Raw genomic sequence first — 54,209 nt, 5'->3', positions numbered from 1 at the left:
TTTCCGGCAGGGCGGCCAGCATTTTTGTCGCCGCCGCGGGATCGGCGGCGGCGGCCTGCCAGCCGCGACCCAGAGCGGCCAGAAAGCGCGCGAAGAGATCGATCCGCGCCGGATCGGCGAGATCGCCGCCGCGGGCATAAAGGCCATCCTCCAGCACGCCGAGGCCGAGATCCTCATAGGAATAGGTGACGAGTGCCGCCTGCTGGTCGCCCATCGGGGCCAGTTGCAGGGGCGCCTGATAGCTGGTGGTGGTCATGCAATCCACCTCGCCGGCGAGAAACATCTCGGCATCCAGGCTTTGCCGGAGGACCGTGACGCCACCGCCGCTGGCGAAATAGCTGAGGCCGAGGCGGTTGAGCCAGGCATAGAACGAACTTTCCCAGCCACCCATCCAGACGCCGATATTCTCGCCCGCGAGCTTGCCCGGCTGATCGACATCCGGCCGGCAGACCAGAGAGAGCGTCGCCCGCTGAAAGATCTGGGCCACATGCACGACATCGGCGGTCTCGGCGCGGGCACGCAGGGCCGAAGGCAGGATGTCGATGGCGAGATCGGCATTGCCGTCGGCCACGGCCGCCACCGGCGCCTCTTCGGGAATGTGGCCCCGAAGAACGAGATCGATGCCGGCCGAGGTGAAATAGCCCCGCTCCACCGCCAGGAGCAGCCCGGCATAACGCAAGGAGGGTCCACCGGGCAGTTGCACGGTCAGTTCGTGGAGCTCGGCCTGCGCCAGTTGTTCGGGGGCTAATTGTTCGGGGGCTAATTGTCGGGGAGTTGATTGTGCAAAAGCGGGCAGCGCAGGGAGGTTGAGGGCGGTGACGATGAGGGCAAAAAGAAGGCCTTGGAAATATCGCGGCATGTCACGCGTGCTGCTGTTGTTGTGACCGGCGAGGCCGGCTTTTCGGTTTTGGGGCAAGGCGGCCGGGCTTGCGTCCGGCCGGTGTTCAGATTACAGGCGATGGAACCGGATGCAAAAGCGCAATCGGCAGCGTCTGACGAAGAAGGAAACAGGTCGTGAGCCTCGAGAGGATGGCCCCGGCGCAGATTCAGGCCCAGATTCAGGCCCGGGCTGCCGATGCCGGCGAGATACATACCGTCGAGATGCATACGGGGGGCGAACCGGTGCGCATCGTGACCGCCGGCTATCCCGCCATTCCCGGCCGCAATATCCTGGAGAAGCGGCGTCATGCCCGCGACCATCTGGATCAGTATCGCCGCCGCCTGATGTTCGAGCCGCGCGGCCATTACGACATGTATGGCGTGCTGCCGGTGGAGCCCGACCATCCGGATGCCGACATGGCGGTGCTGTTCATCCATAACGAAGGCTACAGCACGATGTGCGGCCATGCCACCATCGCGCTTGGCCGCTATGCCCTCGATCAAGGCCTGATCAAACCCGGCCCGGACGGCCGCGCGAAACTCAATCTGCAATGCCCCTGCGGCCTGGTCGAAGTCACCGTGATCGCCGACGGCCCCTATCGCGGCCGGGTCAGCTTCGTGAGCGTGCCGGCCTTCGCCTTCGCGCTCGACAAAACCGTCGAGGTGCAGGGCTACGGTGAGGTGACACTCGATATCGGCTATGGCGGTGCCTTCTATGCGATCCTGCCGGCGGCCCAGTTCGGCCTCGACGTGCGCGGTTCGCGCACGCGGGATCTGGTGGCCGCCGCCAGCGCGGTCACCGAAGCGGTGAAGGCGCAAATACCGCTCGACCATCCGGACGATGCCGATCTTGCCTTTCTCTACGGCACGATCCTCACAGATGGCGGCGATGGCAAACACACGCCCAGCGCCAATGTCTGCGTCTTCGCCGCCGCGGAGGTCGATCGATCGCCCACCGGCAGCGGTGTCACCGCGCGCCTGGCCCTGATGGCGGCGCGGCGGGAAATCGCGGAAGGCGAATGGCGGCAATTCGAAAGTGTCACCGGTGCGGTGTTCGACGGGCGCATCGCCGCGCATCTCAAGACCGGCCGCTTCCAGGCGATCCGGGCCGAAGTGGCGGGGCATGCCTATTATACCGGACGCGCCATCTTCACCTGCGAAGATGGCGATCCCCTGAAAGACGGATTCCTGCTGAAATGAAAACTGACGTAAGAACCGGGTGCGCATGACGATCCGCCATGTATCCGTGATCGGCGCCGGTGCCTGGGGCACGGCGCTGGCGCTTATTGCGACACGCGGCGGCTGCCGCGCGAAGCTCTATGCCCGCCGTCCGGAACTGGCGGCAATGCTTCAGGCGACGCGGCGCAACAGCGACTATCTGCCCGGAATCGATCTACCGGCCGAGCTGGCGATCGATGCCGATTTCGCCACGGCACTGCAAGCCGATGCCGTGCTCTATGCCCAGCCGGCGCAGCATTTCCGCGCCTTCTGCGCCGAGGCGCGGCCGTTCTGGCGCGAGGGCACGCCGCTGGTGCTCTGCGCCAAGGGGATCGAGCAAGAAAGCGGATTGCTGCTCCATGAGATCGCCGCCCGGGAATTGCCGGCGGCCCGCATCGCGGCCCTCTCCGGTCCCAGTTTCGCGATCGACGTGGCGCGCGGCCTGCCGACCGCGGTCGCCATCGCCGCCACCGATGCGGCCCTCGCCGAGGCGCTGATGGAGGCCCTCAGTCACGGCGCCTTCCGCCCCTATGGTTCGGACGATCTGGTGGGGACAGAAATCGCGGGCGCCGTGAAGAACGTCTATGCCATCGCCTGCGGCATGGCGATGGGCAGCGGGCTGGGCGACAATGCCCGCGCCGCGCTCATCACCCGGGGCCTCGCGGAAGTGACGCGCCTGGCCCTGGCCAAGGGGGGACGCGCCGAAACGCTGATGGGTCTGGCCGGTCTTGGCGATCTGGTCCTGACCTGCTGCGGCGCGAAATCGCGCAATATGTCCCTGGGTGTGGCACTTGGCGAAGGCAAAAGCCTTGCCGAGGTGCTGGCTGCGCGTAAAAGTGTGGCGGAGGGTGTGACCACGGCGCCGGCGGTGCTGGCGCTGGCCAGCGGGCTGGGCATCGAGATGCCGATCGCGGCGGCGGTCAACCGCATCCTCCATGGCGGCAGCACGCTTGCCGCCGAGGCGGAGAATTTGCTGGCACGGCCCCTGAAGCGCGAGAGCGCGGCCATGGTTTCGGTTCGGATTTGATGGAAAGGCGATCGGCATGAGCGTCACGATGGACAAGATCCTCTGTGCGACCGACGGGTCGGTGGCGGCGGCCAAGACCGTGGCCTTCGCCGTCGAGCTGGCGCAGCGCCTGGCGCTGCCGCTCAGTTTCATCACCATCACCGATCCCAAGGAAAATCCGGCCCCGCTGGTCTGGGATTCGGCATCGATCCAGGCCGGCAATCTGCCGCCGGACAAAGCACTGCTGAGCGCCATCGAGGTGGCACTCAAGGCCGGCCATCGCCGCGTCGCCGCCGTGCGGGCGCCGGGCGACGACATCGCGCGGACCATCGTCGATTACGCCGAGAAGAACTCCTACCACCACATCGTCACCGGCTCGGCCGGGCGGACCGGGGCGGCGCGGCTGCTGATCGGCTCGGTCGCCGCCGACGTCGTCACCTATGCCCATTGCCCCGTCACCGTCGTGCGGTGACAGGTTACAGGCCGTCACCGTCGTGCGGTAGGCGGCTGAAGGCCGGCAACCGAGTCACCCGGACAAGCGGTTGGGACATGGGTGGGACACATAATTGTCATTGCCCGCCCATCAATTTCCGGTGGATTTGCCGGCCGGCTTGCCCTATATCGCGTTACATCTGCAACAGCCGGAAGGCTCGTTCGATGTGCAACCTTAGTCTCCGACGACGATCACTGACCACCGCTCACGGCATGGCCGGGCGGGTGGCGGTATCGGCTGTGCGCGAGGCATAGGATTGCCGGGTGCCGGGAAGTTTTCCCGCGCGCACCCCAAGGATCCGAAGCGGAAGCAGGCCGATACCCATGGCCTGCTCTCACACAAAATACCGCTTACGCCCAAAGGATCTCATCGATGAACCAGTCGCTTGCCTTCAAGTCGCTTGCCTTTACCATCAAGCCTGAAACAGCCGCGCTTGCCGCCGGCGTCGAGCAATTGCTCGATGCGGTGTTCGGGCGGGCGCGGTTCGACAAGGCTTCCTACCTCTACCGCGTCGGCGTCGAGCCGGTCCGGGAACTCTCCTATATCGCCCAGCATCAGGGCGAAATCGTCGGCACGATCCGCTATTGGCCGATCACCATCGGCGCCGAGGGCCATCAGGCCCTGCTGCTGGGGCCGCTCGGCATCACGCCGCGCCTTGCCGGCAAGGGCATCGGCCGCACGCTTACCTTCCGCACCCTCGAAATCGCCGCCGAGATGGGGCATGACCTCGTTCTGCTGGTGGGCGATGTCGATTACTACAAGCGCTTCGGCTTCGTGCCGGCGGCCCCCCACGGCTTCGTCATGCCGGGCGAGACCCGCCCGGAACGCCTGCAGGTGGCGCCGCTGAAATCGGGCGTCCTCGGCCGGGTGAGCGGCGAGGTCAGGCATGTGCACGGCCTGGAACCGGCCGCCATCGCCAACGGCATCCAGAGCCCGCTGGCCGCGATCTTCGCCGCGGCCGCCCCCAGCGCCAGCCCGGTCGCGCTCGACCGGCGCTAATCCCCGAAGCAGGTCACCAGGACGGTGATGGCGGCGATATGGTCTTCCATATCCGCCGCCTTCGCCACCTCGCCCGGCGGTTGCGTGCGATAGGCGATCTTGTGCTCGTCGAGGAAGCTTTTGACCGTGTCGAGACGGATCGCCATGCCTTCATGAGCGCGTTTGGGCGCAGTCTTCTTGACGATGCCGGTGACCGGCAGAGCCGCGAAGACCACGCCGCGCACCAGGCCACTATCGTCCAGCAGCGGGCCGCCGCTATTGCCGGGATTGATCGTGTTGGTGAGCAGCCAGTAATCCGCCGTCTCCTTGCCGAGATCGCGCGAGGATTTCTTGCCCTCGGTCACCACGAAAGTGGGATCATCGGTGCCGATGCCGGGATAGCCGCCGGTCAGGAGCCGGTCCTCGGCCCCGATCTCGGGCGATGTCGCCAGCAAGGCCACCTCGCCGACCTGGATGCCGGTTCGCAGCACCGCCAAATCGCGCTCGGCATCCTTGGCGACGACCTTGGCCGGGATGCCGGGGGCGACGCTCATGCGCTCGCAATGTTCGACCACATGTTCGTTGGTGAGAACGACGCCTTCGCCCAGCACGATGCCCGAGCCCGAGCCCAGGATGTCGCCCATCCCGCCGTCATTCTCGTCGATGGCGAGGGCGCTCATGGCCGCGCGCCACATCTCGCGCGGCTCGGCCGTCTTCAGCCGCAGCAAGGCGGCCTGGGCCTCGGCATTCTTGTTCAGCGCCGCGCGGGCATACCAGGCCATCGCCCAATCGAGGGTCCGCGTCTTTTCGGAGAGGCGGCCCATGGCCAATTGCGCCTGGGCATGCCCCTTGTTGGCGGCATCGCGATAGCGGTTCTTCGCCTTCATCGAATCCTTCGACTGGCCGATGCCGAATTCGTAAACCAATCCCGCCATGTATTGCGAAAGCGCGTCGTCGCTCGCCTCGGCGGCGGCGAGGCAGGCCTTGGCGACGGCGCCGGGATCGGCCCCGTTGCGCAGCTTGCCGTCCAGCGACAGCGACGCGCGGCAGGAATCGCCGGCATCGGCATGAAGGGTGAGCGGGAAAGCGGCAAAGACGAAGAGCATCGGTAGCAAGGAAACCCGGAAGCGACGCGACAAGGCCAGCCCTCCCAAAAACGCTGCGCTGGTTCAATTCTATGTCGCAAGCCGGGGGCGGCTGCAATCTTTCCGATCGGTCGCCCAGAGAAAAAAGCGACAGAAAAAAGGCGGCGGGTTGCCCCGCCGCCACTCGCAGCACAACCGGCTAAGCTGATACGCGTCGCCAGAAATACCGCCCAGCGACAATCGGCGCCCCGATCAGAGACACTTGCCAGGCGATACGCAGGCATGCCTCCCGGTCGGAGGAATGTCGGATCATGCAGCAGAAGGCGAGGATTGGGCACAGGAATGCCACGGCGACCAGGAAACCGAGCATCGCACGCAAATGGGAAGCAGCCAGTTCTCCGACCGACATTTCGATGGCAAGGTTCGGCAGGCCCAACAGCAGGAACGCCCCGATGAGTGCAAGAAAACCGCTGGCCGCCAATCCAGCAGAGAGATTCATCGCCCGGGCGGCCAAGGATGATGACGTCGAAGATGGCGCGTTCCCACCCAACCACGCCGCCAAGGTAACCCGCATGCCTGTCAGGAAAACGCCAATCACGGACATCAAATAGGCGACACGCAAACATTCTTCGCGGGAAGCTGATCGTCGGATGATGAGCAGCAAAGCAAACGGCACGCAAAGGCCGCAAAAGACAATCAGCAAGCCGGTGATCATCCTGAGCGATTCAACGGCCGATTCCGAAGCAACCAGATGCTTGGCTGCCATCAGGAAATTTACGACCAGGAACATGGCGCCGAGGGCAAGCGCAAGACTCAACAACAGACCAATGAGGATGTTGATCACGCGGTCGATCATACCGACTTTAGCCGGCAAATCTGATCCTGACCGTTCAACATTGCTTGGCATGCGGCCCGTCTCTCGTCGGGTGAGTTCGCAGCATGAGCCTCACGTATCTCGCCTGCCGCGAACCGCCCATTGCAAAAAAGGGGCGGCAGGTTGCCCGGCCGCCCCTCGTTCCCGCAAGAGTATACAGCAGATCAGCCGAGATGCATCCAGACGGATTTGGTCTGGGTGACGGTGGTGAGTGTCTCGAGGCATTTGTCGCGGCCCATGCCGGATTGCTTGAAGCCGCCCCAGATCGAGGTCATGTCGCCGTGGTCGAAGCAATTGACCCAGACGATGCCGGCCTCGATGTCGCGCGCCGCCTTGTGGGCGAGGCTGACATCCGAGGTCCAGATCGAGGCGGCGAGGCCATAGATCGAATCATTGGCGATCTCGATCGCCTGTTCGACCTTCTTGAAGGGCAGGATGGTGCCCACGGGCCCGAACACTTCCTCCTGGGCGATGCGCATCTTGTTGTTGACGCCGGTGAAGAGGGTGGGCGCCACATAGCAGCCCTTTTCCAACCCCTTGGGCACCGCGCCGCCGAGGGAGAGCTTGGCGCCTTCCTTCTTGGCGATGTCGATATAACCCAGCACACGCTTCTGCTGTTCCTTGGTGACCAGCGGACCCATGGTGGTGGCAGGGTCCAGGGGATCGCCGGGGCTGAAGCTGGCCTTGGCCTTTTCCAGGAACTTCTCGACAAAGGCGTCGTGGATCTTGGCATCGACCAGGATGCGCGAGCCCGCATTGCAGACCTCGCCCTGATTGCCGTAGATGCCGTTGACCGCATATTGCGCGGCCATGTCGAGATCGGGGGCGTCCGCGGTGATGATCTGCGGTGTCTTGCCGCCGCATTCGGTGGTGACGCGCTTCATGTTGGACTGGCCGGCATAGACCATCATCAGCTTGCCCACTTCCGTGGAGCCGGTGAAACCGATCTTGTCGACATCCATGTGGAGCGCCAGCGCCTTGCCGGCTTCTTCGCCGAGGCCCTGGACGACGTTGAGCACACCCGCCGGGCCGCCCGCTTCCATGAACAATTTGGCGAGCAGATTGCCCGAGAGCGGCGATTGTTCGGCCGGCTTCAGGATGACCGAATTGCCGGCTGCCAGCGCCGGGGCGATCTTCCAGGCAGCCATCATGAGCGGATAGTTCCACGGCACGATGCAGCCGATGACGCCCAAGGGCTGGCGGAGGATGTAGTGGAATTCGGAAGACGCGGTCGAGGTCACCGTGCCCTCGATCTTGTCGATCGTCTCGCCGAAATACTGGAAGGTCATCGCCGCACCCGGGATGTCGATGTTCAGCATTTCGCTGATCGGCTTGCCCATATCGGTGGAATCGAGGAGCGCGAACTGAAGCGCGTTTTCGGTGATGAGCTGGCCGAATTTGTAGATCACGGTCATGCGGTCGCGCGGCGCCATCCTGGACCAGATTCCCGATTTGAAAGCCTTGCGCGCGGCCTTCACGGCAAGATCGACATCGGCGGCGTCCGAGCGCGCGACCGAGGCAATGACCGCGCCAGTTGCCGGGTTGATGGTCTCGAACTTCCGGCCCTTCTTGGCGTCGACGAATTTGCCGTCGATGAAGTTGCGCGTTTCGAATTTCAGCTTGTCGGCGTATTTCCGGAACGATTTTTTGTCGAGTTTCTTCGCTTGATCGAGATTCATGATCGTCACTCCCTTGATGGCGGCCGGGCCCGCGACGTCCGGGGCTTGCGGCCCTGATTTGGCTATCGGCTTATCACCGTATTTTTTGGCCAGCCTTGGCTCGGTCCTGTTTATAGCATTGCCGCATTTGAGGCCGCTAGAGCGGCCCGGCTGCATGTTGCCTTGCTCGATGTCGCATTATGTCGCGGCCCGTTCTGCCGAACTACTCCTTTGGGGATAGCCGCCGGGCTGGTATATCATCGCCATTATCGGGCACGGCCCTGTCAGGACATATAGATGCGGCAGATCATCGAACGGCTGAGTTTCCGGAAAGTGCTGGTCTTCGGCATCGTCGGCGGTCTGGCCAGTGCAACCTATGCCGTCCTCCTCTATCTCTGCCTGGAATTTCTGCGGCTGCCGGTTTTCTGGGGATCCGCCATCGCCTTTGCCATCGCCATCCCGGTTTCCTATTTCGGCCACCGGCGGCTGACCTTTCAATCCACCAATCTGGTGCCGGCGGAAATGGCGCGATTCATTACCGTTCAGATCATCAGCCTGGCCGCGACCTCGGCCATCGTGCATCTGGCTGCCGGCTATTTTGCCTCGGCTTTCGTCCTCAAGGTCGTGGTGGCGGTCGCCACGGCGCCGGTCATTTCCTTCATCCTGTTCGAGCTCTGGGTCTATCGCCCGCGTTAGACGGCCTCTGCAGCCCGCGCCGCCCGTTCGCGCGCGCGGATGCGTTCGCGGTGCGCGGTATAGATGCCGGTCGCGATGATGATGCCGGCGCCGATCCAGGTGGTGACCACGGGAAGGTTGCCGAACCAGAGATAGCCGATCGCCATCGCCCACAGGAGCTGCAGATAGATGAAAGGGGCGACGATCGAGGCCGAGGCGAAGGAGAAGGCGCGGATCACCAGGGTATGGGCGAAACCGCCGGTGATGCCGAGGGCCGCCAGCAGCAGCCATTGATCCCAGCTGGGCATCTGCCAGACTAAGGGCAATAGCAGCGACAGGCCAAGGCACCCCACCAGCGCCGAATAGAAGAGCGAGGTCGCGTTGCCGTCATGGCGTGCCACGATGCGGGTGAGCACGTTGTAGCAGGCACCCGTGCTGGCCGAGAGCACCGGCAGCAGCACGGCGGGATGCGCCATGCCGAAACCCGGCCGGATGACGATGAGGACACCGATGAAACCCACCACCACCGCGGCCCAGCGCCTGACGCCCACCATTTCCTTCAAGAGCAGGAAAGAGAGAATGGTGATCGCCATCGGTTCGACGAAGGCGATCGCTGTCGCCGTGGCGAGATCGATATAGGAGACCGCCCAGAAGAACAGCAGGGTGGTCGCCAGCATCAGCAGCGAGCGCAGGAACTGGAGGCCCGGCCGGCGCGAGCGCAGGGAATTGCCCCAGCGCTGCGACCAGGAGAGCGGCGAGATGTCCTTGCCGCCGCTGAGATGCGCCGCCACCGCCGCATAGATAAGGGCGAAGGCGAGATGAAAGACATAGCGGCCCCAGGCCACTTCCAGCACCGGCAGCTCGTGAGAGAGATGCTTGACGATGGCGTTGAAGACCGAGAACACCATGCCGGCGCCGACCAGGCAGAGGATGCCGTAAAGCGGCCGGTCGGCGGCGATCTGTTTTTCCCCGGCGGTAAGGGCCCGCGCGGACAACACTGGCGGGATCGGCGCCGGGGCGGGATCCGGAATCAGCGGGCGGCCATCCGCCGAATTTGACTCACTCACGATGCAACCGTTCCCGCGCCACCTGCTCGATGCGCGCCTTCAATCCCGCATCCTGCTGCAGCAGGAGATTGAAATCCCGCGCCCGGAGGGCGAGCAGCTTGCAATAGCCGAGCGCCACCACATCGGCATTGCGCGGCTGGCCGGTGAGGAGGGAAAGCTCGCCGAAGAAATCGCCGCTGCCCAGTTCCACGTCACCCGATTCCAGGATGACGCTGGTGGCGCCCGAGGCGACGAAATACATGGCATCCCCCCTGTCGCCGCGCCGCACGATATGGGAATCCGGCACCGCGAGCTGCGGCCGCAGGAGCTTGGCGATCGCCTGCTGGCGCGCGATATCGAGATCGCGGAAGATCGGCACGCGCTGAACGAGGTCGATGGCGGCGAGTTCGGTATCGAGCTTGGGCCGGGCATCGAGCCCGGTCCAGTGACTTTCCAGTTCCGCGGTGAGATCCCGCGCCACCTCGCCGCTGATCACCAGATTGGCAGCCAGCGCGCGATAGGCGCTGGATTCACGCTGCCGGCCGAAACGCCCCAGGATCTGCAATTGCAATTCCCTGGCATAGGTCGGGTATTGCAGCTTGAGTGCCTGGAGGGCGGCGTCCACCGCGGCGATGCGCTCGGCGGTCATCTCGATGATCTCGCCGGTCGCTTCCTCGCCGATGAGCGGCTGCAGGCGGTCGCGGCAGAAGGGCACCAGACCGGAGAGCACCTGGCGCTGCACGGTCAGGAACTCGAAGCGGTCGGCAAGGGCTGCGGCCAACGGCCGTTCCAGCCCCAGGCGGCGCTGCAGGCTGAGCGCCCAGCGGAAGCCCAGGGTGAAATCGAGGCTGCGTTCCGCCGCCGCCTTGTAGCCGCGGCGCCCTTGCGCGCGCACCGCTTCGCGGAGGCGCTGGGCTTCCCGCAGCAGCAATTCGGCGATGCGCCGGTCGACGATGCGCGCATTCAGGAGTTCATAGCAGCGTTCGGTCTCGTGGGCGGCGGCGACGGTGAGGCCCACCTTCACCATCTCGTCCGACATCAATTCGATGCCGCGCTGGGCCCGCGCGCGCGCCACGGCGAGGCGCGCCTGGATCTTTGCCAGGGCGGCATCCGCCGCCTCGCGATCCACCCCCTCCTGGCGTGACATCTCCTCCAATTCCCGGGCGATGTCGGCAAGCGTCATCAGCTTGGCCCGATCGCGCACGCCGCGCGCCACCGGGTTGAGGCGGTTGAGGCGGAAAAAATTGACCAGAGGTCGCAAGCTGATGCCGTTGACGATGAGGGTTAGCAGCACGAAACCGGCAACCGCGGTGCCCACGAAATCGCGCAAGGCTGCCGGCAAGGCGGTGTTCTCGACCACCGCCAGGGCGAGAGCCAGCGAAATGGCGCCGCGCATGCCGCCCCAGACGATCACCGTCTTGATGCGATTGTTGATGCGGCTCATCAGGCCCATCTGCGTGAGGACCGGCATGATGCCGAACACGGCCAGCGCGCGCGCCACCAGGGTCGCCAGAAACACGGCGCAGATGAAGCCGATTTCCTGCAGCGTGGTTTCCTCCATGATGCTGGGAATCAGCATGGCCGCCAGAAGGAAGATGAGGGAATTGGCCCAGAAACCGAGCTGCGACCACACACCTTCGATCTGCTCGAAGGTGTGTGTGTTGACCCGGGTCTTGCCGATCGAGCCCAGGACCAGCCCGGCGACCACGCAGGAAACGACGCCGGAGACATGGAAGTAATGTTCGGGGACGACGAAGCTTAAGTAAGCAAGCGCGATGGTAAGGGTAGTCTCGGCCTTGGGCCAGCCACCCAGCAGGGGGAAGAGCGCGCAGGCGGCGCGGCCCATGATGAAGCCGGCGACGCCGCCGCCCAGGAAGCTCTTCAGGAAATTGAGGATCGTGGCGCCGAAACCGGCCTGCCCCTCGCCCAGCAACATCGGCAGGAGCAATGCAAAGAGCGCGATCGCGGCGGCATCGTTGAGCAGGCTCTCGCCCTCGACCAGGGTGGTGAGTCGTTTGGGGACACCGACCTCGCGGAAGATGCCGATCACCGCCGCCGGATCGGTGGTGGCGACGATCGAGCCCAGCAGCAGGCAGGCGACCAGGCCGAAGGGCGAGACGAAGGAAAGCGCGAAGCCGACGGTGAGGGCGCAGATCACCACCGCGAGCACCGCCAGTGTGAGGACCGGCGCCAGATCGTCCAGGAGCCGCCGGACGTCGATCGTGATCGCGGTTTCGAACAGCAGCGTCGGCAGGAAGATCAGCAAGAAGGCCTCGGACGAAATCTCGATGCTGGCCAGGGCCTCGATGATCTCGTGGAGCGCCGGCGAGGAAAAATTGAGGTCGGGGCGCAAGGTGATGACGAGGCCGAGGCCCAGGCCGACAAGGGCGAGAAGAACGGAATAAGGGAGCCGCAGCCGCGCCGCCAGCGGCGGCAGCAGGCTCATGAGGCCCAGCAGGCTGACCAGCCCGAAAACCACAAACCCGATGCTAGTCATGAAGGCGGGGCACCCTTTGCCGGCCGGAAGAGAGACGAAGCGGCCCTCCTTATAGCCCAGGAACCGGGCCTGGGTCCAAAGCCGAAGCGGGGGTCCGGTGATGGGAGTCACAGAAGTGGATTGGGCGCTCGAGCATCATTTCCCTCCCCCTTCAGGGGGAGGGCAGGGTGGGGGCATGCAGGTGAAGATTGGTGCCAACCCATGCCCCCCTCCCGACCTCCCCCCTGAAGGGGGGAGGGGCAAAATGCCTTTGCCATCGCTTGACAAGAATCGGTCCCGACCGCCATCGGTGGGCATGCGCATTCTGGGACTGACCGGTTCGATCGGGATGGGGAAATCCACCGCCGCCGCCATGCTGCGGCGGCTGGGCCTGCCGGTTCATGATGCCGATGCCGCCGTCCATGCGCTGCTGGGGCCGGGCGGGCGGGCGGTCAAGGCCGTGGCCGCGGCCTTTCCCGGGGTGGAAAGCCAGGGGGTGGAAAGCCTGGGGGTGGAAAAGGCGGGCGCCATTGACCGCAAGGCTCTGGGAGCCCGGGTCTTTGACCGCCCCGCCGAGATGCGGCGGCTGGAAGCGATCCTGCATCCCATGGTGCGGGAGGCGGAAGCCGCCTTCCTGCGGCGCTGCCGCGCCAGCCGCCGGAACCTTGCCGTGCTCGACATCCCGCTCCTTTACGAAACCAGCGGCGAAAGACGCTGCGATGGGGTGGTCGTGCTGACGGCGCCACAATTTCTGCAAAAACAGCGCGTATTGAAGCGGGCGAATATGAGCGAAGCGCGCTTTGCCCAGATCCTCGGCCAGCAGATGCCCGATGCCGAAAAACGGCGACGGGCCGATTGGGTGGTGGAGACGGGGCTGGGGCGGCGCCCAACCCTGGTGGAATTGATGCGGGTGGTACGGCGGATGCGGAAGAACAAGGCGTCATGATCGGCGTGTTCGATTCCGGCCATGGCGGGCTCACGATCCTTTCGGCCCTCGCCCAGCGCCTGCCCCGGCAGCGTTTCATCTATCTCGGCGATCATGCCAACGCACCCTATGGCGCGCGCGATCCCCAGGCGATCCTGGAATTGACCCGGAACGGCGTCGCCGCCCTGTTCGGCCTCGGCTGCACGCTGGTCATCCTCGCCTGCAACACGGCGGCCGCCATCGCCTTGCGGCGGTTACAGCAGGAATGGCTGCCGGAGGCCTATCCCAATCATCGCTGCCTCGGCGTGCTCGTGCCCATGATCGAGGAGATCGCGCAAAATCCCTGGCATGCCCTGGCGGGGCCGGCAGATTGGCAACGTACGCCGGAGACGCTCGGCGTCTTTGCGACACCAGCCACCGTTGCCTCCGGTGCCTATCTTCATGAGGTAGCGAAGCGCGCGCCCAAGCTCCGCGTCTTCCAGCAGGGCTGCCACGACCTTGCCGGGCTCATCGAGGCGGGGGCGGAGGAAGCCGTTCTGGGAGAGAGCATCCGCGGCCATGTCGCGGCCTTGATGGCGCAGCTGGATGGGGCGCCCCTGGATTCCGTGGTGCTGGGCTGCACGCATTATCCGCTGGTCGAGCATCTGTTCCGCGCCGCTTTGCCCGAGGCCACGCGCATCGTCTCGCAGCCCCAGCGCACGGCGGAGGCCTTGACCGCCTATCTCTTCCGCCATCCGGAGATGAAGAGCTTCGGCCCGCTTCCCGCCCCGATCCGCTGCTACACGACCGGCGATCCGGCGCGCGTCTCGGCGCTTGCCAGTACTTTCTATCGGGGGCATCTTGCCAGCGAGCCGCTCAGCTTCGAGCCCCTGCCCCATCATGTCATCGGAATGCGCCAGCATGCGTGAGATCGTCCTCGATACCGAAACCACCGGCTTCGATCCCTTGACCGGCGACCGGCTGGTGGAAATCGGCTGTCTCGAGCTCATGAACCACATCCCGACCGGGCGCAATTTCCACCGCTATCTCAACCCCGAGCGGGACATGCCGGAAGCGGCCTTCCGCATCCATGGCCTCTCAACCGAGTTCCTTGCCGACAAGCCCAAATTCGCGAGTCTCGCCGAGGATTTTCTGGCCTTCATCGAAGATTCGCCGCTGGTGATCCACAACGCCGAATTCGACATGAAGTTCATCAATTACGAACTGGAGAAAGCCGGCAAGAAGGCCGTGCCGATGCAGCGGGCGATCGATACCGTGATCATGGCGCGGAAGAAGTTCCCGGGCTCGCCCGCCTCGCTCGACGCCTTGTGCAAACGCTTCGGCATCGACAATTCCAACCGCACGCTTCACGGCGCGCTCCTCGATGCGCAGCTCCTGGCCGATGTCTATCTGGAATTGCTGGGCGGGCGGCAGACCGGCCTCACTTTGGGTGCCGAAGAAACCACGACCGCGGGCATGAACTTTGCCAAGCGCGCCACGCCCAAGGGCGACCGCCCGGCCCGGCCACCCCGCCCGCATGCGCCGAGCGAAGAAGAACTGGCAGCGCATGCCGCTTTCGTCGCCAAGCTCAAGGATTCGGTCTGGCTGCAGTGACGAGCAGTTCTTGGCCGTCATGGTCCGCGAAGGCGGACCATCCACGAGTTTTCATCAGGCGCAGCAAGGCAAGTCGTGGATCCTCCGCCTTCGCGGAGGATGACGAAGATTTTTTCTCGAAAACACTATTCCTGCGGCGCAAACGGATCGTAAGTGCCGAAGGACCAGAGATGCCCGCCAGGATCGCGCACGGAATATTCGCGGGCGCCATAGGGTGTGTCGGCAAGCGGCCGTTCGATCTTCGCACCCGCCGCCTGGGCGCGGGCGTAATGCTCGTCGATATCGGTGATTTGGACATAGACACCCTGGCGCTCGGTGGTCCAGGGATTGGTGGGATCGGGTTTTCCCATCGAACCCAGCATGATCATGGCGCCGCCGATCCTGAGCTCGGCATGAGCCACACCGCCCTTGTCATCGGGCACCACCATGTGTTTCGAGAAGCCGAAGGCCCTGCCCAGCCAATCGATGGCGGCTGGGGCGTCGTCATATTTCAGGGCCGGAAAGATCGCGGCGGATGCGGATGTCTCGGTCATGGCTGCCTCCTTGAGGAACGGTTTCGGCGCGCAGTCTAACTTTCCCCGCTCCCGCCTTCTTGGACGAATTTCCCGCTCAATGGGTGGCGGGCCGACTGGGCAAGGCCGCCAGATATTCGCCCGGCGTCGCCCGCGCGAAATCGCGGAAGTCGCGGTTGAAATGCGCCTGGTCATAATAGCCGGCGATAACGGCAAGTTCCGCGAGGCCGCGGTCTTTTGGCCGCTCCAGCAAGGCCAGCATGCGGTTGAAGCGGCAGAGCCGGGCGATGGTCTTGGGCGCCAGGCCGATCTCGGTTTGGAAACGCGCGATGAGCCGCTTGCGGCTCCAGGCGAGGTCATTGGCGAGGGCGCCGATCTCCACACTGCCATGGCTGCGCTGCAATTGCTGCAAGGCGAAGGAAATCTCCCGGCTGGCCGCGCGGTTGCCGAGTTGCGACAGCAGGAAATGATCGACGATCTGAAAACGCGCTTCCCAATCCGGCGCGTGCCGCAAGCGGTCGATGAGTTCATCACCCACCGCGCTCAGGAGTTCCTCGAAGGCGATCGTGCGATTGGCAAGCTCGGCCATCGGGCGGCGGAAAAGGAGATGCGCGCTGAGCGGCGTCAGATTGATCTGCAGGCAGACGGCATTGCCGCCGGATAGGGTGGTGGCGATGCCGTCATGGAGGCCGGCCGCGAAGGAATCATAGGCGCGCGGCGTGCCCCAGGGCATATCCGGCGCACCGATCTCCCAAAGCGGCCCCAGATTGAGGATGACCGGCACCATCACGATGGGAAGCTGTGGCCGGAAGATGGGTGCCTCGGCCCATTCCTGCCAGCCCTGGTAATCGCCGACGACATGGTTGCGGAGACGGGGATCGGGCGTGGCGAAGAACGCTTCCCAGCGAGAGCCGGGTGCTGCACCGGTCATCCGGCGCAGGCTCGCCATCAGAACCCGTCCTCCACCACGATCACATGGAGACGCTTGGGGCCGTGGGCACCCATCAGCAGGATCTTGCCGATATCGGCGCTGCGCGAGGGACCGGTCACGAAATTGATCGTGCGCGGCATGGCGCCGTCGGGACCGCGTTTCACGCGCGCCAGGGCATCTTCATAAGTGCCGACGATCTGGTCCTTCGCGATCACCACGACATGCTGGTCGGGGAGGAAATGAAGCGTGGTCGGCGTATCGCCGGAGGATTGCAGTACCATGGTGCCGGTTTCCGCCACCGCCGCCACGGCGGGTGTCACACTGGTGGGGTCGTCGCCATGGGAGCGGCCGCTGGAGGTTTCGAGCAGCGGGACCTTGTCCCAGGGAATATTGGCGATGCGTTGATCGGGGGCGAGGCGGATGCGGGATTCGGCATTCTGCGCGGCGAGATAACGTGCGACCGCCGCCGGCACATCCTCGGTCGATTTCACCTCGTCGAGCGTCGCCTTGGCGTTCAAGAGCTGTTCCCGGAAGAGCGCCACCACATCGACACCCGGCGCCGTGGCGCGGGCGGGGATCAGGGGCGTCGGCTTCGTCGGCGCCGGCGCACCCGCACGGCGTTCCGCCTGCCGCGCGATGCCGGCGCGGATGCCGGCCAGCATGCGCTCGCGACCGGTTCCCGTCATGATCCGTTCCTCGCGCGCCATTGGTCGTGGAAGGTGCGGCCCTGCGGTGCCGGGAGGTCGCGGAATTGGGTCCAGCCGCCGGCCAAAGGCACGCTTTTGAGGCGCCCGCGTTTGCCGGCCATGGCGGAGAGAACCCGTGCAGCGACGCGCGTACCAAAGCGATAGAGCAGCGGTCGCCTGGCGAAGAAGGCCCAGAAGCGGATGCCGGAGCGTTCGGCCTGCGGTGCCAAGGCATGTTCGAATTCGCGTTCGCGCCAGTGCCGCAACATCTTCGGAATGGGAATCCGCATCGGGCAGACGGATTCGCAACGCCCGCACAAGGTCGAGGCATTGGGCAGGGGCTTCGCGTTCTCGATGCCGATGATGGCGGGATTGAGCAGCGAACCGATCGGGCCGGAATAGACCCAGCCATAGGCATGGCCGCCCACGGAATGATAGACCGGGCAATGATCGAGGCAGGCGCCGCAGCGGATGCAGCGCAGCATCTCCTCGAAATCGGACCCGAGATAGCCGGAGCGGCCATTGTCGATGAGAATGACGTGAAATTCCTCCGGCCCGTCGAGATCGCCGGGGCGGCGCGGTCCCGCCGAGAAGGTCGTGTAGACCGATTGCTCCTGACCGGTGGCCGAGCGCGCAAGGACGCGCAGCAGGGTCATCGCGTCCTTGAGGCTGGGCACCACCTTCTCGATCGAGGCCAGCACGATATGGATGCGCGGCAGGGTTTGCGTGAGATCGCCATTCCCTTCATTGGTGACGATGGTGGTCGCACCTTCATCGGCGATGAGGAAATTGGCGCCGGTGATGCCGACATCGGCCTTCAAAAACCCCGCGCGCAATTTCGTGCGCGCTTCCGCCATCAAACTGGCGGCGTCATCGAGATTGCGCTGGGGATCGAGATCCTGATGCGCCTCGCGGAAGGTTTCCTCGACCTGCGCCTTGGTGACATGGAGCGCCGGGCCGATGATGTGGCTGGGCGTCTCGCCGCGCAATTGGATGATGTATTCGCCGAGATCGGTCTCGATGGGCTCGATGCCGTTCTTTTCCAGGAAATCGTTGATGCCGATTTCCTCGCCGATCATCGACTTGCCCTTGGTGACCGTCTTGGCGTTCACCGTCCGGCAGATCTCCAGCACCTTGGCGCGGGCGCTCTCGCCATCCGGACACCAATGCACATGGCCGCCGCGATCCTTCACCGATTGCTCGAACTGGATCAAATATTGATCGAGATGGGCGATGATGTGGTTTTTGAGATCGCGGCCGATATCGCGCAGATCCTCGAATTCGGGGAGCTTGGCGATGGTGTTGAGCCGCGTGTGGATGGAATGGTTGCGGGCGATGCCGAGCGCCTCCTGCAGGGGCGCGTCCTTGAGCGCGCCGTGGGCGTTGCTCTTGAAGGCGTTGGCGGTGGGGGTCATGCTCATCGGCGTTCTTCCCCGATCGCCGGCGCGTCGGTCATGCCGGCCAAAACCTCGGCCACATGGCGCACCTCGATTCCGGAACCGTCACGTTTCAGTTTGCCGGCGAGGTTCATGAGGCAGCCGAGATCGCCGGCGAGCAATAGATCGGCGCCGGTCGCGTTGATCGTCTCGACCTTGCGCGCCGCCATGGAATTCGAGACCTCGGGGAACTTGACGCAGAAGGTGCCGCCGAAGCCGCAACAGGCATCGGTCTCCGCCATCTCGGTTAGCTTCAGCCCGTCGACGGCGCCCAGGAGATCGCGCGGCGCCTGCTTCACCCGCATCTCGCGCAAGGACGAGCAGGAATCGTGATAGGTGCAATGCGCGCCGAGCACCGCGCCGAAATCGGTCTTGCCGCATTGTTCGGCGAGAAACTGCGTGAGCTCGTAGACCCGGTCGGCCAGGGATTGCGCCCGCGGTCCCCAGATTTTGTCGTCGGCCAGGAGTTCCGGATAGTGATGCTTCAGCATGCCGGCGCAGGAGCCCGAGGGCGCCACGATGAAGGGATAGCTCTCCAGCGCCGCGATCGTGTTCTGAGCAATGGCGCGCGCGGATTGGCGGTCGCCGGAATTATAAGCGGGCTGGCCGCAACAGGTCTGCGCATCCGGGACGGAAACGCGGCAACCCGCCGCTTCGAGCAGTTTCACCGCGGCAAAGCCGATGCTGGGGCGAAAGAGATCCACGAGACAGGTGACGAAGAGCGCGACATGGCGCCCTTGCGCCTCGGCTGAGCCACGATTGGGCTGGCTGGACAAGCTGGTACTCACTTCAAGCTGCTGACGACATCGATGACGTCGAGAGTTTTGCGCGCCGCCGCGGTCACTGGCAACAGGAGAAACCAGCGGCCGGGATTCTTCATGGCGCCGGCGAATTTCAGCGCCTCCTCGCCGCTGCCCCAGAAGAAATCGCCGCGCACCGGCCCCTTGATGGCCGAGCCGGTATCCTGGGCCAGCATCAGGCGCCGCAGCGGCGAGCCGCGCTTGATGGCGCCGTGATCGACCGGCCAGGTGGTATCGAGCCAAAGCGGCAGCCCCAGGGGCACGAAAGCGGGATCGACGGCGAGGCTGCGCCCGGCGGTGAGCGTCACGCCCATGGCACCCACGGGGCCATCCTTCACCTCGCGGAAAAAGATGAAGCGCGGATTGCGGTTCATCAATTCCTGCGCCCGGTCGGGATTGGCACGTAGCCAGGCGCGGATCGTCTGCATCGAGGCGGAATCCCGGTCGATAATGCCTTCCTCGATCATCAATTTGCCGATGGCAACGAAGCCGTGGCCGTTATTGCCGGCATAGCCGATGCGCATTTCCCCGCCATCGTTGAGCGTCACGATGCCGGAACCCTGGACCTGCAGGAAGAAGGCGTCGACGGGATCCTTGAGCCAGAGGAATTCCAGGCCCTGCCCTTTCAAGCCGCCGGCTTCGATCTCGGCACGGGTAAGCGTGGTGCCGCCCCTGGGTGATGCGTAGAGCGGATAGCGATGAAGCGCATCGGGCGCCCGCGCCGCGTCGATCTCGGCCTCGTAATAGCCGGTGAACAGGCCGGCGCGGCCGCGATCATCCTCGGCCATGAAGGGGACGAACCAGCGCTCGAAAAAGGCGCGCGTCGTGGCGGGATCGGCCTTGGGAGCCAGATCGCGCGCGGCGGCGCAGGGCGCCTGCCAATCCCGGGCCAGGCCACCCAGGGCCTGCGGCCCGATCGCCTCGTCCGGCGCGCGCTTCGCGAGCGCCTGGCAGGTTTTCAGGAAAGCCGGCAGGGTACCGGCGAAATCATCCTCGCCCCAGCCGGGCAGCGAGGCATAGGAAGCGGGTTTGAGCTTGAGACCCGCCGGCACATCGGGCGGGGTGCAGGCAGCGAGCGAGAACAGCGCAACCGCCACCGCGATGCGACGGATCATGGCTGGACGGCGTTGTTCCCCCGCTCTTCCCCGCATCCCCTCGGTATTTCCCCTGACAATATTTTTCCATTGATCCCCTCCCCCCTTCAGGGGGGAGGTCGGGAGGGGGGCATGGGTTCGCACAATCTTCACTGCAATGCCCCCACCCTACCCTCCCCCTGAAGGGGGAGGGGAAAACAAATCGGCGATCAGGCCGGGCTCTGCGTCGCCACCAATTGCCAGTTCGGGTCGCGCGAGGTGGTGTCGCGGGCGAAGGTCCACAGATCGACCAGGGTATCGACGCGGGCGGGATCGCCCTCGATCACCTGGCCGCTCGCATCCTCGGTGACGTCGATCTGCTCGCTGGTGATTTTCAGCGTGACCTGCGCCTGTTTGTCCTTGAGTTCGGCATCGGCGATCTCGACATGGGTGATGCCGACCAGATTGGTCTTCAGGCGATGGCCGGCATTGCGGCGCGCCTCGATGGCGGCGGCGAAGCTTTGATAGACGTCGGCGCCAAGCAACGGCTGCAGGGTCTTGGTATCGCCCTCGGCAAAGGACATCAGGATCATCTCGAAGGCGATCTTGGCACCGGCCACGAAATCGATCGGGTTGAAGCTGGGATCGGCCTTGCGGATCGCCTCGAGGCCATCGCGCAGGGATTCCGGCGCCGCGGCGATCTCGGCTTCCAATTGGCGGCGGTCACGAGGCTGCATGGAGGCACCCGGGCCGGCGGCGGGTTCGGCGCGGGTCTCCACCGGCCGGAGATGCGGGCGGGCTTCGGGACGGCCCTCGGGACGGCGGGTGCCGATCTGGATCGGCGCGTCCGGTTCGTCGCGATCGATCGTGCGGCCGCGCTCGCCCTTCTTGGTTTCGGGCGGATTGGGGCGCGCAAAGGGATCGATCTGGCGCTCGTGACCAGTCCGGCGGCCCAGGATGGAATAGAGCTTCCAGCCCAGGACCACAGCCACGATGGCGAAGAAGACGATGTCGAGATGCTGCAAGAGCGGTAATCCTTGTGAAACGATCTCCGGTGGCGGTCGTTGCCGGCGGGGGTCCGCTGGACCGGCCAGCCACCATGCGCTAAAGCCTTGATCCGGCATTCTACATAGGAAGCCGGCCGGATGTCAGCAAGTCTGGCACCCATCTGGCACCCATCTGACGCCGGCCGGTGGCGCGGGAATTGCTCGGTTTTTCGGATTCGGGAGGACAATTGGGCGTGATTATCGAGAGAATGGGACGATGATCCGGTTGCTGACGGTGCTCATCCTGCTTTTGCCGCTGCTGGAGATCGCCGGATTCGTGGTGATCGGCGGCCGGATCGGCCTTGGCCCCACCCTGCTTTGGGTGCTGGCGGCGGCCCTGGGCGGGATCGGGCTCATCCGCCAGGGCGGGCTCAATGCCGTCACCAAACTGCAAACCGCCATGAATGAGCGGCGCGAGCCCGGCCACAGCCTGATCGACGGCGCCGTGATCGTGATCGCCGGGTTGCTGCTGGTGGTGCCCGGCTTCGTCAGCGATTTCCTGGCCCTCTTCCTGCTGCTGCCCTGGACGCGGAATTTCCTGCTGCGGCGCATGGCGCGGCATTTCGAGACGCGGGTCTATCGCGGCCAAGGTGCGGGAAGCCGGGGACCCGGTGCCCGGACCACCACCATCATCGAAGGCGAGTTCGAAGTGGTGGAGCCGGCAGCAGATGACGGCGAAACGCCGGAAAAAGACAAACGCCCCGGCGGCTGGCGCAAGCCGCCGCAGATCATCGACCAATCGGACGACCAGACATGATCCTCATCCGCCACGGCCAATCGGAATTCAACGCCCATCACGACCGCACCGGGCGCGACCCGGGCATTCCCGATCCCAAGCTCACCGCGCTGGGCAAGCGGCAGGTCGCGGAATCGGCGGCACGCCTCAAGGACCACCCCATCGCCCTGAAGCGGGTCTGGGCCAGCCCCTATACCCGTGCCATCGAAACCGCCGAGATCGTGGCGCGCGTGCTCAACCTCCCCATCGAGATCGAGCCCCTGGTGCATGAGCGCGCCTTCTATCAATGCGATATCGGCAGCCCCCGGAGCAAACTGGCCGAAGCCTGGCCGGCGCTGGCCTTCGATCATCTGCCGGAAGTCTGGTGGCCCAATCTCGACGAGACGCATGAGCAGGTCGAATTGCGCTGCACCCGTTTCCAGGCCCGCGCCGCCGCCTTGCCCGATTGGCAGCATGTGGTGGTGGCGAGTCATTGGGCCTTCATCCTGCAACTGACCGGCCATTCGGCGCAGAACGCCGAATTGGTGCCCTACGATCCCACCCGCCAGCGCAAGGCGCAGCGGGTCGGGTAATACCTGTCTTGGCACTCCCCATCCTCACCACCGAGCGCCTCACCCTGCGGCCGATGCAGCGGGAGGATGCCGCTGCCCTGCATCCTTTTCTCTCCGACCCCGCGGTAATGCGCTATTGGTCGACCCTGCCGCATACCGAGATGGCCGAGACGATCCGCTGGGTGGAACTGAGCCTCGGCGAAGGGGCGGCGGGCCGCGCCCATGATTATACCGTGCTGCTGGGCGCGCGCGTGATCGGCCGTGTCGCCTTCTGGCAGGGTGACGAGATCGGCTTCTTCTTCGATCCCGCCTTGTGGGGCCAGGGTTATGCGCGCGAGGCGCTCGACGCCTTCTGCGCCTTCGGTTTCGATACCCTGGGCTTCACCGAGATCCGCGCCGATGTCGATCCCGATAACGGCCCCAGCCTGCGCGTGCTGGAGCGCATCGGCTTTCTCCGCACCGGCTTTGCGGAAAAGACCATCGAGATCGGCGGCAAATGGTTCGACAGCGTCTATCTGACGCTGCGGCGCTAGAACGTCTCGACCCAGGGGCGGAGGTCGAGTTCCTGGGTCCAGGCATTGCGCGGTTGTTTGTGGAGGGCGAGATAGCTGGCGGCGATGGCCTGGGGCTGCAGGTATTTGTCCTCTTCGCCCGGATCGCGGCCGCTGCGTGTCCCGGCGATGCCGCCATCGATCACGATGTGTGCCACATGGATGCCCTTGGGTCCAAGCTCGCGCGCCAGGCTCTGCGCCAGGCCGCGCAAAGCGAACTTGCCCATGGCGAAGGGCGCGGAACCCGCAAACCCCTTCACCCCGGCGGTGGCGCCGGTGAAGAAGATCGAGCCCTTGCCGGCTTTGAGCATCAACCGCGCCGCCCCCTGGCCGGTGAGGAAGCCAGCGAGAGCATTGTTGCGGAGCGCCATCTCGACTTCCTGGGGATCGATCTCGGTCACCGGGCCGCGGGCGCGGTAGCCGGCATTGAAGACCACCAGTTCGGGAATGCCGAAATCGCGCTCGACCACCGCGAAGAGCCGGTCGATCGCCACGGAATCTCCAGCGTCGCAGGCCATGGCGCGGGCACCGAGTTCAGCCACCAGGGGCGCCAGTTTGGCGATATCGCGGGCGACCAGGACCAGTTTCATGCCATCAGCGGCACAGGCCCGGGCCAGAGCGGCGGAAAGGCCCGATCCGGCACCGACGACGATCGCATAACGGCTCATATTGCCCCCGATTTTCCGCTGGATATTCGCTGCGGCAGATTGCCCATGCGGCTGCTTCACGGTCAAGCGGCGGCACGGCCTGGAAGGCGGTTATTGCCAAACCCAGCGGAAGGGTGGTAGCGGAACCGCAACCTTTTTCCAGGAGTTGCTGCCATGACTGAAGAAACCAAGACCAATCCGGCCGACCAGGCTGCGGGTACCCAGGCCGAAGCCGGCCCCGCCTTGGTGGTGCTGCACCAATTCCTGAAGGATTTCTCGTTCGAGAACCCGCTGGGGGCCGAAACCCCGCAGGCATTGACCGAAGCACCGACTGGCATGATCCGGGTCGACGTCAAGGTGAAGCCGCTGACGCCCCCCGACATCGAAGTGACCCTGTTCCTCTCGGTCGATGCCAAGATCGGCCAGCGTTCGGTCTATCTGGTGGAATGCGAATATGCGGGCTCGTTCCGCTTGGGGCGCGTACCGCAGGAGCATGTCCTGCCGCTGGTCATGATCGAGGCGCCGCGCCTGCTGTTCCCCTTCGCGCGCCAGGTGATCGCCAGCGCCGTCGCCGCCGGCGGCTTCCCGCCGCTCCTCATCAACCCGGTCGATTTCGTGGCCCTCTACCGCGACAAGCGCGAAGAATTGCTGAAGCAGGCCGAGGCCCAGAAAGCCGCCAGCGTCGGCGCACCCGTCGGCAACGCCTAACAACCGGTACCTCGCCCCGCCATGGCCGCCAAGCGGCGCCTCACCGATGACGAGCTTGCCTTGTGGCAGGCCGTCGCGAAATCGGTGACGCCGCTCAAGCGCAAGCGCGTGAAGAAGCCGCCGGCCGATAAAGGCATTGGGGGCGAGGATGCGCCGCCGCCCGAGAGCAAAGTGGCGCCCGCGAAGGCACCGCCGGGCAAACGGCCCAAGGTAGCCAAAGGCCCACCGCCCAATCCGGCGCCGGTCGTGGCAGCACCCAAACCAGCGCCGCTGCTCACCCCCACACCGATTCCCGGCGCCATGCCGGGGATCGACAAGCGCCAGGGCGAACGCTTCCGCCGTGGCCAATTGCCGATCGAAGGCAAGATCGATCTTCACGGCCGCACCCAGGCCGAAGCCCATGACGCGCTCCAGCATTTCATCGAGCGCGCTTACAAGGCGGGAAAGCGCCAATTGCTGGTGATCACCGGCAAGGGCATGACGCAATCGAAGAGCGGAATCCTCAAAACCAACGTGCCGCGCTGGCTCAACGAGCCGGCGATGCGCCGCCTGATCCTCGCCATCAGCCAGGCAAGGCCCGAGCATGGCGGCGAAGGCGCGCTTTATGTGTTGTTGAAGCGAGAGAAGTGACGATTCATTGAATCGTCATGGTCGGCGAAGGCCGACCATCCACGACTTTCTTTCCTCAGTCACATCGAAACTCGTGGATGGTACGCCTGCGCGTACCATGACGAATATTAATATACGCCCTACCTTCTCCCCCGCGGGCGCGGGGTGGTGCGCTTCGAGGCGGGGCGTGGTGCCGGGCGTTTGGCGAGGATCTTGGCGCCGGATTTGCCGCTCTTCGCCGCCCATTCGGCGATGAAGGAAAAGAGGGCCCGCAAGCCCAGCGGCTCGCCGCCATCGGGCCGGCCCGCACCCCTCCCCGCCGTCCAGCCATAGGTATCGATGTGGAGCCATTTGGTCTGCGGCGAGACGAATTCCTGCAGATAGAGTGCGGCCGTGATCGCACCGGCGAAGCTGCCCGGTTCGCAATTGGCGATGTCGGCCACCTTGCTGTCGAGCATCCGGCGATAGGGTTTCCACAGCGGCAGGCGCCAGAAAGGATCGCCCGCATCGCGGCCATGGCGCAGCAAAGCCTCCGCCAGTTCGTCGTCATTGGCAAAGAGCGCCGGCAGATCGGGGCCAAGCGCCACGCGCGCAGCACCCGTCAGCGTCGCCATGTCGATCATCAGATCGGGTTTCTGGTCGTCGGCATCGGCGATGGCGTCACAAAGGATGAGGCGACCTTCGGCATCGGTGTCGTTGATCTCGACCGTGATGCCCTTCCTGGTCTTCACGACATCCAGGGGCCGGATCGCATTCCCCGAAACCGAATTCTCCACCGCCGGAATCATGAGGCGGAGGCGCAAGGGGAGATCGGCTTCCATGATCATCTGCGCGAGGGCGAGCACCGTGGCGGCGCCGCCCATATCCTTCTTCATCATCATCATGCCGCCGCGCGGCTTCAGATCGAGGCCGCCGGTATCGAAGCAGACACCCTTGCCGATGAGGGTGAGGAGCGGACCCTTCTCGCCGCTTTTCCCTTTCCAGGTGATGTCGATGAGGCGCGGCGCGCGCGGCCCCGAGGTGGCGGCGGCGCGGCCCACCGCATGGATGGTGGGGTAATTCGCTTTCAAGAGTTGGTCGCCAACCACTTCGCGGAAGCGCGCCTTATGCGCCTTGGCAACATCGCCCGCCGCCTTGGCGAGATCGCCGGGGCCCATATGTTCGGCCGGGGTGTTGATGAGATCGCGCCCCAGGCCGATCGCCCGGACGGCGCGTTCCACCACAATGCGGTCGGCGCTCTTCGGCCAGACGAGTGCCGCGAATTCCTTCTTGTCGCTGCGATAGCGCGCGAAGCGGTAGCAGCCCATGGCCCAGGCGAAAGCATGGGCATCGGCCTGGGCGGGGGTGAGGTCGTCCTCGATCAGGACATAGGTGCCGGCAGGCAAAGCGGCGGGCAAGGCGGCCAGCGACCAGCGATCGGTGCCGCTTTCAACACCGGCCAGGATCTGCGCGTCGCCCGATCCATCGGGCAGCAGCAAAAAGCTGCCGGGTTTCGCGGTGAAGCCCGCGGCCTTGATCCAGGCCTGCAGGGCAGCCGGGCGATCCTTCAGCCATTGGGCAAAGGCCTTGTCGCCAAGCGGCAGGATGCGGGTCGCCTTGGCGGCGCGGGACAGGAGATGATCGAGCACGGGAGGTTCCTCGGAATTTGCGGGCCGAATCGGGCCGGCTTCGGCGTGGATTTTAGCGGGGTGCGGCCAGTCGGCATAGTTGGCAAGATGACCCAATCCCCTATGATGGCGACCGCCTGGGGAGGAAAAGATGTCCAGATTGACCTTGATTGTCGGCAACAAGAATTATTCGTCCTGGTCGCTGCGCGGCTATCTCGCCGTCAAGGCCAGCGGCCTCGATTTTCACGAGATCGTCATCCCGCTACGCAATAACGACACCCATCAGCGGATCAAGGCGCATTCGCCCTCCGGTCTGGTGCCGGCGATCGTCGACGGCGACATCCTGGTCTGGGAAACCCTGGCGATCTGCGAATACCTCGCCGAACTGGCGCCGGGCGCCGGGCTGTGGCCGGAAGATCGCGCCGCGCGTGCCCATGCCCGGTCGATTTCGGCCGAGATGCATGCGGGCTTTGCGACCTTGCGCCGCAACCTGCCCATGGACATCACCCATGACCGGCACGAGGAATCCCGCGCGCATCTGGCCAAGGAGGACATCGCCCGCGTGACATCGATCTGGCATGAGGCGCGCACCCGTTTCGGCGAAAAGGGCAGCCATGGTGCCGGCCCCTTCCTCTATGGCGGCTTCAGCGCGGCGGATGCCATGTATGCGCCCGTCGCCACGCGCTTCCGCACCTATGGCGTCCCGCTGGATCCGGTGAGTGCGGCCTATTGCGAGGCGATCTTCGCCTGGCCGGCCTTCAAGGAATGGGAAGCCGCCGCCTTGACCGAGACCGCGGTGATCGCATTCGACGTGTTCCAGAAGGCCGATTGAGCATGCGGCGCGGCAGCGACAATCGTCCGACGGGCGAGCGCGGCTTCGATCCGGCCATGCCGGAAACCGCGCAATCCCTGTTGCTGGAAGCCGAGATCGCCGCCGCCGAAGCGAATCTCCGGCCGGTCACCGTGCCGCCGGGGCCGGTCCTGTTGCGCTGGGCGCTGCTGGTGCCGTTCCTGCTGTGGCTGGCGATCATCGCCGGCGCCTTGCTGGGACGCCCGCCGACGGCACCAATCGAATTGGAAAGCCTCGCCGCCGCCTGGCATATGTGGCAGGACGGCAGCTGGCTGCCGCAACGGGGTGGCGAGGGGCTCGGCAATCTCGCCCCGCTTCATCTCTGGGCGATTCTCGCCGGCTGGCATCTGTTCGGCCTCGGCGATCTGTGGCCGCGGCTTCTGAGCGTGCTGGCGAGCCTCGGCACGCTTTACCTCGTCGGCCGTTCCGCCCTCCAGTTGTGGCCGCATCGCACGCTGACCGAGCTTTATGCCCGCATCCTGCTGATCGGCACCATCGCCTTTGCCCTTATCGCCACGATGGTGCAGCCGGAGCCTCTGGTTCTCCTGGTCACGGCGCTGGGCTTTCACGCGCTCTCGCATCTCTGGCAGGTGACGCCGCGGCAGATCGGCTATTTCTTCTGGTGGGGCGTGTTCGCGCTCAGCCTCATGGCCAGCTTCTTCACCCTGGGCAGCGCCGCCTTGCTGCTGCTGCCGCTGGCAGCACTCCTGCCGCCTTATCTCAGCGAGGGCATCGGACCGCAATTGACCACCGGCATGGTTACCGGCGGCATGGCGACCGGCGGCAATATGGAAGGCGGGCAGCGCCTGGGCCTCCGCTTCGTGCCGCATTGGCATCTCAGTCTGCTGATCGCGATCGTGCCCGCCCTGCTCGGCTGGTTCGCCTGGCAAGCGACCTTGGCCGGCGCCGGGATCGAGGCTTCTTTCCTGGGATTCGGCAGCGGCTGGAACGCGCCCGCGACCGAAGCCGGAAGGCGCGAGATCTGGTCGCTCCTGCTGGTGCCGCTCCTGCTTTATCCCTGGATCTGCTGGAAGACCTTGTGGCGAGCGCTGGCGCGGCAGATGCGCACCGCCATGGGCCGCGGCTTCCGCCTCTGCCTTGCCTATCTGCTGGCCAGCATCGTCGCCGGCATCGCCACCGGCTGGCAGATGCAGGGCCTGGTCTATGCGGTGCTGCCGCTTTCGCTCCTCGGCGCGCGCCTTCTCGCCACGCAGGAGATTCGCGCGCGCGATTTTCACGCCATCGTGCCGGCCTTGTGGGCGCTGCTGCTGGGTCTTTGTTTCTTCCTGATGAACATCATCCCCACGGCGCATCTCGACGTGCTGTGGCGCGCGCTCTTCGACGTGTCGCTGCCGATCTGGATCGGCGGCATGGGCATGACCTCGGGGCTGGTCCTGCTGGTGGCCGGTTACGGCATCGCCCAGCTCTCACCCATGCAATTGCTTTCGCGCACCATTCAGGTGGCCACCCTGCCGGTGCTGCTGCTGACCTGCATCAATATCGAGTTCCCCTTCAACCTGCGGCAGTTCTTCGACCTCACCCCGGTGGCGGAGAGGCTGCGGGAATTGCAGGATGCCGGACAGCCTTTGGCGGTTTATGGCCCCTATCGCGGCGAGTTCGATTTTTATGGCCGCCTGGGCGCGGCCCCGGTCTCGCTCCCGGACGAGGCGGCGGCGATGGCCTGGGCCAAGGCGCATCCCGCCGGCGTCATCGTCAGCTATTTCGACGGCTCCCCGCTGCGGCTCCCGACCCTCCCCTATTACCGGGGTGTGGCCCGGGATCGCTGGGTCGCCGTCTGGCCCGCCAGCGCCGTCCTGGCCACGCAAGGCGCCGCTCTTAACCAAAACTTTTAACTAATTGAATCACAAATGTTTTTTCGCGATTTTGCGACTCATTTGCTTGCATAATTTTCTTAGGAATCATAACTTAGCGTTGTCTATGGTGTATCTTCAGATGGTTTTTGTGCATGACGAGTTTCACCGTAGGTTACCGGGTCATCCGCGGCGCGGAGCACCGCCGCGACAAGCGGCTGCAGCTTCCGATCTTCGCGGTTCGTATCGGTGACCAGGTTTGCGAGACAATCAATTGGTCGCTGGGCGGCCTGCTGATCCGTGGCTTCGACGCGCCCGCACGGCCGGAGATGGAATTCACCATGGATATCTGGGTGAAGGACGGGCCGGCCGGGCCGGGGAATCCGGACGCCACCCTGCGCATCACCGCGCAATTGGTGCGCTATGACCGGCCCGAGCGACGGCTGGCGGTTAAATTCGCCGATCTTACCCCGACGATTCTCGATTTCTTCGAGCGCAGCTTCTCGTTCCACAGTCGCCGCGGCCGCCAACGCTAAGAATCGCGGCTAAACATCGTCCCCAATCGCACCCATCCAATCGCAGGGGACAGGATTCCGCCTGTCTGTTACACTTTGCCTCCCAGCCAGCGCGGAGTTCCCCCAGACATGAGCAGCTTCACCATGGGCTTTCGACAGGTGCGCGGCGCCGAGCACCGTCGTGACAAGCGCCTGCCGTTGCCGATTTTCACGGTGAAGGTCGACGGTCAGATTGCCGATACGGTGAACTGGTCGCTGGGCGGTCTGCTGATCGGTAATTACGACGGTCATCTGCTGGTCGAGATGCCGGTCGAGATCGACATCAAGATCAAGGACGAGCATGCCGAATTCACCATGAAGATCGGCGCCCAGGTGGTCCGCAACGACCGGGGTAAGAAGCAGCTCGCCCTCAAATTCGACGAGATGAGCCCGGCGATCTACGATTTCTTCGAACGCGGCTTCACCAAGCGCTTCCAGCGCGGCGGCAAAGCGCCCGCCAAATCAGCCTGAAGCGGGACCCCTTTGTCGCCCCTGCTGTTCGCGCATTGGACCTGGCCGGATGGGCTGGCGCTGCTTTGGATGCTGGTGTTGTGGTTCGTCTACGGCCGCTTTGCCGATCATCTGCCGCCCGACGACGTCAAGCCCAGCAATCTCAACCAGATGATGCATCACCTGCGCCGGGCCTGGATGCGACGCATGCTGGACCGCGAGGAGCGCATCATCGATTCCTCGCTGACCGGCCATTCGGTGAGTGCAACCACCTTCTTCGCCTCAACCTCGATGCTGATCATCGCCGGTCTCCTGGGCGTGCTCGGCAATGCCGGCGCCGCCCATGACGTCATTCAATCCTTCGGCTTCGTCGCGCGCTCCAGCGTGGTGCTGTTCGAGATCCAGATCCTGGGGCTCGTCATCCTCTTCATCGTCGCCTTCTACAAATTCACCTGGGCGTTGCGGCAGTTCAATTTCGCCTGCACCCTCATCGGCGCCGCACCGGCGGCACCGGTCGAGCCGGCTTTGCGCGACCGCTTCGCCGATCATGCCGCGCGTGTCATGTCGCTCGCTGTGGTGAGTTTCAACGGCGGCATCCGCGCCTATTATTTCGCCATGGCCTGGCTCGGCTGGTTCATCCACCCGATCGCCTTCGCGGCCACCACCAGCATCGTCGTGCTGGTGCTCCTGAAGCGCCAGGTGAAAAGCCGCAGCCAGCAGAGTGTGGCGGAATATTACGACGCCGCGTGGCGGTAGGCGGGATCCCCCGTCGGTTGCATCAAGCAGTAGTTTGACCTACCGTGAATTTTGGTCGAATCGGCTGCGGCGTAGGCTACCGTCGAGAAAAATACGCCACAGCATGCCAACTATCGCGAAGGATGGGGATGCACGATGTGGTTTGTTGTTAGACGTTTGTTCATTCTGATTGCTGTCTTGGCGGGAGGTCACAGTGCCGCCCTGGCCGTCGATACGCCGAGAGAGAACTGCGCACGGATTGCCGACGCGGTGGCGCAGAATGAGCTCGCCGAAATCCCCAATATTCTCCGCCAGGCATCCAAAGGCGCCCTGAATGTTGATGCGGGGGCCTTCAGAACTCTGCAACCGATTGTCGAGACAGGGCCCGTGAAGGTCAACGATTTCCTGATCGAGAAAGACTACAACGGTACCTTGTTGAAAACTTGGCGCCTGCTCTATTTCGACTGGCAGAGTCTCTATCTCCGCTGCACTTATGTGAAGGTCGATGGAGATTGGGTTCTGATCCACGTCGGTACTGAAACAGACGAAGAAAAAATCGATCTGCCTTGACGCAAGTCTAAGCCGCCTCGCCCTAAGCCGCCGTGCCGCCGACCGTGAGGGCGTCGATGCGCAAGGTGGGCTGGCCGACGCCGACGGGGACACCCTGGCCTTCCTTGCCGCAGGTGCCGACACCGGTATCGAGCTTCATGTCGTTGCCGATCATGCCGACCTTGGTGAGGACATCGGGACCGTTGCCGATGAGGGTCGCTCCCTTCACCGCCGCGCCGATCTTGCCGTCCTCGATGAGATAGGCTTCCGAGGCCGAGAAGACGAATTTGCCCGAGGTGATGTCGACCTGGCCGCCGCCGAAATTGACGGCATAGAGACCCTTCTTCACTGAAGCCAGGACTTCCTTCGGATCATGGGGGCCCGCCAGCATGATGGTGTTGGTCATGCGCGGCATCGGGTTATGGGCGAAGCTCTGGCGCCGGCCGTTGCCGGTGGGCTTCATGCCCATGAGGCGCGCATTCTGCCGGTCCTGGATATAGCCCTTGAGGATGCCGTCCTCGATCAGCGTGGTGCATTGCGTGGGCGTGCCCTCGTCATCGATGGTGAGCGAGCCACGGCGATCGGTGAGTGTACCGTCATCAACGACCGTGACGCCGGGTGCGGCGATACGCTGGCCCATGAGACCTGCGAAAGCCGAGGTCTGCTTGCGGTTGAAATCGCCTTCGAGGCCGTGGCCGATCGCCTCATGGAGCAGGATGCCGGGCCAGCCCGGCCCCAGCACCACGGGCATTTCGCCGGCGGGTGCGGGGATCGAAGAAAGGTTGACGATGGCCTGGCGCAGGGCTTCGTCGGCGCCCTGCTTCCAATTGCCCTCGGCCACCACGCCTTCGTAAGACACGCGGCCGCCGCAGCCGAAGGAGCCGGTCTCCATGCGGCCGTTCTCCTCGACCATCACCGAGATGTTGAGGCGCACCAGCGGGCGCACGTCGCCCATGCGCTGACCATCGCCGCGGATGATCTGAATGGCCGACCAGGAGGCCGAGAGCGAGGCCATGACCTGGCGCACGCGCGGGTCCTTGGCACGCAAATAGGCGTCGATTTCCTCGAGCAGTTTCACCTTGGCGCCGAAGGGGAGCGAGTTCAGCGGATTGTCGGGAGCATAGAGCTGGCGGTTGGTGCCGATGGGGCCGAGATCGAGCTTGCCGTCATGGCCGGCATGGACCGCCTTCACCGTCTGGGCGGCGCGGGCCAAGGCACCTTCCGAGAGGTCGCTCGCATGGGCGTAGCCCGAAATCTCGCCCGATATAGCCCGGAGGCCGAAGCCTTGCGTGGTGTCGAAACTGGCGCTTTTCAACTTGCCGTCATCGAAAGCGAGGGCCTCCGATTGCTCGTATTCCAGATAAAGCTCGCCGTCATCGGCACCATTGAGGGCATCGCCCACCAGCCGCTCGGTCTTGGCGAGATCGAGGCCGGCACGTTCGAAGAACAATTGATCGGTGGTGGCGAGGTTCGACATGGGGTTCGACATGAGGGGGCATCTCCGGCAGGTCGCGAGCGAGCGAATGTGCCTAGAGATATAGGACGCCGCGCCGGCAATTGCCACCCACCGCGCGTTCCTCCGGAATCGCCGGCTTTTGGGGCCTACTTCGCCAGGCGGGCGATTTCCGAGAGAAGTCGCGGGATATCGACCTGGTCCGGGCGATCACCGCCATTGCCGTCCCGTTCCACCGCCGGATTGGCGCCGAGATCGAGGACCGGGATATTGCGGTCGCTGGCCATGGCCAGCAGCCGGCGATGCGATTTGCGCGCGGTGAGGTTCTGGTCGCCGAGATCGACCAGGATGAGATCGGGGGTGAGCGAGCGCATCGCGTCCAGGGCCAGTTCCGGTGTGTGCACGACACTGAGTTCGGTGCTGGCCTCGCGGCCAAGGGCCTCTTCGATCAGGCGCACATGGGCGGGATTGTCCTCGACATAGAGGATGCGGCGCCGGAACTCCGACCGCGCGACCGCCGGTTGCGGGCCGATGGGCGTGGGCGTTCTGACGGGGGGCCGTTCGGCCTGCGTGGGTACAGCCGCATCCGGCCCGGGCGCCGGTTTGACCGGTGCGGTACCGTCGCGTGCCGCATCGGTACCGGGGAGATCGACCCAGAACGTGCTGCCCTTGCCGAAGGTGCTGCGATAGCCGATGCGCCCGCCCATCAATTCGGCGAGGCGCTTGGCCAGCGCCAAGCCGATCCCGGTGCCTTCGATCGCCTGCGCCTCGGCCCCCAGCCGGTTGAACGGCGTGAAAAGCTCGGCCTGGCGCTGGGGCGGGATGCCCTGGCCATTGTCCTCGACACTGATGCGCACGAAGCTGTCCTCGAGAGAACTGCAACTCACCGTGACGCGACCGCCGCGGCGATTATACTTGATGGCGTTGCTCATCAGATTGATGACGATCTGGCGTAGGCGCACGCTGTCGGCCATGACCACCGGCCCGGCGGCGGCACCCGGCGTCTGCAGGACGATCTCGCGCGACAACGCCATGCGCTCGATCAGCGGCAGTGCTGCCGCCACGACCTGATGCGCGTCGGTGCGCTCGATCTTAAGGCCGATGCGGTTGGCATCGATCTTGGCGAATTCGAGAATATCCTTGATGAGTTCGAGCAGATGTTCGCCACCCGCCTTGATGAAGCCCAGATAGCTGCGTTGTTGCTCGGTCACCGGCCCGGCCATCTCGGTTTCCAGCAATTGCGCGAAGCCCAGCACCGCATTCAACGGCGTGCGCAATTCGTGGCTCATATTGGCGACGAAATCGGATTTGGCGCGGTTGGCGGTCTCGGCGCTTTCCTTGGCCTGGCGCAGGGCGATCTCGCCGCGCTTCTGCTCGGTAATGTCCTGGACGGTTCCCACCGACCGCGCTGCCTTGCCGTCACTGTCATAGAAGGTACGGCCATGTACCTCGACATATTTCTGGCGCCCGTCCGGCATGACGATGCGGTAATCCATGTCGAAAGGCGTGTGATCGGCCAGCGATTTGGCATAGACACGCGCCACCTTTTCGCGGTCATCGGGATGGATCGCATTCTCGAAGGCGAGATAAAAATTGGTCTGGCTCGTGCGGTCGAGTTCCAGAATGGAAAAAATCTCGTCCGACCAGACGCGGGTGCCGTCGCTGTGATCGATCTCCCAGGCGCCGAGATGGGCGATCTTTTGCGCCTCCTGAAGGCGCGCTTCGCTGCGCTTCAAGGCCTGCTCGGTGCGGATCACGTCCGAGATATCCTCGATGACGCCGATCAGGCGTTGGGGCGCCCCGGATTTGCTGCGCGCCAGAGTGACCGTCATGCGCACCCAGACGAGGCCGCCGCCCTTCTTCAGGTAGCGCTTCTCCATGGTATAGGGGCCGCGCGTGCCGGCGATGAGTTCGTTGCCCTGCCGCTCGTCGAGGTCGACATCGTCGGGATGGGTGATGTCGGCGAAATTGCGCCCGGCCAATTCTTCGGGTGTATAGCCGGTGATATCGCCAAAGCGCCGATTGACGCGGATGAAAGTGCCGGCGAAGTCGGAATAGCAGATGCCGACCGCCGCCTGATCGAAAATGGCACGGAACAGCGATTCGCTGTCCTCACCCTGCGCCGGATCGCCCGCAACTGGATCTACCGAGACGGGATCATTGCGGGCGGAATCGCGGGGCAGCTTGGAAGCGGCGATGACGTTCGAATCACTCTGCGCCTTTACCTTGGTCATGTCGTCCTTGGGAGCGCCTCGGGGCGAACCGGCCTTCGGAAACCTTAGCCCGGCAAATACTAAATATATGTTAGCTAACATCCATCCATTCACTGCGTTATCAACCAACCACATGATAGGAATAGATTTTTACCAACGCACGAAAGTGTGTTGCTGTTTGTCACAGGCTGTCGGGGCAGCTTTCGGTGTGTGGTTTTGTGCCGGGTGAGCCGGCCCAGCCCGGTTGCCCCGCCGGGACCGGGCGTGTAGGTTCCGCGCCAATCCAGCCCCCATCCCTTCAGATGACCCAGAAAGAGAATGTCATGCGCCCATCCGGCCGCGCCGCCAACGACCTGCGCAACGTCGAATTCATCATCGGCTTCAACCGCCATGCGGAAGGCTCGTGCCTGGTGAAATTCGGCGAGACCCATGTCATCTGCACCGCCTCGCTGGACGAGAAAGTGCCGCCCTTCCTGAAAGGTTCCGGCAAGGGCTGGGTCACCGCGGAATACGGCATGCTGCCGCGCGCCACCCATACCCGCGGCGATCGTGAGGCGGCGAAGGGCAAGCAATCGGGCCGCACCCAGGAGATCCAGCGTTTGATCGGCCGCGCCTTGCGCGCCGTCACCGACCTTACCGCCTTCGGTGAGCGCCAGATCAAGATCGATTGCGACGTCATCCAGGCCGATGGCGGCACGCGGACGGCCGCCATCACCGGCTCCTATCTCGCGCTCCATGAATGTTTCCGCCTGATGAAGGAGATGAACGCGATCAAGAAGATTCCCTTGATCGACCAGGTGGCGGCGATCTCCTGCGGGCTCTACAACAATCTCGCCGTGCTCGATCTCGATTATGCCGAGGATTCCAATGCCGACGCCGATGCCAATTTCGTCCTCACCGCGCAAGGCGGCATGGTCGAGGTGCAGGCGACGGCCGAGAAACACGCTTTCTCGGACACGCAGTTTGCCGAATTGCTGGGTCTCGCCCGCCACGGCACCGCGCAGCTTTTCGATCTGCAGCGCGCGACCTTGGCAGCCGCGGCAGAGAAAAAGTAATGGGGAAGAAATAATGGCGCGGCGCTTTGCCCTGGAATCCGGAGCGGGGAGGCTGGTCCTGGCCAGCCACAATCCCGGCAAGCTCAGGGAAATCGCCGATTTGCTGGCGCCTTTCAAGGTCGACGTCGTCTTGGCAAGCGCACTCGGCCTGCCCGAACCGGAGGAAACCGAGACCACCTTCATCGGCAATGCGCGGCTGAAAGCCGTGGCGGCGGCGAGCGCCAGCGGCCTCCCCGCTCTGGCCGACGATTCCGGTCTCGAGGTAATGGCCCTCAATCGCGATCCCGGCATCTATTCGGCGCGCTGGGCCGGTCCCGCCAAGGATTTCGCGATGGCGATGGGCAAGGTGCTGGATCTTCTGAAGGACAAGGGCGATCGCCGCGCGCGTTTCGTCTCGGCGCTCGCCTTGGCCTGGCCCGACGGTCATTGCGACGAATTCGAAGGCGATGTCTGGGGCGAGATCGTCGATGCCCCACGCGGGTCTCGCGGTTTCGGCTACGACCCGATCTTCCGTCCCGATGGATACGAGATCACCTTCGGCGAGATGGAACCCGAAAAGAAGCACGAGATGAGCCACCGCGCCGTGGCGTTCCGGAAATTCGTAGCTGGCTGCTTCGCCTAGACCGCCCTGCTGTGGCGCTGGGTATCCGGCTGCAGATAGCTATCGAAAGCCGCGGCGACGATGCGGCGGAAGGGCTCGCCGCGCGGAGTCAGTTGCAGATGCCCGGCATCCAGACGCACCAGACCATCGGCGATGAGCGGGGCAAGGCGGGCAAGTTCCGTCTTGGCATTCAAGGGCAGAGCGGTGAGATCGGCTGCGCCATAGCACATGATGTTGTCGATAAGCGCGCGGTGGCGGCGGTCATCGGCCGAAAGCTGAATGCCACGCGCGGTGGCGAGGCGCCCCGCCTTCACCTCCTTCGCCCAGGGCGAATTGTCGGTCACATTCTGGGCATAGCCCCAGGGGGTCGAGGAAATGGCGCTGGGGCCGAAGCCCAGGATCGTTTCGGCGCAATCGTCGGTATAGCCCTGGAAGTTCCGGCGCAGGCGCCCCTCGCTGAGCGCCTGGGCGAGGGAATCCGTGGGCAAAGCGAAATGGTCGAGGCCGATCTGCTGATAGCCGTGCGTTACCAGCATGTCGGCAGCGGCGGCGAATTGCCGGGCGCGCATGGGCGCATCGGGCAGGGCCGTTTCGTCGATCAGGCGCTGATTGGCCTTCATCCAGGGAACATGGGCGTAGCCGAAGAGCGCGATGCGGTCGGGCCTGAGGCTGGCCGCCAGTTGCGCGGTGCGGGCCATGCTCTCGACGCTCTGATAGGGGAGGCCATAGATGAGATCGAAATTGATGCCCCGCACACCGGCTTCGCGCAGATCCTCGACCGCGCGCGCTACAAGGTCATAAGGTTGCACGCGGTTGATCGCCAATTGCACGGCCGGGTCGAAATCCTGCACACCCAGCGAGACGCGGGCGGCCCCGCATTGCCGGAGGGCGGCGAGAAAATCGGGACCGAGATGGCGGGGATCGAGTTCGAGGGCCAGATCGAGATCGCCGGCGAGATCGAAGACGTGATCCAGCGCCATCATGATGCGGCGAAAATCATCGGCATCGAGGCTGTTGGGCGTACCGCCGCCGAAATGCACCGAGGTGACGCGGCGGCGCGTGGTGATGCCGCCGGCGATGAGGTGCCGGCCCACCAATTCAATCTCGGCAATGAGGTTCTCGGCGAAATCCGCGACCGGCTGATGGCGCGCGGTGATCTGGGTGTTGCAGCCGCAATACCAGCACATCTGCTTGCAGAAGGGGACGTGCAGATAGAGCGAGACCGGCTCTTCCGCCGGCAGGGCCGCCAGCCAATCGGCGACGGCCACCCGGTCTATTCCGGCATGGAAATGCGGCGCCGTCGGATAGGAGGTATAACGCGGCACCGGACGGTCATATCTGGCGATGAGGTTGGCATCGGTCATGCCCGCATGATCGTGATTGACCGGCACCCGGGTCTTGATTCAAATCAAACGCGCCGAAATGTCGCAAGCTGTCGAAAGGACCAGATAAATGCCTGCCCTGATCGTTCCCGCCCGCAAGGGCCTCGCCGTGAAGATCGCCCAAGGGCAGAGCTTCGGCGTGGTGAATACCCATGGCAGCCAGGTGGTCGATACCTGGGCCTTCAACGCCGCCGACATGAATGAATTCATGTCGATGGAGCACACCCGCGCGGGTCTCCGGCGCCTCTGTGCGCGTACGGGCGATGCTTACCTGACCAACCAGCGCCGGCCGATCCTGACCCTCACCGACGACACCTCTCCGGGGCGCCACGACACCCTCATCGCCGCCTGCGATCCCCATCGCTACCGGCAATTGGGGCATCAGGGGCATCACGACAATTGCACCGAGAATCTGGCGGCCGCCCTCGCGGCGCTGGGCCTCAAGGCACCCGAGACACCGGCGCCGCTCAATCTCTTCATGAACATTCCCTGGGAACTCAACGGCGATCTTTTCTGGAACGAGCCGATGAGCATGGCGGGCGATACCGTCACCCTGCGCGCCGAAATGGATCTGGTCGCTGTCTTCTCCTGTTGCCCGATGGATCTGCTGCCCATCAACGGCAAGGATGGTGTGATCCATGACGTGGAGATCCGGGTGGCGTGATGACCGGCCAACCTCTTACCGCGATCGGTTTCGATGCCGACGACACGCTCTGGCAGAACGAGCAATTCTTCCGCCTGACGGAAAAGCGCTTCGCCGAATTGCTGGCCGATCACGGCGCTCACGACATCATCGCCAAACACCTCCTTGAAGCCGAGCGGCGCAATCTCGCGATCTATGGATTCGGCATCAAGGGCTTCACCCTTTCGATGATCGAGACGGCGATCGAGGTGACGGCGGGACAGGCGCCCGCCAGTGTCATCCAGGAAATCCTGCTGGCCGGGCGCGAGATGCTGCACCATCCGGTCGAGACCCTGCCACAGGTGCCCGAGACCCTGGAGCGCCTTGCCGGCCAGTATCGCCTGATCCTCATCACCAAGGGCGATCTCTTCGACCAGGAACGGAAGCTCGCGCAATCTGGCCTCGGCGATTTCTTCCATGCGATCGAGATCGTGAGCGGCAAGAACCCGGAAACCTATGGCCGCATCTTCGCCCGGCATGGCGATGGGCCATTGAGCGCGATGATGGTTGGCAATTCCCTCAAATCCGACATCCTCCCCGCCCTCAAAGCCGGAAGCTGGGGCGTCTTCGTGCCCCATGACCTCACCTGGGTGCTGGAGCATGACGAGGAGCCGGTGGACGATCCGCGTTTCCGCAAGCTCACGACGATCGGCGAATTGCCGGAACTGATCGGGAAGCTGTAACGGGAATATCAGGGACAAGGTTTGAGGATCGCCGGACCTTCATCGGTGGCGCCGGTTTCGGGGATCGGCCGGCACGTGCCATCCGCGCAGATTTCCCAGGCACCCACAGTTGCGCCTGAGCGGGCCAGCACGATCTGGTCTTCGATGAAGGCCAGCGGCGGGTGATAGCGCCAGACCTTGCCGTCGAAGACCGATCCGTCCGGCGGTTCCATTCCGGCGCCGCTGCCGGCGACGCGCGCCTCGACCAGTTGCAGGCCGGCCTGGCCCACCAGCCAATCTTCCTCCCAGCGCGTCTTCTCGACCGAATGCGTCCAGGCGAGGGTGAAGCTGCCGGCTGCCACAATCACCTGCTTTGCGCCGGCGACCAGCAGGCAGACATTCATGCGGCAGGTTGGCGCTTCGCCATCCTTGCGCGCCAGACATGCTGGCCGATGAAGAGGGCGGCCAGCACGAAGCCCAATTCGTCGGTCACCGGCAAAGCCAGCACCAGGCTGAAGGCGGCGAGGGTGGCAAGGATGCGCTCCCACCAGGGCATCGCCCGCAGGAAATAACCGATCCCGGCTGCGCCCCAGAGGCCGATGGCAAGAACGGTCTTGAAGACGATATAGGCGACCTCGACCGGATAGCCGAAAGCCGCGGCAAGGGCGCCGCCATCCTGCAGCATCAAGGCCGGCGTATAGACTGCCATGAAGGGAATGACGAAACCGGCAAGCGCGATGCGCAAGGCCTGGATGCCGATCTTGAGGCCCGATTCCTTGGCGATGGGTGCCGCCGCGAAGGCAGCGAGTGCCACCGGTGGCGTGAGATCGGCGAGGATGCCGAAATAGAACACGAACATATGGCTGACGATGAGCGGCACGCCCAATTCCAGCAGCGCAGGGCCGGCCAGGGACGAGGTGATGATGTAATTGGGGATGGTGGGAATCCCCATGCCGAGGATGAGACAGGTGACCATGGTAAGGAGGAGGCTGAGGAACAGGCTCTTCTCGCCGATCGAGACCACGAAATCGCCGAAGGTCGTGGCGGCACCGGTCAATGTCATGGTGCCGACGATGATGCCGACGATGGCGCAGGCGATACCGACCGGGATCGCGGTCTTGGCACCCTCGGCCAGGCTGTCCCGCGCGATCGCCAGTGCTTCGCGTCCACCTTTCGAGAAGGCATTGAGCGTCACCAGCACCACAAGGATGCCAACCATGACCCAGATGCCGAATTTCACGAAGGCCGCGGCGGCGAGGCCCAGCACCAGCCAGAAGATGATGCGGATCGCCATCTGCGGAACGCCGCGCATGATGCCGCCGCCGAGCAGCAGAAAGGCGGTCAAGGCGAGGCCGACCGTGCCGGAGAAGAGCGGTGTGTAGCCGTCGAAGAGCAGATAGACCAGGGCCGCCAGGGGCAGCACCAGATGCCAGCCCGCGCGCAAGGCGCCCCAGGCCGAGGGGCATTGATCCTTGGGCAGGCCCAGGAGATTGGCGCGGCCGGCTTCGAGATGCACCATCCAGAAGGCCGAGACGAAATAGAGGATCGCGGGAATGACCGCGGCCTTGACGATCTCGGCATAGGGAACGCCGATGGTTTCCGCCATGATGAAGGCGACGGCGCCCATCACCGGCGGCATGATCTGCCCGCCCATCGACGCGGTCGCCTCGACACCACCGGCAAAGGACGCCCGATAGCCGAAGCTTTTCATCAGCGGGATGGTGAACTGGCCGGTGGTGACGACATTGGCGACGCCGGAACCGGAGATCGTGCCCATCAAGCCCGAGGCGATCACCGCCACCTTGGCGGCACCACCTTTCGCATGGCCGACAAGGCCCAGCGAGACATCGGTGAAGAGCTTGATCATGCCGGTGCGTTCCAGGAACACGCCGAACAGGATGAAGAGGAAGATGTAGGAGGAGGAGACATAAGTGGGCGTGCCGTAGATGCCCTCGGTGCCGAAGGCCATCTGCTCGACCACCTGCGCCACGTCATAGGGCCGGTGATCGAAGGGGGCCGGCAGGTATTCGCCGAACATGGCATAGGCAAGGAACACGCCGCAGATGATCGGCAATGCCGGTCCCATCACCCGCCAGGCGGTGAGGAACAGGAGAACGAGGCTGAGAATGCCCAGCCAGATATCAATCTGGTTGAGATCGCCGGAACGCAGCAGCAAATCCTCGTAGAAGACCCATTGATAGATCGCCACCACAAAGCCGAGCGCGCCGATGATCCAGGCGACAATGCGCGCCGGCCGCGACCCGCCGGTCGCCGCCACGATCAGCGGCATGGCGAGGAGGATCAGGAACCCGACATGGACCGAGCGGATCACCTGGCTGGAGAGATTGACGAGATGCGCCGCGGTGATGAGCTGAAAGCCGGAAAACGCGATGGCGATCAGGAACAACGCGTAACCCTCGCGTGTCCTGGCGAAGGGTGCCGCAAGGGCGGCGGCACCCGCGTGCTCGCCGCCCGATTTTGCCTGTTGTTCGGTCATGTCGGAAATGGAATCAGATGATTCCCTGTTCCTTGTAGAACCGCTCGGCGCCGGGATGGAGCGGGATCGGCATGTCCTTGGCGGCACCGGCCAGATTGATGTCGGCGGCGGCCTTGTGGGCGGCCGTCATGCTGTCGAGATTCTCGAACAATTGCTTGGCCATCTGATAGGCAATCTCGTCCTCGACGCCGTCATGGGAGACGAGGAAGTTGATCACCGCCGCGGTCGGCACGTCCTCGCTCTGGCCCTCATAGGTGCCGGCGGGGATGGTCTTGGCGACGTAAGGAGCGCCCAGTTTCGTCACCACATCTTCTGGCACCGCCACCATCTGGATCGGAAGCGAGGTACCGAGATCGCGGATCGAGGCGACGCCGAGCCCGGCAGATTGCAAGGTCGCATCCAATTGCCGGTTCTTGATCAGCTCGACCGATTCACCAAACGGCAGATATTCGACCTGGCCGAGATCGTCATAGGTGAGACCGGCCGCCCCCAGAATGGCGCGGGCATTGAGCTCGGTCCCCGATTTCGCAGCACCCACCGAGAGGCCCTTGCCCTTGAGATCCGCCAGCGTCTTGATGCCGGATTCCTGGGATGCCACGATCTGGATGAAATTGGGATAGATGGCGGCGATGCCGCGCAATTTATCGAGCTTTGCCTTGAAGCCGGCCTCGGCATCGCCTTCCCAGGCAAGCTTCACGGAATCGCCCAGCGAAAAGGCGATCTCGCCCTTGCCGGCCTGCAGCAAATTGAGGTTCTCGACCGAGGCCTTGGTGGCCTGGACCTGGGTGCGGACACCCGGAATCTTGTCGCCATAAATCTTTCCCAAGGCCACACCCAGTGGGTAATAGACGCCGCTGGTGCCACCGGCGAGCACATTGATGAAGGTGTCGGCGCGCGCACCACGCACGAAGGGCGCGGCGATGGCAAGGCCAGCGGCAGCGGCGGTGAAAGAGCGACGGCTGATAAGGGTCATCGTGATTCCTCCCGAGAATTTTCTGATGAGCGGATAATTGATCCGGCACTGTTCTGTACCGATGGTTAATCCGCAGTATGCCGTCACCGGCCGCCGATGCCAAACCCCACGGGACGCATGGGTGGCTAGACATTGGTATGGGGCCGACAATTCTTCATCCGGTTGCGGCGCTGATGCCGCAGTGCAATATTTCTGAGTAACATCCGCACGCCGCGTCACCATATGATGCGGTTCAACGCTCCCCCCTTCTGGAAGGAAAAGGATCATGCAACTCGCCGGAAAAGTGGCTCTCGTCACCGGTGCTGCCAGCGGCATCGGCAAGGCGATCGCCGAAACCTACGCCAAAGCCGGTGCCGCCGTGGCCATCGCCGATCTCAACCAGCAGGGCGCCGATGCGGTCGCCGCCGAGATCGTGGCCAAGGGCGGCAAGGCGATCGGGATTGCCATGGATGTGACCGACGAGGCCGCCGTCGATAAAGGCACCGATCTTGCCGTCCAGAAGCTGGGCGGGCTCGATATCCTCGTTTCCAATGCGGGCATCCAGATCGTGAAGCCGATCGTGGATTTTCCCTTCGCCGAATGGAAGAAGATGCTGGCCATCCATATGGACGGCGCATTTCTCACCACCCGCGCCGCCATGCGGCACATGTATAAGGACAAAAAGGGCGGCGCCATTCTCTATATGGGCTCGGTCCATTCCCACGAGGCGTCGAAGCTGAAAGCACCCTATGTCGCGGCGAAGCATGGCCTCCTGGGCCTTGCCCGCGTCGTCGCCAAGGAAGGGGCCGAATACAATGTACGCGCCAATGTGATCTGCCCCGGCTTCGTCCGCACGCCGCTGGTCGAGAAGCAGATCCCCGAACAGGCCAAAGAATTCGGCATCTCGGAAGAACAGGTGATCAAGACGATCATGCTGAAGGAAACGGTCGACGGCATCTTCACCACCGTCGAGGACGTGGCCGAGACGGCGCTGTTCCTCGCTGCCTTCCCGAGTGCGGCCTTGACCGGGCAATCGATCACGGTGAGCCATGGCTGGCACATGCAGTGAGCAATTTCCCCAAGATCGCCCTCCCCGCTTATGAGACCGTGGCCCTGGTGCTCCAGGGCGGCGGCGCGCTGGGCAGCTATCAGGCCGGCGTCTATCAGGGTCTCCATGAAGCCGGGATCGAACCCAACTGGTTTGCCGGCATTTCGATCGGCGCCTTGAACGCGGCGATCCTGGCCGGCAATCCGATGGAGAAGCGGCTGGAGCGTCTCAACGAGTTCTGGGAGACGATCTGCCAATCGGCCTTGCTGCCCACGATTCCCTTCGATGCGGATCTCAGTGCCTTGCTGGGCGATGGGGATCTGCGCGGCTGGGCCGGTGCGTTGTCATCCATGCGGGCGCTCGTCGAGGGCCAGCGCGGTTTCTTCACGCCGCGTTTCCCGCCACCCTTCTTTTCACTGACACCGGGCGGTGCCGCCACCAGCTATTACGACACGACGCCCCTGAAGGCGACGCTGGAACGGCTGGTCGATTTCGACCTCATCAATACGCGCCAGGTGCGCGTCTCGGTGGGGGCGGTCAATGTCGCCAACGGCAATTTCGCCTATTTCGACAATGCCAACCGGAAGCTGGTGCCGGAGCATTTCATGGCCTCGGGCGCCTTGCCGCCGGGCTTTCCGGCGGTGGAGATCGAGGGCTGCTTCTACTGGGATGGCGGCATGGTCTCGAACACGCCGCTGATGGAAGTGCTGGCCCGGCCGCCCAGGCGCGATACGCTGGCCTTCCAGGTTGATCTCTGGTCGTCGCGTGGGCCCCTGCCGCAAAACCTCCTCGAAGTGGCCGAGCGGCAGAAGGACATCCAGTATTCCAGCCGCACGCGCCTCGTCACCAACACCGCCAACGAGATGCAGAAACTGCGGCATGCCTTGCGGCGTGCCATCGACCTGCTGCCGGCGGAGAAGGCGGCGGATCCCGAGATCGAGGCCTTGCGCGAGATGGCCTGCAGCAAGGTCTACAACACGATCCAGCTCATCTACCGCGACAAGCAATTCGAGACCCACAGCAAGGATTACGAATTCAGCCTCGTCACCATGCGCGAACATTGGCAGGCGGGCCTCCACGACATCCGCGAAACGCTGAAACACCCCGAATGGCTGGCACGCCCCAGCGGCGGCAGCGCGGTCGTGACACACGACGTGCATCATTATTGGGACAAGTTGAAGGAAGCCTAGGAAATCGCCTGCAATGCCTGGCCGGCGAGGCGGATCCATTCGCGTTCGTCATCGCCGACGCGAAAGAGCTTCTCGTGCCGCAGGATCTCGGTGAGGGCGGCAGCGGCCTTCTGCGTCTCGCCATTCTGCCAGAGAATCTCGGCGCGGCGATATTGTGCTTCGAGGCGCCGGCCTTCGAGGTTCTCGTTCTGCGCCAGCACCGTGTCCAGGATTGCCAAGGCCGCCGTGACGCTGCCCTGTTTAACAAGGGCCTGCGCCTTAAGGATCGCCACCCCATGCGGCTGGTAGCTGGGCTTGCCGAGACTGAGCTCGTCGAGGAGCTTCACGGCCTCGCTCCAATCGCCGCGGCCAAAATGCGCGCGCGCCAGACCGTAGAGGATATCCGGCGCATCGGTGAAAAAGCCCTGGCGGGTAGCGGCGAAAAGATCGATCGCTTCGTCGAACCTGCCGCGGACAAGGCATGCTTCGGCAAGTTGCAGGCGGTTATGCACGGTGCCCTGTTCGGAATCCTGATCCATCGTCATCCGTTGCAGCCGCCGGTCGATCTCCCGGTCGACTTGGTCTTCGAGGCTTCCCTCCCGGCGCGCCACCCGCATGGGGGCGCTGTCGGCGCTGAACAAGGACGGCAGCATTTCGACAAAGACATAGATGAGGCTGCCCAGCACGGGCAGAATCCAGATCACCGCCAGCCACATCTTCGACCGCCCGGAGCGGCAGACATGGACCGACAGAACGATCACCAGAGCGAGAACGGCGAAAGCGAGGATCGGCATCGGATTAGAGTGCCGAAAGGGCGTCGCGGGCGAGCCTGGCCCATTCCCGCTCTGCGGCGCTGACCTTGAAACGCTGGGCGTGGTCGATCAGGCGGTTGAGCTCGTGCCTCGCGCCCTCGATCGAGCCCTGCTTCCAGAGGATCTCGGCATAGCGATAGCGCGCCTCGAGCCCGACCGAGCGGTCGAGGATCGTCTCCAGTTCGTGGAGTGCCGCCGGCGTTTCGCCCAGCGCCGCGAGGGTGCGGGCCGTCAGAATGGCAATCTCTTGCATGCAATATCCAGGATGCGCCGCCCGGAGATCGACCAATACATCCCGCGCCGCCGTGAAGCCGCCATTGAAGAAATGCGCCCGGGCAAGACCCAGCAAAAGATCCGGCGCGTTCTGATACGGACCTTCGCGCGCACTTTCATAGAGTCGCACGGCATCGTCGAAATGACCGCGCCCGGTGCATTCCTGTGCCAGTTGCAGTTTGTTGTGGATGCTGCCGCAGATCGCCAATTCCTCGGCGCGGCGATGGAGTTCCTTGTCGGGATAGAGGGCCTTGGCGATGTCGGTGCCGATCTTCTGCACGGCGCGTTCCTGGCGGCTCCCGGGCAGGATTTCCACAAACAGATAGATCAGCGTGCCAATCAGCGGGAAGGCCATGATGACGAAGATCCACCAATAGGGACGGCCGGTGCGTAAGGCATGGATGACGACGCTGATTTGTAGGACGAAAACGAGAATTCCGATGATCGGCATGACGTGCTCGGTTGGCTATGACAGATCGATTTGTTCCAGTGGATAAAACGCGATTGAGGCGCAGCATTGAAAGCACGCCGTCGATTCAGGAAATCAGGGCCGATCGCACCTCGTCCGCGCGCAAGACCCAGAATTCTTCCTCCACCGTCATGTTGAAGAATTGGCCATGGCGGATGAGTTCGGCCAGTTGCGCGAGCGCAAGGTCCTTCACCCCCTGTTTCCAGAGAAATTCGGCGTAGTAATAACGGGCTTCGAGGCGGCGCGCTTCCAAGCTGTCCTGGCGCGCGAGGAGATGTTCGAGTTCGGCAACGCCACCCGCGAGATCGCCACCGGCGGCGAGCGCCCGGGCATCGAGGATGCCACGCTCCTGGACGAAAGTGTTGGGATGCGCCGCCGCCAGTTCGCGCAGCACCTGGCGGGCAGCAACGAAATCGCCGTTTTCGAGCGATGCGCGCGCAAGGCCGAGGAGAATGTCGGCGGCATTGACGAAATAACCTTCGCGCGCGCTTTCATAGAGACGGGCGGCATCGCCGTAGAGCGCGCGCTTCATGCATTCCTCGGCCCAGGCAAGCTTGTCGTTGATGGTGCCGGTGGCGATCACGTCGCTGACCCGGCGCGCCTTCACTTCGCGCTCCTCTATTTGCTCCGCCCAATTGGCAACGGCCGGGATTGCCCGAGCACGGAGGGGTTGAGCGTGAGGAGCGCGCGCCCGGGCAGATCTCCGATGGCTGGACCGGGCATGGATATCTTCGGTCCGATGGGACGTGGGGCGGACATCCTCCAGCTGCACCACCTTGGGCGCGGCCCGCAGGCTCGGCGCAATTTCGACCAGGAAGTAGGCAAAGCTGCCGGCTATCGGAACCAGAATGATGACACCGATCCACCAGCAGGGCCTGTCGTTGCGGAGCACATGCACGACCATGAAGACCTGCAGGCCGATGACGGCCAGAAAGACGAGGAACGGCATCGGTGTCCGGGTGTTGCTGATTAACCGTATTAGAAGAATAATACATATCAAGAACAACCCGTCAAGCGCCGACGGTCGGACGGGAGCGAAGGTTCACAGGGTGCGATTGCCGCCAGCCACCCCGAGAATATGGCCGTCGGCAATCGCAATATTCACGCCCCATGAACGGCTATGGCTGTTTCTGAGCCTGAGCCCGAACCGTGAGATCGCCTGAGGTCGCCGTGGCGACGGCGTTATTCTGGTCATCATAGCCGATGGCATTAATCCGCAGCGTCGCTCCATCCGTGAGTCCACCTAGCTTGAGGTCGATCGCCTGCGAAAAGGTAAGCGCCAATTTGTTCTGGGGATCCGAATCGGAATCCGCCCCGACGACCTGAACCTCGACGCGCGCCAGTCCTTTCATTTCGATATAGGCCTTTATCTCGGCCTTGCCGGTGCCGGCATTTGCCACGATGTATTTGGCAGGCTTGATCACGGCCAATTGCGGCGCAACATTGTTCTGCCATTCTTTGTGAACGAACCGAACGCGGTAGCTGGCATCCCAGGGCTGGAGCTTTGGCTTTTCGTCCGCAGCGCCATCGGTCGGCGCGGGTGCATCCGGCTCTTTCGGCTTTGCCAACAATCGGAAGCTCAGCGCAGCGCCGCCTTTGATGTCTTTTTCGTAACCGAGTTCGTCCAAGGATGGAAATGTGAAAACGAAGGCATGAGTCGGCTCGCTCAATTGAGCGGGCGACGTACTGAGCAGTACGTCCGGATCGGTTTTCCCTCCCGGTAGAATGCGGAGCTCTCCGCTATAATTGTAATCGGTCGCCGACGATGCGCGCTGCGTATCGACGAGCGTCACCTTGGTCGAAGCATCGGCGATTCTGGCAATAACGGTTTGTGTAGCGGGCACAAGCTCGTTCGGCTTATCCTTCTTGCTGCTTGGCAGCGAGATTTTTTCATAGGTCAGACCATAGCTCGATTCGAGATTCTGGATATCCTGCCAGACGATATCGGCAATTGATCGAGCCTCAACCTCGTCAGATGTCATCGCTGGAATCGTCGGCGGTTGAGATTCAGCAGGCGTGCCATTTTTTTCTCTCTCTAGTCTTTCTTTCTCTAGTCTTTCTTTCTCTTGTCTTTCCGCTTCTGGCCATTGCTCAGTGTTCGGAAATTTGACAATTGAGGTCAGGCGTTCGACGAAAGTGGAGAAGTCACGGCTCGTCACCGCTACACGCATATCGACAATTCGTGGATCGTCAAGCGACAGGTCACGAAGACTGACGCCATAATATTCCATTTTCTCCGCCACGACCGTCAGGAATTCCCTGTCCGTATACATTGGCAGGCGACGCGCGGATTTTCCGTCAGTTAAGCTTGATTGAGCGACAACATGCAGCGCAGGGGTTCCACATTTCAGATACGCCTTCGGCACCACCATCAGAGCGTAGATGCGATGTGACTGGGCTTGCATCTCGTATTCGACTTGCACTTGGCGCAAGGCACCGATCCGCGCCGCCAATGTATTCATGCTGGATTTTCCGAGCGTGAAGAGGCTGTTGCGGTCATTGCCGACGAGCGCACGGATGGCGTCGCGCTTGTAGGCGGTATTGGCCGCGGCACCAACCCCGCTGATGACTCCGCTCAGCGCGAGGTTGAGTTGGGTCAGGTTCTGGACGGCGTTGCTCTTTGCCTCCAGTTCAAGATTGTCCATGTGGAGCAGGGGGAACACCTCGGGCAACTCAGCATTCATGCAGGCAGGCTCGGCCCTTTCGGGCGGAAATATCTGCTGATAGGGAAAGAAGGAGATATCGACGAAGACGTCGTAGGGCTGGTTGCGCTTGTAGGGCTGCACATCGAGGTCCATGCCGACCAGGAAGGCCTGCTTGCCCTGATCGATATAGAGTTTCTGCAGTTCCTGATTGAGCAGTGCCACGCGCTGGACGAGGCCCGCCGCCAATTCGTAGCTCAGCACCGGGTCATTCTTGAGCTTGCCGAGTTCGGCCAGCAGCGTGGGGATATCCTTCGCATTGGGCTGGGCAGGCGCCGCACCCAGTTCGGGAATTTCGCCGGAGCTCTTGGTTTCGGTCTCGGTCCCGGAAACCGCGCCGGTCGCAAGATCCGTGGTCTTGGCTATCGACGTCGTGCTGCCGGGCAGGCTGAGCTCCAGCTGGGCCAGGAACGAGCTCAGGATTTGCTGGGCTCCGATCTGGGTGATCGGCAGGACCTTGGCGTACATGTCATCGCCCTTCACCTTCTCGAAACCGGGCGCCAGTTGCGGCGCAATCTCGGACCAGGGAATGACCGAACGTTGCGAGAGAAGAATGCGCGCCGCCTCGAAATGCGAGGTGGATCTTGTGGGCTGATCGTAGAAGGGCGTGCAACTTGCGACGCTGAAGCCGAATGCCGCCAGCCACAATTGCGGCCGCCGAAAAGTGCCAAATCGATGATGCAACATGTCCCCGCCCCCATTTTTCTGTTCGCGATCGTTGCAGCGATCAGGGGCGGACATGTGGCAACGCGATCCTTCTTCGCCGCGCGGCCAAGCCTGAGTTAGTAAGTTGTTATGGATCGCCCCCAATCAACTTAAAGTAAATTCCCCTAAAACGAGACTGTCAACACCAGACACAATCTTTGTCTGCATGGATAGATTTCCGCGGGATCTTCCCCAAAGAAAAACCCCGCGGCATCGCTGCCGCGGGGTTGGTCTTTTGGAAAGGCTGGTAGGCCGGACTTAGAAGTCCATGCCACCCATGCCGCCCATGCCACCCATATCCGGGGCGCCGCCACCGGCGCCACCCTTCTTCTCCGGACGGTCGGCGATCATGGCTTCCGTGGTGATCAGCAGGCCGGCCACCGAAGCGGCGTCCTGCAGGGCGCAACGCACGACCTTCGCGGGGTCGATGACGCCGGCCTTCACCAGGTCCTGGAATTCCGCCGTCTGGGCGTTGTAACCCCAGTTGGTAGACTTGCCTTCCAGGAGCTTGCCGGCGATGACGGCGCCGTCGACGCCGGCATTCTCGGCGATCTGACGGACCGGCGCCTGCAGCGCGCGGCGGATGATCTCGACACCGACCTTCTGCTCGTCGTTGTCGACCTTGATCTTCTCAAGGGCACGGATCGAATAGAGAAGGGCCACGCCGCCGCCGGCGACGATGCCTTCTTCGACCGCCGCACGGGTGGCGTGCATGGCGTCGTCAACGCGGTCCTTGCGCTCCTTCACCTCGACCTCGGTCGCACCGCCGACGCGGATGACGGCAACGCCGCCAGCAAGCTTCGCAAGACGCTCGGCCAGCTTTTCCTTGTCGTATTCGGAGGTGGTTTCCTCGATCTGGGCGCGGATCTGCGAGCAGCGGCCTTCGATCTCTTTCTTCTTGCCGGCGCCGTCGACGATGGTGGTGTTTTCCTTCTCGATCACGACCTTCTTGGCCTTGCCGAGCATGTCGAGGGTGACGGTCTCGAGCTTAATGCCGAGGTCTTCCGAGATGACCTGGCCACCGGTGAGGATGGCGATGTCTTCCAGCATGGCCTTGCGGCGATCGCCGAAGCCCGGAGCCTTCACGGCCGCGACCTTCAAGCCGCCGCGCAGCTTGTTGACGACGAGGGTCGCCAAAGCTTCGCCTTCGACGTCTTCCGAGATGATGAGCAGCGGTCGGCCCGACTGCACCACCGCTTCGAGGATCGGCAGCATCGCCTGCAGGTTCGAGAGCTTCTTCTCGTGCAGGAGGATGTACGGATTGTCGAGATCGGTGATCATCTTCTCGGCATTGGTGATGAAATACGGCGAGAGATAGCCGCGGTCGAACTGCATGCCTTCGACGACTTCGAGCTCGGTGTCGAGGCCCTTGGCTTCTTCAACCGTGATGACGCCTTCGTTGCCGACCTTCTGCATCGCCTTGGCGATCATGGCGCCGATGTCTTTTTCGCCATTGGCCGAGATGGTGCCGACCTGGGCGATTTCTTCCGAGGTCGAGACCTTCTTGGCGCGCTTCTTGATGTCTTCGACGACGGCTTCGACGGCGAAGTCGATGCCGCGCTTCAGGTCCATCGGGTTGATGCCGGCCGCGACGGCCTTGGCGCCTTCGCGCACGATGGCCTGGGCCAGCACGGTCGCGGTGGTGGTGCCGTCACCGGCGAGGTCGTTGGTCTTCGAGGCCACTTCGCGCACCATCTGGGCGCCCATGTTCTCGAACTTGTCGGCCAATTCGATTTCCTTGGCGACCGTCACACCGTCCTTGGTGATGCGCGGCGCGCCGAAGGCCTTGTCGATGACCACGTTGCGGCCCTTCGGGCCCAGGGTCACCTTCACCGCATTGGCGAGGATGTCGACGCCGCGGAGCATGCGCTCACGGGCATCGGCGGAAAAACGTACGTCTTTAGCAGCCATGTTGAATAACTCCTGAATGGATTGTCGATGGAAGCGGCGCGATCAAAAGATGCTTACGCGACCTTCTTCTTCGAACCGGAAGCGGTGCCCTCGATGATGCCGAGGATGTCCGATTCCTTCATGATGAGGAGATCCTCACCGTCGACCTTCACTTCGGTGCCCGACCACTTGCCGAACAGAATGCGGTCGCCCGCCTTCACGTCGAGCGGCGTCAACTTGCCGTCTTCGTTCTTCACGCCAGCGCCGGCGGCGATGACTTCGCCCTCTTGCGGCTTTTCCTTGGCCGTGTCGGGGATGATGATCCCGCCAGCGGTCTTTTCAATGCCCTCAATACGACGCACGAGTACGCGGTCGTGGAGCGGACGGAACTTCATGGTGACCCTCCGTAAATCTCTGAAAAATGAAACGTTTCCCTAAGCGCGCCTGGACCCTTTGTCGTGCCTTGTGCAGCCTTGCGAGCGGCGCTGTTAGCACTCAGACCAGGCGAGTGCCAAGCCATGTAGGACAAGGCCCTACTGGCGTCAAGGGGCTGAAACCCTGAATCTTTTCAGGTGCTTGACCGGGACACTCATGCTGCAGTGCAGCATTTTGCCTTAACCCTGGCAGCAATCGCGCGAACTGAGTGCTAACTTACTGTAATTACGCAGATTTTTATTTGTTGTTAGCAAATCCTGCGGCATCCTGGTGTTAACGAATCGCCGCAGGAAATTTCAAGAAAGGTTCATCCAGCCCATCCACCAAATTGAGGAGGTCATATGGAGAGGCGCGCGCTCAACCTGCAACTCAACGATTACCGCCTGGTCACGGCCGAGATCCTTTATCACATGCCGGACCACCCGGGCCTGCTGCAGAGCTATCTCTGGCAGGATTACGACCTCGCCCCGCGCCTCCCCGTTTTGCACAAATTCCTCGATTTCTGGAGCCGCAACCTCGACGGCAAGCTGCATTCCATCAAGCTCGCCAAGACCGAGATCATCTCGCCCGGCGAATGGCGCCATGCCGGCGCGCTGCTGAGCCTGCACTAGCACGGCAAAGCGGCCGGCCGCGCAGTTGTGCGGGTGCGAATGACCTGATACGAGGGTTGCGCAGATCGATTCCGCCAATTCCAGCGCCCGGGGTTCCCCTTTGCTGCGTCGCCTCTACGATTGGATCATGGCCTTGGCCGAAAGCCCCAAGGCACTCTGGGCGCTGGCCGCTGTCTCCTTCGCCGAAAGCTCGTTCTTTCCCATCCCCCCGGACCCGATGCTGGTGCCGATGGTGCTGGCCAACCGCAAGCGCGCCTGGGTGTTCGCCGGCGTCTGCACCGCAGCCTCGGTGGTGGGCGGCATCGCCGGCTATTTCATCGGCTATGCGCTGGAGGGCCTCGGCACGGCGATTCTCGCCTTTTACGGCCATGGCGATGCCATGGCGGCCTTCCAGGCGATGTTCGCGGAATGGGGCTTGTGGATCATCCTCATCAAGGGCATGACGCCGATCCCCTATAAGGTCGTCACCATCGCCTCAGGCATGGCCGCCTTCGACCTCAAGGTCTTCATCGCCGCCTCGATCGTGACGCGCGGCGGGCGGTTTTTCCTTGTAGCGGGCCTGCTCTATTACTTCGGCGAGCCCGTGCGCGAATTCATCGAAAGACGGCTCACGCTGGTCACGACGCTCTTTTTCGTGCTGGTGGTGGGCGGCTTCGTCGCATTGCGCTATCTCTTCTAGGCGCTAGCCTGCCGACCTTCGCAGCGGAGAAAACGACCGTGCCGACCCATCGCCGCACAGCTTTCATCGAACCCGCTCACGTGCCCTGGCTGGTGGCCGGCCTCGGCCTGGCCGCCCTCTGCGTCGCCTGGCTGGCGCAATATGGTTTCGGCCTTGCCCCCTGCCATCTCT

55 protein-coding genes (2 of these 55 cut by a window edge) are annotated in these 54,209 nt (G+C 63.7%); 28 read left to right on the top strand and 27 right to left on the bottom strand.

Annotated elements, in window-relative coordinates; genetic code table 11:
• Positions 1–859, bottom strand: the 5' portion of a protein-coding gene (locus ACE3PR_RS08350) for an ABC transporter substrate-binding protein (protein ID WP_374370442.1). The gene continues 230 nt to the left of window position 1, outside the view; only the first 859 of its 1,089 coding nucleotides appear in the window; it begins with the start codon at positions 857–859; its stop codon lies beyond the left edge, outside the window.
• Positions 860–1,014: 155 nt separating this feature from the next.
• On the opposite strand from ACE3PR_RS08350, the gene ACE3PR_RS08345 reads away from it, so the two are divergent.
• The 4 genes from ACE3PR_RS08345 to ACE3PR_RS08330 all read left to right on the top strand — a co-directional run bounded on the left by ACE3PR_RS08345 (position 1,015) and on the right by ACE3PR_RS08330 (position 4,595).
• Positions 1,015–2,079, top strand: coding sequence for a proline racemase family protein (locus tag ACE3PR_RS08345; protein WP_374370439.1), 1,065 nt, complete (start codon positions 1,015–1,017; stop codon positions 2,077–2,079).
• Between the two features lie 19 nt (positions 2,080–2,098).
• Positions 2,099–3,124, top strand: coding sequence for an NAD(P)H-dependent glycerol-3-phosphate dehydrogenase (locus ACE3PR_RS08340; protein ID WP_374370436.1), 1,026 nt, complete (start codon positions 2,099–2,101; stop codon positions 3,122–3,124).
• 16 nt (positions 3,125–3,140) lie between these two features.
• Entirely contained in the window at positions 3,141–3,575 is a 435-nt protein-coding gene (locus tag ACE3PR_RS08335; protein ID WP_374370433.1) for a universal stress protein, read from the top strand.
• 393 nt (positions 3,576–3,968) lie between these two features.
• Entirely contained in the window at positions 3,969–4,595 is a 627-nt protein-coding gene (locus tag ACE3PR_RS08330) for a GNAT family N-acetyltransferase (protein WP_374370430.1), read from the top strand.
• On the opposite strand, the gene ACE3PR_RS08325 is transcribed toward ACE3PR_RS08330, so the two are convergent.
• From ACE3PR_RS08325 to ACE3PR_RS08315, 3 genes are all read right to left on the bottom strand, one after another.
• Positions 4,592–5,713, bottom strand: coding sequence for a trypsin-like peptidase domain-containing protein (locus tag ACE3PR_RS08325; RefSeq protein WP_374370427.1), 1,122 nt, complete (start codon positions 5,711–5,713; stop codon positions 4,592–4,594). The genes ACE3PR_RS08330 and ACE3PR_RS08325 overlap by 4 nt on opposite strands.
• 145 nt (positions 5,714–5,858) lie before the next feature.
• The gene (locus ACE3PR_RS08320) at positions 5,859–6,515 is read right to left on the bottom strand and encodes a hypothetical protein (protein ID WP_374370424.1); all 657 of its coding nucleotides are present in this window, start codon (positions 6,513–6,515) and stop codon (positions 5,859–5,861) included.
• Between the two features lie 182 nt (positions 6,516–6,697).
• Positions 6,698–8,212 (bottom strand): aldehyde dehydrogenase, encoded by a 1,515-nt coding sequence (locus ACE3PR_RS08315; protein ID WP_374370421.1) that lies wholly within the window; start codon positions 8,210–8,212, stop codon positions 6,698–6,700.
• Positions 8,213–8,488: 276 nt separating this feature from the next.
• On the opposite strand from ACE3PR_RS08315, the gene ACE3PR_RS08310 reads away from it, so the two are divergent.
• Complete coding sequence (locus ACE3PR_RS08310) at positions 8,489–8,887, top strand: GtrA family protein (protein ID WP_374370418.1); 399 nt, start codon at positions 8,489–8,491, stop codon at positions 8,885–8,887.
• On the opposite strand, the gene ACE3PR_RS08305 is transcribed toward ACE3PR_RS08310, so the two are convergent.
• Both ACE3PR_RS08305 and ACE3PR_RS08300 read right to left on the bottom strand, forming a co-directional pair.
• On the bottom strand, positions 8,884–9,933 hold the full coding sequence (locus ACE3PR_RS08305) for a DMT family transporter (RefSeq protein WP_374370415.1): 1,050 nt from the start codon (positions 9,931–9,933) through the stop codon (positions 8,884–8,886). The genes ACE3PR_RS08310 and ACE3PR_RS08305 overlap by 4 nt on opposite strands.
• Positions 9,926–12,409, bottom strand: coding sequence for a cation:proton antiporter (locus ACE3PR_RS08300; protein ID WP_374370412.1), 2,484 nt, complete (start codon positions 12,407–12,409; stop codon positions 9,926–9,928). Before ACE3PR_RS08300 ends, ACE3PR_RS08305 begins: the two co-directional genes overlap by 8 nt.
• A 295-nt stretch (positions 12,410–12,704) precedes the next feature.
• Here ACE3PR_RS08300 and coaE point away from each other — a divergent pair, with 295 nt between their 5' ends.
• From coaE to dnaQ, 3 genes are read left to right on the top strand one after another with little or no spacing between them, the layout of a single operon-like run.
• On the top strand, positions 12,705–13,334 hold the full coding sequence (coaE, locus tag ACE3PR_RS08295; protein ID WP_374370409.1) for a dephospho-CoA kinase: 630 nt from the start codon (positions 12,705–12,707) through the stop codon (positions 13,332–13,334).
• Complete coding sequence (locus ACE3PR_RS08290) at positions 13,331–14,221, top strand: glutamate racemase (RefSeq protein ID WP_374370406.1); 891 nt, start codon at positions 13,331–13,333, stop codon at positions 14,219–14,221. Before coaE ends, ACE3PR_RS08290 begins: the two co-directional genes overlap by 4 nt.
• Positions 14,214–14,906, top strand: coding sequence for a DNA polymerase III subunit epsilon (gene dnaQ, locus ACE3PR_RS08285; protein WP_374370403.1), 693 nt, complete (start codon positions 14,214–14,216; stop codon positions 14,904–14,906). The genes ACE3PR_RS08290 and dnaQ overlap by 8 nt, the downstream gene beginning before the upstream one ends.
• 125 nt (positions 14,907–15,031) lie before the next feature.
• On the opposite strand, the gene ACE3PR_RS08280 is transcribed toward dnaQ, so the two are convergent.
• From ACE3PR_RS08280 to ACE3PR_RS08250, 7 genes are all read right to left on the bottom strand, one after another.
• Positions 15,032–15,439, bottom strand: a complete 408-nt coding sequence (locus ACE3PR_RS08280) for a VOC family protein (protein ID WP_374370400.1) — start codon at positions 15,437–15,439, stop codon at positions 15,032–15,034.
• 76 nt (positions 15,440–15,515) lie between these two features.
• Positions 15,516–16,367, bottom strand: a complete 852-nt coding sequence (locus ACE3PR_RS08275) for a helix-turn-helix domain-containing protein (protein WP_374370397.1) — start codon at positions 16,365–16,367, stop codon at positions 15,516–15,518.
• The gene (locus tag ACE3PR_RS08270) at positions 16,367–17,035 is read right to left on the bottom strand and encodes a lactate utilization protein C (RefSeq protein WP_374370394.1); all 669 of its coding nucleotides are present in this window, start codon (positions 17,033–17,035) and stop codon (positions 16,367–16,369) included. Before ACE3PR_RS08270 ends, ACE3PR_RS08275 begins: the two co-directional genes overlap by 1 nt.
• Positions 17,032–18,450 carry a LutB/LldF family L-lactate oxidation iron-sulfur protein gene (locus tag ACE3PR_RS08265; RefSeq protein ID WP_374370777.1) on the bottom strand — a complete coding sequence of 473 codons (1,419 nt, stop codon included), beginning with the start codon at positions 18,448–18,450 and terminating at the stop codon, positions 17,032–17,034. The genes ACE3PR_RS08270 and ACE3PR_RS08265 overlap by 4 nt, the downstream gene beginning before the upstream one ends.
• A 2-nt stretch (positions 18,451–18,452) precedes the next feature.
• Positions 18,453–19,259 (bottom strand): (Fe-S)-binding protein, encoded by an 807-nt coding sequence (locus ACE3PR_RS08260; protein ID WP_374370391.1) that lies wholly within the window; start codon positions 19,257–19,259, stop codon positions 18,453–18,455.
• Positions 19,256–20,386, bottom strand: a complete 1,131-nt coding sequence (locus ACE3PR_RS08255) for a murein transglycosylase A (RefSeq protein WP_374370387.1) — start codon at positions 20,384–20,386, stop codon at positions 19,256–19,258. The genes ACE3PR_RS08260 and ACE3PR_RS08255 overlap by 4 nt, the downstream gene beginning before the upstream one ends.
• A 188-nt stretch (positions 20,387–20,574) precedes the next feature.
• The gene (locus ACE3PR_RS08250; protein WP_374370384.1) at positions 20,575–21,369 is read right to left on the bottom strand and encodes a Tim44/TimA family putative adaptor protein; all 795 of its coding nucleotides are present in this window, start codon (positions 21,367–21,369) and stop codon (positions 20,575–20,577) included.
• Between the two features lie 238 nt (positions 21,370–21,607).
• Between ACE3PR_RS08250 and ACE3PR_RS08245 the strand changes: the two genes are divergently transcribed.
• Genes ACE3PR_RS08245 through ACE3PR_RS08235 form a run of 3 tightly spaced genes read left to right on the top strand, consistent with a single transcriptional unit; the run spans position 21,608 to position 23,210 of the window.
• The gene (locus ACE3PR_RS08245; protein ID WP_374370381.1) at positions 21,608–22,147 is read left to right on the top strand and encodes an FxsA family protein; all 540 of its coding nucleotides are present in this window, start codon (positions 21,608–21,610) and stop codon (positions 22,145–22,147) included.
• Positions 22,144–22,698: a histidine phosphatase family protein gene (locus ACE3PR_RS08240; RefSeq protein WP_374370378.1), complete on the top strand. Its 555-nt coding sequence runs from the start codon at positions 22,144–22,146 to the stop codon at positions 22,696–22,698. The genes ACE3PR_RS08245 and ACE3PR_RS08240 overlap by 4 nt, the downstream gene beginning before the upstream one ends.
• A gap of 8 nt (positions 22,699–22,706) precedes the next feature.
• Positions 22,707–23,210, top strand: coding sequence for a GNAT family N-acetyltransferase (locus ACE3PR_RS08235; RefSeq protein WP_374370375.1), 504 nt, complete (start codon positions 22,707–22,709; stop codon positions 23,208–23,210).
• On the opposite strand, the gene ACE3PR_RS08230 is transcribed toward ACE3PR_RS08235, so the two are convergent.
• The gene (locus ACE3PR_RS08230) at positions 23,207–23,896 is read right to left on the bottom strand and encodes an SDR family NAD(P)-dependent oxidoreductase (protein ID WP_374370372.1); all 690 of its coding nucleotides are present in this window, start codon (positions 23,894–23,896) and stop codon (positions 23,207–23,209) included. The two genes, ACE3PR_RS08235 and ACE3PR_RS08230, sit on opposite strands and share 4 nt — an antisense overlap.
• A gap of 153 nt (positions 23,897–24,049) precedes the next feature.
• Between ACE3PR_RS08230 and secB the strand changes: the two genes are divergently transcribed.
• Positions 24,050–24,583, top strand: coding sequence for a protein-export chaperone SecB (gene secB / locus ACE3PR_RS08225; RefSeq protein ID WP_374370370.1), 534 nt, complete (start codon positions 24,050–24,052; stop codon positions 24,581–24,583).
• 21 nt (positions 24,584–24,604) lie between these two features.
• Positions 24,605–25,213 carry a Smr/MutS family protein gene (locus tag ACE3PR_RS08220; RefSeq protein WP_374370367.1) on the top strand — a complete coding sequence of 203 codons (609 nt, stop codon included), beginning with the start codon at positions 24,605–24,607 and terminating at the stop codon, positions 25,211–25,213.
• A gap of 119 nt (positions 25,214–25,332) precedes the next feature.
• Here the strand turns inward: ACE3PR_RS08220 and ACE3PR_RS08215 are convergent, their stop codons facing one another.
• Complete coding sequence (locus tag ACE3PR_RS08215; protein WP_374370364.1) at positions 25,333–26,820, bottom strand: M17 family metallopeptidase; 1,488 nt, start codon at positions 26,818–26,820, stop codon at positions 25,333–25,335.
• A 130-nt stretch (positions 26,821–26,950) separates the two neighbouring features.
• On the opposite strand from ACE3PR_RS08215, the gene ACE3PR_RS08210 reads away from it, so the two are divergent.
• The 6 genes from ACE3PR_RS08210 (at position 26,951) to ACE3PR_RS08185 (ending at position 31,769) form a co-directional block, all read left to right on the top strand.
• Positions 26,951–27,631 carry a glutathione S-transferase family protein gene (locus ACE3PR_RS08210; RefSeq protein ID WP_374370361.1) on the top strand — a complete coding sequence of 227 codons (681 nt, stop codon included), beginning with the start codon at positions 26,951–26,953 and terminating at the stop codon, positions 27,629–27,631.
• Between the two features lie 2 nt (positions 27,632–27,633).
• A complete protein-coding gene (locus ACE3PR_RS08205; protein ID WP_374370358.1) occupies positions 27,634–29,502 on the top strand; it encodes an ArnT family glycosyltransferase in 1,869 nt (622 codons plus the stop codon).
• Positions 29,503–29,615: 113 nt separating this feature from the next.
• Positions 29,616–29,996: a hypothetical protein gene (locus tag ACE3PR_RS08200; protein ID WP_374370355.1), complete on the top strand. Its 381-nt coding sequence runs from the start codon at positions 29,616–29,618 to the stop codon at positions 29,994–29,996.
• Between the two features lie 108 nt (positions 29,997–30,104).
• A complete protein-coding gene (locus ACE3PR_RS08195) occupies positions 30,105–30,485 on the top strand; it encodes a hypothetical protein (RefSeq protein ID WP_374370352.1) in 381 nt (126 codons plus the stop codon).
• Positions 30,486–30,497: 12 nt separating this feature from the next.
• Positions 30,498–31,220, top strand: coding sequence for a DUF599 domain-containing protein (locus ACE3PR_RS08190; protein WP_374370349.1), 723 nt, complete (start codon positions 30,498–30,500; stop codon positions 31,218–31,220).
• A gap of 135 nt (positions 31,221–31,355) precedes the next feature.
• On the top strand, positions 31,356–31,769 hold the full coding sequence (locus tag ACE3PR_RS08185) for a hypothetical protein (protein ID WP_374370345.1): 414 nt from the start codon (positions 31,356–31,358) through the stop codon (positions 31,767–31,769).
• A gap of 22 nt (positions 31,770–31,791) precedes the next feature.
• Here ACE3PR_RS08185 and tldD read toward each other — a convergent pair whose 3' ends face one another.
• A complete protein-coding gene (gene tldD / locus ACE3PR_RS08180) occupies positions 31,792–33,225 on the bottom strand; it encodes a metalloprotease TldD (protein ID WP_374370775.1) in 1,434 nt (477 codons plus the stop codon).
• Positions 33,226–33,350: 125 nt separating this feature from the next.
• Positions 33,351–35,435: a PAS domain S-box protein gene (locus ACE3PR_RS08175; protein ID WP_374370342.1), complete on the bottom strand. Its 2,085-nt coding sequence runs from the start codon at positions 35,433–35,435 to the stop codon at positions 33,351–33,353.
• A gap of 302 nt (positions 35,436–35,737) precedes the next feature.
• Here ACE3PR_RS08175 and rph point away from each other — a divergent pair, with 302 nt between their 5' ends.
• The gene (rph, locus tag ACE3PR_RS08170) at positions 35,738–36,469 is read left to right on the top strand and encodes a ribonuclease PH (protein ID WP_374370339.1); all 732 of its coding nucleotides are present in this window, start codon (positions 35,738–35,740) and stop codon (positions 36,467–36,469) included.
• Positions 36,470–36,482: 13 nt separating this feature from the next.
• Complete coding sequence (rdgB, locus tag ACE3PR_RS08165; RefSeq protein WP_374370336.1) at positions 36,483–37,091, top strand: RdgB/HAM1 family non-canonical purine NTP pyrophosphatase; 609 nt, start codon at positions 36,483–36,485, stop codon at positions 37,089–37,091.
• Here the strand turns inward: rdgB and hemN are convergent.
• Entirely contained in the window at positions 37,088–38,434 is a 1,347-nt protein-coding gene (gene hemN, locus ACE3PR_RS08160) for an oxygen-independent coproporphyrinogen III oxidase (protein ID WP_374370333.1), read from the bottom strand. The two genes, rdgB and hemN, sit on opposite strands and share 4 nt — an antisense overlap.
• 88 nt (positions 38,435–38,522) lie before the next feature.
• Here hemN and ACE3PR_RS08155 point away from each other — a divergent pair, with 88 nt between their 5' ends.
• Entirely contained in the window at positions 38,523–39,116 is a 594-nt protein-coding gene (locus tag ACE3PR_RS08155) for a DUF1989 domain-containing protein (protein WP_374370330.1), read from the top strand.
• Positions 39,116–39,817 (top strand): HAD family hydrolase, encoded by a 702-nt coding sequence (locus ACE3PR_RS08150; RefSeq protein ID WP_374370327.1) that lies wholly within the window; start codon positions 39,116–39,118, stop codon positions 39,815–39,817. Before ACE3PR_RS08155 ends, ACE3PR_RS08150 begins: the two co-directional genes overlap by 1 nt.
• Positions 39,818–39,825: 8 nt before the next feature.
• Here the strand turns inward: ACE3PR_RS08150 and ACE3PR_RS08145 are convergent, their stop codons facing one another.
• From ACE3PR_RS08145 to ACE3PR_RS08135, 3 genes are read right to left on the bottom strand one after another with little or no spacing between them, the layout of a single operon-like run.
• A complete protein-coding gene (locus ACE3PR_RS08145) occupies positions 39,826–40,200 on the bottom strand; it encodes a DUF1850 domain-containing protein (RefSeq protein ID WP_374370324.1) in 375 nt (124 codons plus the stop codon).
• Positions 40,197–42,293 carry a TRAP transporter permease gene (locus ACE3PR_RS08140; protein WP_374370321.1) on the bottom strand — a complete coding sequence of 699 codons (2,097 nt, stop codon included), beginning with the start codon at positions 42,291–42,293 and terminating at the stop codon, positions 40,197–40,199. The genes ACE3PR_RS08145 and ACE3PR_RS08140 overlap by 4 nt, the downstream gene beginning before the upstream one ends.
• Before the next feature lie 13 nt (positions 42,294–42,306).
• Entirely contained in the window at positions 42,307–43,266 is a 960-nt protein-coding gene (locus ACE3PR_RS08135; protein WP_374370318.1) for a TAXI family TRAP transporter solute-binding subunit, read from the bottom strand.
• Between the two features lie 265 nt (positions 43,267–43,531).
• Between ACE3PR_RS08135 and ACE3PR_RS08130 the strand changes: the two genes are divergently transcribed.
• Both ACE3PR_RS08130 and ACE3PR_RS08125 read left to right on the top strand, forming a co-directional pair.
• On the top strand, positions 43,532–44,314 hold the full coding sequence (locus tag ACE3PR_RS08130) for a 3-hydroxybutyrate dehydrogenase (protein ID WP_374370315.1): 783 nt from the start codon (positions 43,532–43,534) through the stop codon (positions 44,312–44,314).
• Positions 44,311–45,483 carry a patatin-like phospholipase family protein gene (locus ACE3PR_RS08125; RefSeq protein WP_374370312.1) on the top strand — a complete coding sequence of 391 codons (1,173 nt, stop codon included), beginning with the start codon at positions 44,311–44,313 and terminating at the stop codon, positions 45,481–45,483. Before ACE3PR_RS08130 ends, ACE3PR_RS08125 begins: the two co-directional genes overlap by 4 nt.
• On the opposite strand, the gene ACE3PR_RS08120 is transcribed toward ACE3PR_RS08125, so the two are convergent.
• The 6 genes from ACE3PR_RS08120 to groES form a co-directional block, all read right to left on the bottom strand.
• Positions 45,480–46,256, bottom strand: a complete 777-nt coding sequence (locus ACE3PR_RS08120) for a tetratricopeptide repeat protein (protein WP_374370309.1) — start codon at positions 46,254–46,256, stop codon at positions 45,480–45,482. The genes ACE3PR_RS08125 and ACE3PR_RS08120 overlap by 4 nt on opposite strands.
• A gap of 4 nt (positions 46,257–46,260) precedes the next feature.
• The gene (locus ACE3PR_RS08115; protein ID WP_374370306.1) at positions 46,261–46,998 is read right to left on the bottom strand and encodes a tetratricopeptide repeat protein; all 738 of its coding nucleotides are present in this window, start codon (positions 46,996–46,998) and stop codon (positions 46,261–46,263) included.
• 85 nt (positions 46,999–47,083) lie between these two features.
• Positions 47,084–47,965 (bottom strand): tetratricopeptide repeat protein, encoded by an 882-nt coding sequence (locus ACE3PR_RS08110; RefSeq protein ID WP_374370303.1) that lies wholly within the window; start codon positions 47,963–47,965, stop codon positions 47,084–47,086.
• Between the two features lie 169 nt (positions 47,966–48,134).
• Complete coding sequence (locus ACE3PR_RS08105) at positions 48,135–50,459, bottom strand: hypothetical protein (protein ID WP_374370300.1); 2,325 nt, start codon at positions 50,457–50,459, stop codon at positions 48,135–48,137.
• A gap of 222 nt (positions 50,460–50,681) precedes the next feature.
• Entirely contained in the window at positions 50,682–52,334 is a 1,653-nt protein-coding gene (gene groL, locus ACE3PR_RS08100) for a chaperonin GroEL (protein WP_374370297.1), read from the bottom strand.
• 53 nt (positions 52,335–52,387) lie between these two features.
• On the bottom strand, positions 52,388–52,708 hold the full coding sequence (gene groES, locus ACE3PR_RS08095) for a co-chaperone GroES (RefSeq protein ID WP_374370294.1): 321 nt from the start codon (positions 52,706–52,708) through the stop codon (positions 52,388–52,390).
• A gap of 381 nt (positions 52,709–53,089) precedes the next feature.
• Here groES and ACE3PR_RS08090 point away from each other — a divergent pair, with 381 nt between their 5' ends.
• The 3 genes from ACE3PR_RS08090 to ACE3PR_RS08080 form a co-directional block, all read left to right on the top strand.
• A complete protein-coding gene (locus tag ACE3PR_RS08090; RefSeq protein WP_374370291.1) occupies positions 53,090–53,359 on the top strand; it encodes an usg protein in 270 nt (89 codons plus the stop codon).
• 100 nt (positions 53,360–53,459) lie between these two features.
• Positions 53,460–54,038, top strand: coding sequence for a YqaA family protein (locus ACE3PR_RS08085; protein WP_374370288.1), 579 nt, complete (start codon positions 53,460–53,462; stop codon positions 54,036–54,038).
• 38 nt (positions 54,039–54,076) lie between these two features.
• On the top strand, positions 54,077–54,209 hold the beginning of the coding sequence (locus tag ACE3PR_RS08080; protein ID WP_374370285.1) for a disulfide bond formation protein B. 386 nt of this gene lie beyond the right edge of the window; only the first 133 of its 519 coding nucleotides appear in the window; its start codon is at positions 54,077–54,079; its stop codon lies off the right edge, out of view.

It is taken from the genome of Dongia sp., assembly GCF_041909655.1.
Taxonomy (GTDB): Bacteria; Pseudomonadota; Alphaproteobacteria; order Dongiales; family Dongiaceae; genus Dongia.
This window is presented reverse-complemented; position numbering and strand designations above follow the sequence as displayed.

What these genes read in the sequence shown, in the direction of transcription:
- ACE3PR_RS08335 (WP_374370433.1), top strand. Translation starts at nt 3,141, where the DNA reads ATGAGCGTCACGATGGACAAGATCCTCTGTGCGACCGACGGGTCGGTG.
- ACE3PR_RS08330 (WP_374370430.1), top strand. Translation starts at nt 3,969, where the DNA reads ATGAACCAGTCGCTTGCCTTCAAGTCGCTTGCCTTTACCATCAAGCCT.
- ACE3PR_RS08320 (WP_374370424.1), bottom strand. Translation starts at nt 6,515, where the DNA reads ATGATCGACCGCGTGATCAACATCCTCATTGGTCTGTTGTTGAGTCTT.
- ACE3PR_RS08315 (WP_374370421.1), bottom strand. Translation starts at nt 8,212, where the DNA reads ATGAATCTCGATCAAGCGAAGAAACTCGACAAAAAATCGTTCCGGAAA.
- ACE3PR_RS08310 (WP_374370418.1), top strand. Translation starts at nt 8,489, where the DNA reads ATGCGGCAGATCATCGAACGGCTGAGTTTCCGGAAAGTGCTGGTCTTC.
- ACE3PR_RS08300 (WP_374370412.1), bottom strand. Translation starts at nt 12,409, where the DNA reads ATGACTAGCATCGGGTTTGTGGTTTTCGGGCTGGTCAGCCTGCTGGGC.
- coaE (WP_374370409.1), top strand. Translation starts at nt 12,705, where the DNA reads ATGCGCATTCTGGGACTGACCGGTTCGATCGGGATGGGGAAATCCACC.
- ACE3PR_RS08290 (WP_374370406.1), top strand. Translation starts at nt 13,331, where the DNA reads ATGATCGGCGTGTTCGATTCCGGCCATGGCGGGCTCACGATCCTTTCG.
- dnaQ (WP_374370403.1), top strand. Translation starts at nt 14,214, where the DNA reads ATGCGTGAGATCGTCCTCGATACCGAAACCACCGGCTTCGATCCCTTG.
- ACE3PR_RS08280 (WP_374370400.1), bottom strand. Translation starts at nt 15,439, where the DNA reads ATGACCGAGACATCCGCATCCGCCGCGATCTTTCCGGCCCTGAAATAT.
- ACE3PR_RS08275 (WP_374370397.1), bottom strand. Translation starts at nt 16,367, where the DNA reads ATGGCGAGCCTGCGCCGGATGACCGGTGCAGCACCCGGCTCTCGCTGG.
- ACE3PR_RS08270 (WP_374370394.1), bottom strand. Translation starts at nt 17,035, where the DNA reads ATGACGGGAACCGGTCGCGAGCGCATGCTGGCCGGCATCCGCGCCGGC.
- ACE3PR_RS08265 (WP_374370777.1), bottom strand. Translation starts at nt 18,450, where the DNA reads ATGACCCCCACCGCCAACGCCTTCAAGAGCAACGCCCACGGCGCGCTC.
- ACE3PR_RS08255 (WP_374370387.1), bottom strand. Translation starts at nt 20,386, where the DNA reads ATGATCCGTCGCATCGCGGTGGCGGTTGCGCTGTTCTCGCTCGCTGCC.
- ACE3PR_RS08245 (WP_374370381.1), top strand. Translation starts at nt 21,608, where the DNA reads ATGATCCGGTTGCTGACGGTGCTCATCCTGCTTTTGCCGCTGCTGGAG.
- ACE3PR_RS08240 (WP_374370378.1), top strand. Translation starts at nt 22,144, where the DNA reads ATGATCCTCATCCGCCACGGCCAATCGGAATTCAACGCCCATCACGAC.
- ACE3PR_RS08230 (WP_374370372.1), bottom strand. Translation starts at nt 23,896, where the DNA reads ATGAGCCGTTATGCGATCGTCGTCGGTGCCGGATCGGGCCTTTCCGCC.
- secB (WP_374370370.1), top strand. Translation starts at nt 24,050, where the DNA reads ATGACTGAAGAAACCAAGACCAATCCGGCCGACCAGGCTGCGGGTACC.
- ACE3PR_RS08220 (WP_374370367.1), top strand. Translation starts at nt 24,605, where the DNA reads ATGGCCGCCAAGCGGCGCCTCACCGATGACGAGCTTGCCTTGTGGCAG.
- ACE3PR_RS08210 (WP_374370361.1), top strand. Translation starts at nt 26,951, where the DNA reads ATGTCCAGATTGACCTTGATTGTCGGCAACAAGAATTATTCGTCCTGG.
- ACE3PR_RS08205 (WP_374370358.1), top strand. Translation starts at nt 27,634, where the DNA reads ATGCGGCGCGGCAGCGACAATCGTCCGACGGGCGAGCGCGGCTTCGAT.
- ACE3PR_RS08200 (WP_374370355.1), top strand. Translation starts at nt 29,616, where the DNA reads ATGACGAGTTTCACCGTAGGTTACCGGGTCATCCGCGGCGCGGAGCAC.
- ACE3PR_RS08195 (WP_374370352.1), top strand. Translation starts at nt 30,105, where the DNA reads ATGAGCAGCTTCACCATGGGCTTTCGACAGGTGCGCGGCGCCGAGCAC.
- ACE3PR_RS08185 (WP_374370345.1), top strand. Translation starts at nt 31,356, where the DNA reads ATGTGGTTTGTTGTTAGACGTTTGTTCATTCTGATTGCTGTCTTGGCG.
- tldD (WP_374370775.1), bottom strand. Translation starts at nt 33,225, where the DNA reads ATGTCGAACCTCGCCACCACCGATCAATTGTTCTTCGAACGTGCCGGC.
- ACE3PR_RS08175 (WP_374370342.1), bottom strand. Translation starts at nt 35,435, where the DNA reads ATGACCAAGGTAAAGGCGCAGAGTGATTCGAACGTCATCGCCGCTTCC.
- rph (WP_374370339.1), top strand. Translation starts at nt 35,738, where the DNA reads ATGCGCCCATCCGGCCGCGCCGCCAACGACCTGCGCAACGTCGAATTC.
- rdgB (WP_374370336.1), top strand. Translation starts at nt 36,483, where the DNA reads ATGGCGCGGCGCTTTGCCCTGGAATCCGGAGCGGGGAGGCTGGTCCTG.
- hemN (WP_374370333.1), bottom strand. Translation starts at nt 38,434, where the DNA reads ATGACCGATGCCAACCTCATCGCCAGATATGACCGTCCGGTGCCGCGT.
- ACE3PR_RS08155 (WP_374370330.1), top strand. Translation starts at nt 38,523, where the DNA reads ATGCCTGCCCTGATCGTTCCCGCCCGCAAGGGCCTCGCCGTGAAGATC.
- ACE3PR_RS08150 (WP_374370327.1), top strand. Translation starts at nt 39,116, where the DNA reads ATGACCGGCCAACCTCTTACCGCGATCGGTTTCGATGCCGACGACACG.
- ACE3PR_RS08145 (WP_374370324.1), bottom strand. Translation starts at nt 40,200, where the DNA reads ATGAATGTCTGCCTGCTGGTCGCCGGCGCAAAGCAGGTGATTGTGGCA.
- ACE3PR_RS08140 (WP_374370321.1), bottom strand. Translation starts at nt 42,293, where the DNA reads ATGACCGAACAACAGGCAAAATCGGGCGGCGAGCACGCGGGTGCCGCC.
- ACE3PR_RS08135 (WP_374370318.1), bottom strand. Translation starts at nt 43,266, where the DNA reads ATGACCCTTATCAGCCGTCGCTCTTTCACCGCCGCTGCCGCTGGCCTT.
- ACE3PR_RS08130 (WP_374370315.1), top strand. Translation starts at nt 43,532, where the DNA reads ATGCAACTCGCCGGAAAAGTGGCTCTCGTCACCGGTGCTGCCAGCGGC.
- ACE3PR_RS08120 (WP_374370309.1), bottom strand. Translation starts at nt 46,256, where the DNA reads ATGCCGATCCTCGCTTTCGCCGTTCTCGCTCTGGTGATCGTTCTGTCG.
- ACE3PR_RS08115 (WP_374370306.1), bottom strand. Translation starts at nt 46,998, where the DNA reads ATGCCGATCATCGGAATTCTCGTTTTCGTCCTACAAATCAGCGTCGTC.
- ACE3PR_RS08110 (WP_374370303.1), bottom strand. Translation starts at nt 47,965, where the DNA reads ATGCCGTTCCTCGTCTTTCTGGCCGTCATCGGCCTGCAGGTCTTCATG.
- ACE3PR_RS08105 (WP_374370300.1), bottom strand. Translation starts at nt 50,459, where the DNA reads ATGTCCGCCCCTGATCGCTGCAACGATCGCGAACAGAAAAATGGGGGC.
- groL (WP_374370297.1), bottom strand. Translation starts at nt 52,334, where the DNA reads ATGGCTGCTAAAGACGTACGTTTTTCCGCCGATGCCCGTGAGCGCATG.
- groES (WP_374370294.1), bottom strand. Translation starts at nt 52,708, where the DNA reads ATGAAGTTCCGTCCGCTCCACGACCGCGTACTCGTGCGTCGTATTGAG.
- ACE3PR_RS08090 (WP_374370291.1), top strand. Translation starts at nt 53,090, where the DNA reads ATGGAGAGGCGCGCGCTCAACCTGCAACTCAACGATTACCGCCTGGTC.